General features: G+C 63.0%; 57 protein-coding genes and 4 pseudogenes (1 of these 61 running past the window's edge). 27 read left to right on the top strand and 34 right to left on the bottom strand.

The features are described from left to right. A protein-coding gene (locus tag P0D87_RS12355) for a CreA family protein (protein ID WP_053860407.1) crosses the window boundary here: on the bottom strand, nt 1–181 show its 5' end (the start). 296 nt of this gene lie to the left of the window's left edge; 181 of the gene's 477 nt are visible here — the first part of the coding sequence; it begins with the start codon at nt 179–181; the stop codon falls past the left edge of the window. Nucleotides 182–433: 252 nt separating this feature from the next. On the opposite strand from P0D87_RS12355, the gene P0D87_RS12350 reads away from it, so the two are divergent. The 5 genes from P0D87_RS12350 (at nt 434) to P0D87_RS12330 (ending at nt 6,628) form a co-directional block, all read left to right on the top strand. Further along, nucleotides 434–907, top strand: coding sequence for a hypothetical protein (locus P0D87_RS12350; RefSeq protein WP_053860406.1), 474 nt, complete (start codon nt 434–436; stop codon nt 905–907). Nucleotides 908–1,878: 971 nt separating this feature from the next. Next, nucleotides 1,879–2,145 carry a hypothetical protein gene (locus tag P0D87_RS12345; protein WP_149029249.1) on the top strand — a complete coding sequence of 89 codons (267 nt, stop codon included), beginning with the start codon at nt 1,879–1,881 and terminating at the stop codon, nt 2,143–2,145. Between the two features lie 27 nt (nt 2,146–2,172). Next, complete coding sequence (locus tag P0D87_RS12340) at nt 2,173–3,012, top strand: polysaccharide deacetylase family protein (protein ID WP_408636837.1); 840 nt, start codon at nt 2,173–2,175, stop codon at nt 3,010–3,012. A 2-nt stretch (nt 3,013–3,014) separates the two neighbouring features. After that, nucleotides 3,015–4,280 (top strand): putative glycoside hydrolase, encoded by a 1,266-nt coding sequence (locus P0D87_RS12335; protein ID WP_053860403.1) that lies wholly within the window; start codon nt 3,015–3,017, stop codon nt 4,278–4,280. Continuing rightward, nucleotides 4,277–6,628: a serine hydrolase gene (locus P0D87_RS12330; RefSeq protein ID WP_082367191.1), complete on the top strand. Its 2,352-nt coding sequence runs from the start codon at nt 4,277–4,279 to the stop codon at nt 6,626–6,628. Before P0D87_RS12335 ends, P0D87_RS12330 begins: the two co-directional genes overlap by 4 nt. Before the next feature lie 159 nt (nt 6,629–6,787). Here the strand turns inward: P0D87_RS12330 and P0D87_RS12325 are convergent, their stop codons facing one another. From P0D87_RS12325 to P0D87_RS12300, 6 genes are all read right to left on the bottom strand, one after another. Then, on the bottom strand, nt 6,788–7,417 hold the full coding sequence (locus tag P0D87_RS12325) for a hypothetical protein (protein ID WP_149029248.1): 630 nt from the start codon (nt 7,415–7,417) through the stop codon (nt 6,788–6,790). A gap of 18 nt (nt 7,418–7,435) precedes the next feature. Then, on the bottom strand, nt 7,436–7,981 hold the full coding sequence (locus tag P0D87_RS12320; RefSeq protein WP_053860402.1) for a hypothetical protein: 546 nt from the start codon (nt 7,979–7,981) through the stop codon (nt 7,436–7,438). Between the two features lie 12 nt (nt 7,982–7,993). Beyond that, nucleotides 7,994–8,596 (bottom strand): hypothetical protein, encoded by a 603-nt coding sequence (locus P0D87_RS12315; protein WP_053860401.1) that lies wholly within the window; start codon nt 8,594–8,596, stop codon nt 7,994–7,996. A gap of 324 nt (nt 8,597–8,920) precedes the next feature. Continuing rightward, a complete protein-coding gene (locus P0D87_RS12310) occupies nt 8,921–9,418 on the bottom strand; it encodes a TPM domain-containing protein (RefSeq protein ID WP_053860400.1) in 498 nt (165 codons plus the stop codon). A gap of 2 nt (nt 9,419–9,420) precedes the next feature. Beyond that, nucleotides 9,421–10,269, bottom strand: coding sequence for a TPM domain-containing protein (locus tag P0D87_RS12305; RefSeq protein WP_053860399.1), 849 nt, complete (start codon nt 10,267–10,269; stop codon nt 9,421–9,423). Further along, the gene (locus tag P0D87_RS12300; RefSeq protein ID WP_053860398.1) at nt 10,266–10,886 is read right to left on the bottom strand and encodes a LemA family protein; all 621 of its coding nucleotides are present in this window, start codon (nt 10,884–10,886) and stop codon (nt 10,266–10,268) included. Before P0D87_RS12300 ends, P0D87_RS12305 begins: the two co-directional genes overlap by 4 nt. Nucleotides 10,887–11,289: 403 nt before the next feature. Here P0D87_RS12300 and P0D87_RS12295 point away from each other — a divergent pair. After that, nucleotides 11,290–11,622: pseudogene (locus P0D87_RS12295) on the top strand (copper-transporting ATPase); the annotation flags it as partial. Nucleotide 11,623: 1 nt separating this feature from the next. On the opposite strand, the gene P0D87_RS12290 reads toward P0D87_RS12295, so the two are convergent. The 3 genes and pseudogenes from P0D87_RS12290 to P0D87_RS12280 form a co-directional block, all read right to left on the bottom strand. Then, complete coding sequence (locus P0D87_RS12290) at nt 11,624–12,034, bottom strand: DUF6691 family protein (RefSeq protein WP_053860873.1); 411 nt, start codon at nt 12,032–12,034, stop codon at nt 11,624–11,626. A 6-nt stretch (nt 12,035–12,040) separates the two neighbouring features. Next, nucleotides 12,041–12,460: pseudogene (locus P0D87_RS12285) on the bottom strand (YeeE/YedE family protein); the annotation flags it as partial. Between the two features lie 15 nt (nt 12,461–12,475). Next, nucleotides 12,476–12,793 carry an ArsR/SmtB family transcription factor gene (locus P0D87_RS12280; protein ID WP_053860872.1) on the bottom strand — a complete coding sequence of 106 codons (318 nt, stop codon included), beginning with the start codon at nt 12,791–12,793 and terminating at the stop codon, nt 12,476–12,478. A gap of 86 nt (nt 12,794–12,879) precedes the next feature. Here P0D87_RS12280 and P0D87_RS12275 point away from each other — a divergent pair, with 86 nt between their 5' ends. The 5 genes from P0D87_RS12275 (at nt 12,880) to P0D87_RS12255 (ending at nt 20,556) form a co-directional block, all read left to right on the top strand. Beyond that, entirely contained in the window at nt 12,880–13,740 is an 861-nt protein-coding gene (locus tag P0D87_RS12275) for an MBL fold metallo-hydrolase (protein ID WP_053860396.1), read from the top strand. A 369-nt stretch (nt 13,741–14,109) separates the two neighbouring features. Continuing rightward, nucleotides 14,110–15,576: an efflux transporter outer membrane subunit gene (locus tag P0D87_RS12270; RefSeq protein WP_053860395.1), complete on the top strand. Its 1,467-nt coding sequence runs from the start codon at nt 14,110–14,112 to the stop codon at nt 15,574–15,576. Continuing rightward, a complete protein-coding gene (locus tag P0D87_RS12265) occupies nt 15,573–16,646 on the top strand; it encodes an HlyD family secretion protein (RefSeq protein WP_053860394.1) in 1,074 nt (357 codons plus the stop codon). The genes P0D87_RS12270 and P0D87_RS12265 overlap by 4 nt, the downstream gene beginning before the upstream one ends. Further along, nucleotides 16,643–19,429: a ribosome-associated ATPase/putative transporter RbbA gene (gene rbbA, locus P0D87_RS12260; protein ID WP_053860871.1), complete on the top strand. Its 2,787-nt coding sequence runs from the start codon at nt 16,643–16,645 to the stop codon at nt 19,427–19,429. The genes P0D87_RS12265 and rbbA overlap by 4 nt, the downstream gene beginning before the upstream one ends. 2 nt (nt 19,430–19,431) lie before the next feature. Beyond that, complete coding sequence (locus P0D87_RS12255) at nt 19,432–20,556, top strand: ABC transporter permease (RefSeq protein WP_053860393.1); 1,125 nt, start codon at nt 19,432–19,434, stop codon at nt 20,554–20,556. A 113-nt stretch (nt 20,557–20,669) separates the two neighbouring features. Here the strand turns inward: P0D87_RS12255 and P0D87_RS12250 are convergent, their stop codons facing one another. From P0D87_RS12250 to atpD, 9 genes are read right to left on the bottom strand one after another with little or no spacing between them, the layout of a single operon-like run. Then, nucleotides 20,670–21,521: a F0F1 ATP synthase subunit gamma gene (locus tag P0D87_RS12250; RefSeq protein ID WP_053860392.1), complete on the bottom strand. Its 852-nt coding sequence runs from the start codon at nt 21,519–21,521 to the stop codon at nt 20,670–20,672. Further along, nucleotides 21,518–23,074, bottom strand: coding sequence for a F0F1 ATP synthase subunit alpha (locus P0D87_RS12245; RefSeq protein ID WP_053860391.1), 1,557 nt, complete (start codon nt 23,072–23,074; stop codon nt 21,518–21,520). Before P0D87_RS12245 ends, P0D87_RS12250 begins: the two co-directional genes overlap by 4 nt. Then, on the bottom strand, nt 23,052–23,801 hold the full coding sequence (locus tag P0D87_RS12240) for an ATP synthase F0 subunit B (RefSeq protein WP_053860390.1): 750 nt from the start codon (nt 23,799–23,801) through the stop codon (nt 23,052–23,054). Before P0D87_RS12240 ends, P0D87_RS12245 begins: the two co-directional genes overlap by 23 nt. A 9-nt stretch (nt 23,802–23,810) precedes the next feature. Further along, nucleotides 23,811–24,059, bottom strand: a complete 249-nt coding sequence (locus P0D87_RS12235; RefSeq protein WP_053860389.1) for a F0F1 ATP synthase subunit C — start codon at nt 24,057–24,059, stop codon at nt 23,811–23,813. After that, nucleotides 24,052–24,750: a F0F1 ATP synthase subunit A gene (locus P0D87_RS12230; RefSeq protein ID WP_053860388.1), complete on the bottom strand. Its 699-nt coding sequence runs from the start codon at nt 24,748–24,750 to the stop codon at nt 24,052–24,054. The genes P0D87_RS12235 and P0D87_RS12230 overlap by 8 nt, the downstream gene beginning before the upstream one ends. After that, a complete protein-coding gene (locus P0D87_RS12225) occupies nt 24,747–25,058 on the bottom strand; it encodes an N-ATPase subunit AtpR (RefSeq protein ID WP_053860387.1) in 312 nt (103 codons plus the stop codon). Before P0D87_RS12225 ends, P0D87_RS12230 begins: the two co-directional genes overlap by 4 nt. After that, a complete protein-coding gene (locus P0D87_RS12220; protein ID WP_053860386.1) occupies nt 25,051–25,368 on the bottom strand; it encodes an AtpZ/AtpI family protein in 318 nt (105 codons plus the stop codon). Before P0D87_RS12220 ends, P0D87_RS12225 begins: the two co-directional genes overlap by 8 nt. Then, nucleotides 25,365–25,823, bottom strand: a complete 459-nt coding sequence (locus P0D87_RS12215; protein WP_053860385.1) for a F0F1 ATP synthase subunit epsilon — start codon at nt 25,821–25,823, stop codon at nt 25,365–25,367. The genes P0D87_RS12220 and P0D87_RS12215 overlap by 4 nt, the downstream gene beginning before the upstream one ends. Then, nucleotides 25,820–27,292, bottom strand: coding sequence for a F0F1 ATP synthase subunit beta (gene atpD / locus P0D87_RS12210; protein WP_053860870.1), 1,473 nt, complete (start codon nt 27,290–27,292; stop codon nt 25,820–25,822). Before atpD ends, P0D87_RS12215 begins: the two co-directional genes overlap by 4 nt. Nucleotides 27,293–27,538: 246 nt before the next feature. Between atpD and arcD the strand changes: the two genes are divergently transcribed. The 4 genes from arcD to arcC are packed head-to-tail and all read left to right on the top strand — an operon-like array spanning nt 27,539 to nt 32,225. Then, nucleotides 27,539–29,017: an arginine-ornithine antiporter gene (gene arcD, locus P0D87_RS12205; protein ID WP_053860384.1), complete on the top strand. Its 1,479-nt coding sequence runs from the start codon at nt 27,539–27,541 to the stop codon at nt 29,015–29,017. Between the two features lie 25 nt (nt 29,018–29,042). Then, on the top strand, nt 29,043–30,260 hold the full coding sequence (locus P0D87_RS12200) for an arginine deiminase (RefSeq protein WP_408636834.1): 1,218 nt from the start codon (nt 29,043–29,045) through the stop codon (nt 30,258–30,260). 48 nt (nt 30,261–30,308) lie between these two features. After that, nucleotides 30,309–31,307, top strand: a complete 999-nt coding sequence (gene argF, locus P0D87_RS12195; protein ID WP_053860382.1) for an ornithine carbamoyltransferase — start codon at nt 30,309–30,311, stop codon at nt 31,305–31,307. Nucleotides 31,308–31,316: 9 nt separating this feature from the next. Continuing rightward, nucleotides 31,317–32,225: a carbamate kinase gene (arcC, locus tag P0D87_RS12190; RefSeq protein ID WP_053860381.1), complete on the top strand. Its 909-nt coding sequence runs from the start codon at nt 31,317–31,319 to the stop codon at nt 32,223–32,225. Between the two features lie 171 nt (nt 32,226–32,396). Here arcC and P0D87_RS12185 read toward each other — a convergent pair whose 3' ends face one another. Continuing rightward, on the bottom strand, nt 32,397–33,086 hold the full coding sequence (locus P0D87_RS12185; protein WP_053860380.1) for a CBS domain-containing protein: 690 nt from the start codon (nt 33,084–33,086) through the stop codon (nt 32,397–32,399). Between the two features lie 246 nt (nt 33,087–33,332). Here P0D87_RS12185 and adhP point away from each other — a divergent pair, with 246 nt between their 5' ends. Continuing rightward, nucleotides 33,333–34,358, top strand: a complete 1,026-nt coding sequence (gene adhP, locus P0D87_RS12180) for an alcohol dehydrogenase AdhP (RefSeq protein ID WP_053860379.1) — start codon at nt 33,333–33,335, stop codon at nt 34,356–34,358. Between the two features lie 70 nt (nt 34,359–34,428). Here the strand turns inward: adhP and P0D87_RS12175 are convergent, their stop codons facing one another. The 4 genes from P0D87_RS12175 to phbB all read right to left on the bottom strand — a co-directional run bounded on the left by P0D87_RS12175 (nt 34,429) and on the right by phbB (nt 36,966). Further along, entirely contained in the window at nt 34,429–34,677 is a 249-nt protein-coding gene (locus P0D87_RS12175) for a hypothetical protein (RefSeq protein ID WP_053860378.1), read from the bottom strand. Between the two features lie 91 nt (nt 34,678–34,768). Further along, nucleotides 34,769–35,419, bottom strand: a complete 651-nt coding sequence (locus tag P0D87_RS12170; protein ID WP_053860869.1) for a BON domain-containing protein — start codon at nt 35,417–35,419, stop codon at nt 34,769–34,771. Between the two features lie 90 nt (nt 35,420–35,509). Continuing rightward, a complete protein-coding gene (locus P0D87_RS12165; protein WP_053860377.1) occupies nt 35,510–35,935 on the bottom strand; it encodes an Hsp20/alpha crystallin family protein in 426 nt (141 codons plus the stop codon). Between the two features lie 284 nt (nt 35,936–36,219). Next, nucleotides 36,220–36,966: an acetoacetyl-CoA reductase gene (gene phbB, locus P0D87_RS12160; protein WP_053860376.1), complete on the bottom strand. Its 747-nt coding sequence runs from the start codon at nt 36,964–36,966 to the stop codon at nt 36,220–36,222. Nucleotides 36,967–37,304: 338 nt separating this feature from the next. On the opposite strand from phbB, the pseudogene P0D87_RS12155 reads away from it, so the two are divergent. Beyond that, nucleotides 37,305–38,421, top strand: a pseudogene (locus P0D87_RS12155) (PAS domain-containing sensor histidine kinase). 27 nt (nt 38,422–38,448) lie between these two features. On the opposite strand, the gene P0D87_RS12150 reads toward P0D87_RS12155, so the two are convergent. Continuing rightward, nucleotides 38,449–38,895, bottom strand: a complete 447-nt coding sequence (locus P0D87_RS12150; RefSeq protein WP_053860375.1) for a hypothetical protein — start codon at nt 38,893–38,895, stop codon at nt 38,449–38,451. 292 nt (nt 38,896–39,187) lie between these two features. On the opposite strand from P0D87_RS12150, the gene P0D87_RS12145 reads away from it, so the two are divergent. From P0D87_RS12145 to P0D87_RS12130, 4 genes are read left to right on the top strand one after another with little or no spacing between them, the layout of a single operon-like run. After that, nucleotides 39,188–39,427 (top strand): hypothetical protein, encoded by a 240-nt coding sequence (locus tag P0D87_RS12145; protein ID WP_053860374.1) that lies wholly within the window; start codon nt 39,188–39,190, stop codon nt 39,425–39,427. Between the two features lie 50 nt (nt 39,428–39,477). Then, complete coding sequence (locus P0D87_RS12140; protein ID WP_053860373.1) at nt 39,478–40,926, top strand: MBL fold metallo-hydrolase RNA specificity domain-containing protein; 1,449 nt, start codon at nt 39,478–39,480, stop codon at nt 40,924–40,926. A gap of 37 nt (nt 40,927–40,963) precedes the next feature. Next, entirely contained in the window at nt 40,964–41,998 is a 1,035-nt protein-coding gene (locus P0D87_RS12135) for an Acg family FMN-binding oxidoreductase (RefSeq protein ID WP_053860372.1), read from the top strand. 30 nt (nt 41,999–42,028) lie between these two features. Next, the gene (locus P0D87_RS12130) at nt 42,029–42,706 is read left to right on the top strand and encodes a nitroreductase family protein (protein ID WP_053860371.1); all 678 of its coding nucleotides are present in this window, start codon (nt 42,029–42,031) and stop codon (nt 42,704–42,706) included. A gap of 53 nt (nt 42,707–42,759) precedes the next feature. On the opposite strand, the gene P0D87_RS12125 is transcribed toward P0D87_RS12130, so the two are convergent. From P0D87_RS12125 to P0D87_RS12110, 4 genes are read right to left on the bottom strand one after another with little or no spacing between them, the layout of a single operon-like run. Continuing rightward, nucleotides 42,760–43,755 carry a bifunctional enoyl-CoA hydratase/phosphate acetyltransferase gene (locus P0D87_RS12125; RefSeq protein WP_053860370.1) on the bottom strand — a complete coding sequence of 332 codons (996 nt, stop codon included), beginning with the start codon at nt 43,753–43,755 and terminating at the stop codon, nt 42,760–42,762. Between the two features lie 51 nt (nt 43,756–43,806). Beyond that, nucleotides 43,807–44,847: a zinc-dependent alcohol dehydrogenase family protein gene (locus P0D87_RS12120; RefSeq protein WP_053860369.1), complete on the bottom strand. Its 1,041-nt coding sequence runs from the start codon at nt 44,845–44,847 to the stop codon at nt 43,807–43,809. Between the two features lie 42 nt (nt 44,848–44,889). Continuing rightward, nucleotides 44,890–45,363: a universal stress protein gene (locus tag P0D87_RS12115; RefSeq protein ID WP_053860368.1), complete on the bottom strand. Its 474-nt coding sequence runs from the start codon at nt 45,361–45,363 to the stop codon at nt 44,890–44,892. A gap of 47 nt (nt 45,364–45,410) precedes the next feature. Next, nucleotides 45,411–45,764 (bottom strand): hypothetical protein, encoded by a 354-nt coding sequence (locus tag P0D87_RS12110; RefSeq protein WP_082367187.1) that lies wholly within the window; start codon nt 45,762–45,764, stop codon nt 45,411–45,413. 231 nt (nt 45,765–45,995) lie between these two features. Here P0D87_RS12110 and P0D87_RS12105 point away from each other — a divergent pair, with 231 nt between their 5' ends. Next, nucleotides 45,996–47,627 (top strand): oleate hydratase, encoded by a 1,632-nt coding sequence (locus tag P0D87_RS12105; RefSeq protein ID WP_053860868.1) that lies wholly within the window; start codon nt 45,996–45,998, stop codon nt 47,625–47,627. Between the two features lie 74 nt (nt 47,628–47,701). Beyond that, nucleotides 47,702–49,000: an NRAMP family divalent metal transporter gene (locus tag P0D87_RS12100; protein WP_053860867.1), complete on the top strand. Its 1,299-nt coding sequence runs from the start codon at nt 47,702–47,704 to the stop codon at nt 48,998–49,000. A 24-nt stretch (nt 49,001–49,024) separates the two neighbouring features. On the opposite strand, the gene P0D87_RS12095 is transcribed toward P0D87_RS12100, so the two are convergent. Then, nucleotides 49,025–49,540: a flavodoxin family protein gene (locus P0D87_RS12095; protein ID WP_053860367.1), complete on the bottom strand. Its 516-nt coding sequence runs from the start codon at nt 49,538–49,540 to the stop codon at nt 49,025–49,027. A gap of 221 nt (nt 49,541–49,761) precedes the next feature. On the opposite strand from P0D87_RS12095, the gene P0D87_RS12090 reads away from it, so the two are divergent. The 3 genes from P0D87_RS12090 to P0D87_RS12080 are packed head-to-tail and all read left to right on the top strand — an operon-like array spanning nt 49,762 to nt 51,962. Beyond that, nucleotides 49,762–50,598, top strand: a complete 837-nt coding sequence (locus P0D87_RS12090; RefSeq protein ID WP_053860366.1) for a universal stress protein — start codon at nt 49,762–49,764, stop codon at nt 50,596–50,598. Nucleotides 50,599–50,631: 33 nt separating this feature from the next. Beyond that, on the top strand, nt 50,632–51,138 hold the full coding sequence (locus tag P0D87_RS12085; RefSeq protein WP_053860365.1) for a universal stress protein: 507 nt from the start codon (nt 50,632–50,634) through the stop codon (nt 51,136–51,138). Then, nucleotides 51,135–51,962 (top strand): universal stress protein, encoded by an 828-nt coding sequence (locus tag P0D87_RS12080; protein WP_053860364.1) that lies wholly within the window; start codon nt 51,135–51,137, stop codon nt 51,960–51,962. Before P0D87_RS12085 ends, P0D87_RS12080 begins: the two co-directional genes overlap by 4 nt. 347 nt (nt 51,963–52,309) lie before the next feature. Here the strand turns inward: P0D87_RS12080 and P0D87_RS12075 are convergent, their stop codons facing one another. The 4 genes from P0D87_RS12075 to P0D87_RS12060 are packed head-to-tail and all read right to left on the bottom strand — an operon-like array spanning nt 52,310 to nt 55,104. Then, complete coding sequence (locus P0D87_RS12075) at nt 52,310–52,456, bottom strand: hypothetical protein (RefSeq protein ID WP_321175830.1); 147 nt, start codon at nt 52,454–52,456, stop codon at nt 52,310–52,312. A 49-nt stretch (nt 52,457–52,505) separates the two neighbouring features. Beyond that, nucleotides 52,506–53,342 (bottom strand): hopanoid biosynthesis-associated protein HpnK, encoded by an 837-nt coding sequence (gene hpnK / locus P0D87_RS12070; protein WP_053860363.1) that lies wholly within the window; start codon nt 53,340–53,342, stop codon nt 52,506–52,508. Further along, the gene (hpnI, locus tag P0D87_RS12065) at nt 53,332–54,741 is read right to left on the bottom strand and encodes a bacteriohopanetetrol glucosamine biosynthesis glycosyltransferase HpnI (protein ID WP_053860362.1); all 1,410 of its coding nucleotides are present in this window, start codon (nt 54,739–54,741) and stop codon (nt 53,332–53,334) included. Before hpnI ends, hpnK begins: the two co-directional genes overlap by 11 nt. Nucleotides 54,742–54,753: 12 nt before the next feature. Beyond that, complete coding sequence (locus P0D87_RS12060; RefSeq protein ID WP_053860361.1) at nt 54,754–55,104, bottom strand: hypothetical protein; 351 nt, start codon at nt 55,102–55,104, stop codon at nt 54,754–54,756. A gap of 356 nt (nt 55,105–55,460) precedes the next feature. On the opposite strand from P0D87_RS12060, the pseudogene P0D87_RS12055 reads away from it, so the two are divergent. Beyond that, nucleotides 55,461–55,580 (top strand): annotated as a pseudogene (locus P0D87_RS12055) (DNA-binding response regulator); the annotation flags it as partial.

The raw sequence follows: 55,580 nt of genomic DNA, 5'->3' as shown, positions 1-55,580 counted from the left end.
CCGCGACATAGCAGGTCACACCTTTCACAAGAGGATCGCTGTAGGCGGAAATAGCGATGTGGTTTCCATAACGCTGGCTGTGGGTCTCGATTGATGTGAGTTCATCTGCCAGCGCAGCGGGCGGCAAAAAGATCAACAGCGCGCCCGCGACGCTCAGTCGTCTTCGAACCCGTTGTTTCATTGTCCACCCTCCTGGTTCTCCATCGCCGCATCTTTGCTCGCACTGCGCCGCGGTGATTAGCTGATTTCAGGCTATGCCAATGGAAAGTCAGCCGCTTGACACAAGTCAACGCCCATGAGTGGTCCGAGCCTCATTCTGCAGACAGCAATGTCGTCAGCACGACTCGTTTGGCGGCGGCCACGTCGTACGGAAGCGCGTTACCAAACGGCGTTCGTCGCGCGAATCCCCCAATCATTCGATATGAGGCCTGTCATGTTCAGCGCTGTCCGCTCCTCGCTCCTGCTTGCTTTCCTCCTATCTGTCAGCGTGCAGGTCGATGCGCTAGCGCAATCTGTTGCGCAGCCCTCGTTCCAGAACGGAGTTTCGTTTATAACCGGCGGTGTGGGCGAAGATGAAGTGGCGGCGTTCCGCTCCGCCGCGAACCGGTACAACGTTCGCATGACACTCGCGTCGAAGGCAGGCAGCTATCTGTCCGATGTCGACGTCACCATCACGTCGACATCCGGCCGGAAGGTGTTAGCCGTCCGCACCGAAGGCCCTTTCCTCTTTGTAGCACTGCCTGCCGGCGCTTACCGGATTGAAGCCAAAGCGAATCACGTTGCACAAACCAGAAAGATCGTGGTGCCCTCGCGCGGCGCGAATGAGCTGCGCTTTTACTGGGACGACGCGGAGACGCATGGCGCGCCACGGACCTGCAAAAGCTGTTCGTCTATGGGCCGTCCCTGACGACATATGGAGCGTGAAAATGAAGTGGCAATCCGATGCAATCCCATCGCGGCCGGATCCTCTTATCTTCGATGCTCGCGCCGTCTCGTGCTTGACCTTAATCTACCATCCATACGGGCGAAGTGTGCCTTTGCAATCATTCAAGCATCGTCTGGTTAAGTCGAATGGTTGCCGGCGATGCGAGCACTGCTGAACATCAGCTAGCAAATAGTCGCGTCCCCATCGCAGCCGACGGCGGTACCGGCGGAAAGACGTCCCATGCGCCGACACTATGTCGGAAGAACACAATACTCAATGGCCTCTGCGATACCTGACCTTCCAGACGGACGTAGCGCACCCCGGTACAACCTAAACGCCCAACCTGGGTGATGCGGGCCGGAACCGACCGCGTCGGCGCGAGCCATTTGTCGACAAGCGCTCTGAGGGAAAAGTTATCGCAATTCATCTCGTCCTCCTCGGTCGATCTCAAACGTTGGCTGAACGTCGTCAGCCATCCTGTTGAGTACATTATTGAGAGCACGGCCATTGAAATTAAATCAGCGGCGCTTGAATCGGTTGTAGTCGTCAAGGTTGCGCGGTAGGAATTTTCTTACGTGCGTTTGCGGCTGGCACTCATACTGGAGAAAGTCACGCGGCTGCCATCGACCTCGACGCCAACATACCTCGTTCGCGGTCCAGGTCGAGCTGGATCAGTGTCTGGACCACCGATGCAGGTGATCGGATCGCGCCTGTGTCGTCGGAAGGCCGACTCAAGCCAACCTGCAGGACCTGTCCCGGGCATCGAAACGCAGGCGGTGGCTACGCGCGGAATTGATCGGAATCAATCGCCGACTTGGAGATGCCCCTATGCTGACTAAACAGAAGACATTGAATCGCCGCATCGTGCGGATATACAGCGCAGTGATTGAGCGTCCTTTACATCGGACCGCCGCGCTACCACCTTCCATATATCAGGACCGGCTAATCACATCGTGCCAATCAATCACGCTGATCGCGACCTCACCCATATCGTCCCGATGATCGGGCAGCTTAATCATGTCCTGGAACAGGAAGCACAGCTTTCCTCCCTTCCTGTTTTCCAGATGGCCTACTGGCGAGCCCACATACAGTGGGTGGCCTCTCAAACGACGGCGACGGCTGCGACAGCCGATCGTCCGTTTGCGCTGCTCGCGAAACTGGATGCCCTCAGCTGCGCAAATGCGTCCCGTGTGACCAACGGCCGCCAGATCAACCGCTAGCTCGTTACACGGAAGATCGAACACACCATGTCGCGACAGGACATCAATCTCGTCGATAATCTTCTGAACCGATGCCGGCGCGTCATATCAGTCACATTCTGCCTGCTGGCGTTCCCCCTCGGCGCCGGCGCGCAAGCGCCCGCTCCACAGGTGCCGATCCTGGTCTACCACCGCTTCGCCGCGGCGGCAAACGACTCGATGACAGTGCGCGTCTCGACGTTCGAGGCGCAGTTGCGATTCCTGAAAGAGCGCGGTTATCGGTTCGTGCCGCTTAGAGACGTCGTGAACTGGCTAATCGATCCAGCTGCAAAGCTGCCGCCACGGTCCGTCGTGCTGACGGTCGACGACGGCCACCGCTCCGTTTACGAACAACTGCTGCCCATTGCGCAGCGCGAGCATCTGCCGGTCACGCTGTTCGTCTATCCGTCCGCGATCTCGAACGCGTCGTACGCCTTGACCTGGACACAGTTGCGCACACTGAATCGGACCGGCCTGTTCGACGTTCAGTCGCACACCTACTGGCACCCCAACTTCAACAACGAACGGCGTCATCGGACGCCCGCGGATTTCCAGAGCTTTGTGGGCACGCAGCTCGACGTGTCGCGACAGCGCATCGATACCGAAGTCGGTACAAAGGTGGACCTGCTCGCCTGGCCGTTCGGGATTTGCGACGACGAGTTGATGGCGCTAGCTGCGCAACACCGTTATGTCGCTGCATTCTCACTGGAAGCCCGCAGCGTCGACCGGCGTGCGCGCAGGCTCGCGCTGCCGCGTTTTTTGATTGTCGACTCATACGGGGTCGCAGGGCTCGCCGCCCTGCTCGGCGAACCGGCGCCGCGGCGCAACGCGAATTCCGCAGGCAACTGACCATGACTCTTCTTTCATTCTCACGTAGCATCGCCGTCACGCTCGCCGTCCTGTTGTTCAGCATGCGGAGCAGTGCGGCAACGGGCGTCGTAATCGACGAAGTCACAGGAAGGCCGATTCCGCAGGCCATCGTAACAAGTTCTGCCGGCGTACAGCAGACCGACGCGAATGGACGATTCGAGTTCGAGCATCCGACTGGAAACCACGCGCAGATTGCCGCGCGAGCGCCCGGCTATCTGCGTGCGCGCGCCGGCACGAGCGGCGATACGCCTGTCACGCTCAAGCTTACGCCGTTTCGCCCCAAGGCCGTGTACCTGTCGGTGTACGGTGTAACGAGCGCCACATTGCGGGAAGAAGCGCTCGCGTTGACGCGAACAACAGCGATCAATGCCCTCGTCATTGACGTCAAGGGCGACCGCGGTTTCACGCCCTATGCGAGCGCTGCGCGCGATGCAGTCGGGGCGTCCGCGAAGTTGAAAACCAAGGGGCCAATTGAACGGGATTTCCCCGCGCTGCTTGCCAATCTGCATAGCCGCCATCTTTATCTGATCGCGCGCATCGTGGTGTTCAAGGATGATCCGCTCGCCGACGCTCATCCCGACTGGATCGTGCGCGACGGGAATGGCAACCCCTGGCGCGACCGCGAGCACCTTCAATGGATGGACCCGTTCTCTCATGATGTGTGGCAACACAACCTCGACGTCGCCGAAGAGGCGGCAAAAGTGGGCTTCGATGAAATCCAGTTCGACTATGTGCGCTTTCCCGACGCCGGCGGCCTGCGCTTCTCGCAAGCAAACACGCGAGCCAACCGCACAGCCGCGATCGTAGGGTTCCTGCAGGCCGCCCGTACACGCCTTGCGCCCTATAACGTGTTCGTCTCAGCCGATATCTTCGGGTACGTCTGCTGGAATCTGGACGACACCGCCATCGGCCAACAGCTCGAACTGCTGGGCGCCCCGCTCGACTATATCTCGCCGATGCTGTATCCGTCCGGCTTTACATGGGGCTTGCCCGGGTGCACGAATCCAGTCTCGGACCCGGGGCAGATCGTGCGGCGTTCGCTGGCAGAGGCGGTCGAACGAACGCGTCTGCCGAGCGTGCGGTTTCGCCCCTGGTTGCAGGCGTTTCGCGACTATGCATTCGATCACCGCGAATTCGACGCTGCACAGATCCGCGCCCAGACCGCCGCCGCCGATGCCGCCGGCAGCGACGGATGGATGCTGTGGAATCCGCGCAATCGCTACGATCCGGCGGACTTGCCGCGATGAAAACCGGCCTCGCTCGCACCGTCTTGCCGGTGGCACTTACCGCAATACTCATGTATGTGCCGTCGTTCGCGCGGGCGGGTCCGCTCGGCGCATCGGCGCGGGTTGAACTCGAGCGCATTGTTGCCGGACAGATCGAAGCCGGCCGCCTGCCTGGCGCAGTGGTGCTCGCAGGCAGCGCAGACGAGGTGCAGTATCGCGAGGCGTTCGGCCAGCGCATGAGCTCACCGCATGGGGAAGCGATGACCGTCGACACCGTGTTCGATCTCGCTTCGGTGACGAAGGTGATCGCGACGACGACCGCGGTCATGCAGCAGGTCGAAGTCGGCCACCTCGATCTGGACGCGCCTGTAATCCGCTACTGGCCAGAGTTCGCCGCCAACGGTAAGGAGCAGGTGACCGTGCGCCAGTTGCTCGCGCACACATCCGGGCTTCAGGCCGATCTGAACGCACGGCCGGCGCGGCCGGGGCGTGCAGGTGTTCTGAGCGAGATCGCGCAGCAGCGTTTGTATGCAATGCCGGGCGAACGCGTGATTTATAGCGACCTCAATTTTGCCGCGCTGGGCGAGCTGGTCGAGCGGGTAACGGGCGAACCTCTCGACGAATATTGCCGCACGCATATCTTTGGTCCGCTCGGCATGCGAGATACCGGTTTCCTGCCCGACGCGCAACATGTCGCGCGCAGCGCCGCCACGACGGCGGGGCGCCGCGGAAAGGTCCACGACCCTTTGGCGATGTGGATGCAAGGCGTTGCGGGAAATGCCGGGCTCTTTTCCACTGCCGACGACCTGGGCCGCTTCGCGCGGATGCTGCTTAACGGCGGTTTCAGCGCGGCAAGGCCGGCGACCCGCGTCCTTTTACCCTCCAGCATCGAAGCTCTGGCAGTCCCCGCCTCCCCCTTGGCCACGCAGCCCTGGCGAAGCCTGGGCTGGCAGCTCGGGAGCCCGTTGGCGGCGAACCGCGCCCGGCTGCCCCCGGTCGGCCTGATCGAACACACCGGCTATACGGGCACCGGCATCTGGATCGACTTCATTACTCGCCGGTTCATCGTGATTCTGACGAATCGGGTCCACGCGGACGATGGTGGCGATGCACGGCCGCTGCGTGCCCAGATCGTGGCCGCACTTGCGAGTGGTACGCCATCGCTCACCGTTGCCGATGTCGGCGCCGCGCTGCCATCGGCCACGGCCGTGTTGGCCTCGGTCAGCCGCTTGCCGAGGGCCACGGGACTCGTCAGGAGCGGCCTCGACGTGCTCGAGGACCAGCGGTTCGCGCCGTTGAGCGGTCGGCGTATCGGTCTCGTTACCAATCGAACAGGTTTCGATGCAACGGGAACCCGTACTGTCGACGTACTTGCACACGCCCCCGGCGTCGATCTCGTTGCGCTGTTTTCGCCGGAGCACGGTTTGAACAGCGATGTCGACGACCGGGTCGGCGATTCACGTGACGTGGCGACCGGGCTCGCCGTGCACAGCCTCTACAGCGGCACACGGCGCTTCCCGCCCGGCTCGCTCGACGACCTGGACGCACTTGTTTTCGACATCCAGGATGCGGGGGCGCGCTTCTTTACCTATGAAACGACGCTCGGCTACGCGCTCGAAGCAGCAGCGTCTCGTGGCATTCCTCTTTTTGTGCTCGATCGCCCTGACGCGCTCGGCGCTGACCGTTTCGGCGGACCTGTGCTTGACCCCGGTCGCGAATCGTTCACCGGTTACTTCTCGCTGCCGCTTCAGCCAGGCATGACAGTCGGCGAACTCGCGACGCTCTTCAACCATGAACGAAATATCGGCGCCGATCTGCACGTGATTTCGATGACGGGTTATCGTCGTTCGATGCGCTTTGCCGACACGGGCCTGGGCTGGGTGCCCCTATCGCCGAACATACGGACACCGGCGCAACTGGAGCTCTACCCGGAGGTCGCTATGATCGAGGGCGCCAACGTTAGCGTCGGTCGCGGCACGCCCGCGCCGTTCGAACTTGCCGGCGCGCCATGGATCGATGGCACAAAGTTCGCGGCTGCATTGAACGCGCTCGATACCGGGGTTCGCTTCGTGGCGGTCGACTTCGTGCCAACCGAGTCCACCTGGCGCGGCCGCTTGTGTCACGGCGTGCAGATTCTGCGCGAACCAGCGACGGCGGCGCCTGTTGGCCGTGTCGGTCTCGCGCTCGCAGTAACGCTGCTAGCGCTGTACCCGAAGTATTTCGATGTCGCCGCGACCCGCGATGCGATTGGCTCCAGCGCTGTCTGGCAGGCGCTGAGTCACGGCGCCGGACTCGATCAGCTCGAAGCGCTCGCGGCCGGTGAGAGCAAGGCGTTTGCGCCGTTGCGCGACAGGTACCTGCGATATTGATCAAGCTCAGCACCCTCTCCTCTTGCCGCGCACAAGAGCAGACAGGCAGGCAGCGGCGGCTAAACCTGCAATTGGCGGCGTCTATGTCCCGCCAGCGACGATAACGTCAGACGCACGCACCTGACTAACTGCCGTCTATACCATTCGATTCGGCAACGCTCATCTGTCACTGATTCGCAGTGGTTCCGGAAAACGCTGTGTCAGTTCATAGATTCCTGCAAGCGGCCATGCCTGCGAGGCATACGGCAAGGCGTACGCGTGGGACGGCGGCCAGACGCACCCGTCGCCACACGTGCTTCGGGGCGCGCCAGCAAGACTCTCGCAACCGTGAGCCGCAGAAGAGGCCGAGACGTTCCTCAATACAGACGAGTAGCCTGCTGCAGCGATATAAACCGTCACGTCCTGCCCGGTTCTGACGGCCATCGTCGGTCGCGCTGCCTGTTGGCGGTAGGTGGTGGCGTCATAGCGAACCGAGGGCGGACCGCTACATCCCGCAGTCGGGTATGAGAGGACCGAAGGCGCGGACCATTGGAAATCAGTTGCAGACGTTCCGTTGCTGTCGTTCTTGCGCTCGATCGCCGCGAAGATCGGCACTCCACCGCTGTCGAGCAGTACGCCGTCGGTCCCGCCCAGCGTTGTTAGCCGCCCTACGCGATGACCCAGCGCATCGACTACCTGAAAGTGCCGCAGCCCTCTGTCGGGTAATGAATCGTTACCCCGATGGCCGTCGTCGCCATAGGACAGCGTCGCTGCGTAGGTGAAGAGCAACGCCAGTATCTGTTGACGCATAGATTCCTCCAACGCGGGTCATTGCCGTGGCTCAACGCCCCCTCTCCATCTGACCGTAAGCGGCTCGGGATGGTGCAAGGTGAGGTCATAGATAGCCTCGATCGCCCATTCGGGGTTAAAGATGTTGCCGGCAATGGAGTTACTGGGACTGGCGACGTACACCGCGACACCGGACCCGCGTCTGACTGCCATTGATGGCCTCGCCGGACATAACGCCCCGCCGCAATTGACGAGCAAAGGGTCACTGCAGTTGGCGCTAACCGTGCAGTCGATGGCCTTCCAGCGGAACTGGGTGGCAGAAGCGTTGGCAAAAGTGTCTGCCGACAAACGTTGGATTCCGACAAAGACGGCAGCGCCATTGATTTCAATAACGACGCCAAAATTCGCGTCCAAAGCCTGCGCCGATCCGACAAAGGCGCCGTTTGCGTCGAACACGCCGGCCACCCCTAGAGCCTCGTTCTCGCGCCTGCCGGGCTCGCGGCCGTTTTCTCCGTAAGAGCCAGCCGCCAGCAAAAGCAAGCTGACGAATGCAACGATGCGCTTGACCGAGCCCAGGATGACCATGATCGTCCTCTTTCAGAAATGCGCGTCCAGCGGCTCGGGATGATGGCCCGTCAGATCGAACGTACTTTCTGACTTCCACGCGTCTATTGACTGTGGCTGGAAGGACTCACAGCGGTTGAACAACGTCGAGAAGAAAGAAGCGACCGAGACGCTCGCAGATGCGCCATCCGACGTAACGTACAGGGTGACGATCGAGCCCGACCGGACTGGAATCGAAGGCCTGGTAGGCGCATAAAAGTTGTAAAGCCCATCGTAAACGGATATGTAGCTTGCACCCGCACAGTTCGACTCTGCAAAGTACAGGCCAGAAGCGCTGCCCCATACCAACTGCGAAGCTGAGTACCGAACGGACAAACCGGAGAAGTCGTCAGGAACAGCGGAGGTTCGCACGCGTTCCACCGGAACAAACACTCTTGCGCCGTTGATAGCCAGAACGACGCCATCCACAAATCCGTAGGAGGCAATCTGTCCGACCCGCGCACCCCGGCTGTCATAAAGCGTCAGTGCACGATCGTCGTTACTCTCGCGGGGCCCAGTGCGCGAGGTCGCGTCACTGCCACCGTAGCTGGCAATTGCCACTGTCAGTAACAGCGGTCCAAGAAGCGACTGACGCATGGGCCCTCCTCGGGCTGTCAGCGGACAACCCCCAAGCCGCTTTAAGGCTAGGAGGCGCTCTCCGATCTTTCAAGTGTTCTCGTTTTACCTACACCTAGTCGCTCGCCAGCGTCGAGCCTGCCACGTCCAACGCTAGCGCCACAGGACGTGATCGACCGAAATCTAGCATCAATTTTCAGTTTCCTCGGCCTGACGGCTGCCTATTGAAGATGGAATCCGAAGTCGGGATGCATACTCCGATTGATGCGGTTGATTGTCAGAATGCAATTGCCTTATCCGTCTTGCGCAAGTTGCGGTCCGCGTCCGCAAACCGTCGTCGGTCGCTCAGAGCACCGCAGGCTTGCTCGACAGTTCACTTTGCCACTCCTGCTGGGCAGGGAAGTGTCTTTTGAGCAGTTCGCTCACCTGCTCGACGCCTTCAAGCACGCCAACCTCATACCTGCCGAGCCTGAAATTCACCTCCATGCTCTGGCAGATGGTTTCCCACTCGGCGGCGCGCACCCGGGCATGCATCCCTCGGTCGGCAACGATCTCCACGTCACGATCAGCAAGCAGCAGATAGATGAGTACGCCATTGTTGTGCTCGGTGTCCCACACCCGAAGCTGCGAAAAGACGTCGATCGCCCGTTCTCTTGCTGATGTGTTGCTCAGCAGCGCATCGTTCTGAAGCGCTCCTTCGACCGCAAATCGAACCTGCCCTATATGGTCTCGATGACTTGCCCGAATTGCTTTCTCAATGGCATGCAGCGTGCGGGGCGGAAAGGCAGCGCTCACAGTCCAGCGCGTCATGAGCAAGTGCCTCGCTATCCGTTTGATTTCCATGTCTACCACCTGCCCGACGCGCCACCACCACCAAAGCCACCACCGCCGCCCCGAAAGGTTGTGCGACTGGACTCTCCGCCTGGGCCACCAATAGCTCGTCCTCCGACGAACGCACCCAGCCCGCTACCGAATAATGTGAACAGGAGCGCGATGGCGCCAGCGAACAATGCGATAGAGACGGCACCCGACAGCAGCCAGGCGACAACTGCGATGGCGCCGCCTGTCACAACTGAGGCCGCCATGCGGCCCAGCAGGGCACGGAGCACGCCCCCCGCCACCAAAGTCAGTACGAAAAGTACGGGGAGATAGCCCCTGATGCTTCCGGAATTGCCGCCAGTCTGTCCATCCGGCGCCGGCAATGGCTCGCCGCTGATGACATTCATGATGCTGCTGACGCCGGCCGACACGCCTCCGTAAAAATCTCCGCGCTTGAATCTTGGGACAATCACCTCGTTGATGATGCGGCTGCTAGTAGCGTCGTTGAGTGCGCCTTCGAGGCCATAGCCGACCTCGACGCGAAGCGCACGGTCATCTTTTGCGACGATGAGGAGCGCGCCGTCGTCGACCCGCTTGCGTCCGAGCTTCCACTGCTCGACAACACGCATGGAATACTGCTCTATCGTTTCGGGCCGTGTCGTTGGCACGATAAGCACGGAAATCTGGCTTCCTTTCTTCGCCTCGAAGGCCTGCAGTGTCTGCTCGAGCGACGCGCGCTGCTCGGCAGTGAGCGTCGCCGTCTCGTCGGTGACGCGCGCCGTCAAAGCAGGGATTCCAACCTCTGCGCTCGCGGCAGACGACCAGAACGGAATGAGCGCGAGCAGCACGATCCTCACTGTCTTCAGGATGTTCAATTGGTCACTCCACTCGCTTGCGCCGGGGCCGCGTCGAAATTGACCGGCGGAGGCCGGGCGATCTCGGCTTCATTCGACACTGAAAAGTTGGGCTTCTCCTTATAGCCGAAGACACTCGCCGTCAGGTTGGACGGAAACGAACGCACTACGACGTTGTAGTCCTGCACCGCCTCGATATAACGGTTTCTCGCAACAGTAATCCGGTTCTCGGTCCCTTCGAGTTGCGCCTGGAGATCGCGGAAATTTGCGTCGGACTTCAATTGCGGATAATTCTCGGACACGACCAGCACTCTCGATAGCGAACTCGTCAACTGGGCCTGCGCCGCTGCGAATTTCGCGAACGCTTGCGGGTCGTTGATAAGCTCCGGGCTTGCCTGAACCGACCCCACTCTCGCGCGGGCTTCCGTCACACGTGTCAGCACTTCCTTTTCCTGGCTCGCATAGCCTTTGACTGTATTCACGAGGTTGGGGATCAGATCGGCGCGACGCTGATACTGGTTCAATACCTCGGACCAGCTCGCCTTCACCTGTTCGTCCTGAGTCTGGATGGCGTTGTAGCCGCAGCCGGAAATTCCCAGCGCGACCACCGCTATTAACCACGTCAACATTGCGCGCATTGGAGTGTTCCCGTCGTCAGTCTGGTTCGTTGTGATTTTTCTGGCCGCCCGTCCCCACGCACGTGCGGCCTCCAATCTGCCCGCGAGGGCAATTTCAGCCTACGCCTGGCCGGTCGGCGGCAATTGACCGAGGTCAAGTTCGTTCCGGAATCACACTCCCCCCGTTTACCAGAATCTGCCTTGCCAAGATGATGGGCCGCGCCGGGTCGAAAGCGCATGCTTTCTGACCTCCGCGGAGCGGCCAAGCACCGTCGCGCGGTGCAACGACCCCGTATCAACCTTCAGACAGACATGCCTCCCAGCGGCGACGTATGTTCTTTAAGCGAGGTCAATCCGGTCCGCATGCGCGTCGATAGAGTAAATGGTATGCAACCAACCGTTCGGGCAAAGATCATGAACAGCCAACGATGCGCCCGCTCTCGCTCAAGCTAACGTCGGAATTGCAACGGGCACCGGTACCGATGTGGCAATGAACAGCGCACACGTGGTACTCGTTAAGGGTGACCTGCGCGGCATCGCGCGGGCCAGGGCCTTAAGCATCGCGACAATGAAGAACATCCGGCAGAACCTCTTCTTTGCGTTCGCCTACTACGTGATCGGAATTCCCGTCGCGGCGGGCGTTCTGTACCCGTGGCTGGGCATTCTCCTAAGCCCAGTTATCGCGAGCGCGGCGATGGCATTGAGTTCGGTGTCCGTAATCGGAAATGCGCTACGTTTGGGGGGCGCTCGGACATAGTTCAGCGGCGTTCGAGGAGTTCGAAGACCGTCATCCCGCAGAGCATCGCGGCCACAAAACCCCACGCCTTCGGAAAACCAGCGCCCAGGGCGACCAGTGCGGGCCCCGCGCAAAATCCTGCGAGCCCCCGGCCAACACCGAACACCGCGCTGCCGAGTACAAGTCTCAACGTCACGACAGTGCTGGCTGGAATCGGCATGGGCAGACTCAGCAGGGATTTCTCGCGGCGTTTTCCAAACAGGAAAGCGATCGATCCGACTGCTATCGCTCCGGCCATGACAAACGCAAGTGACGGGTGCCATGATCCTGCCAGGTCGACGAACGCCAGCACCTTCGCCGGATTTGCCATGCCGGACACAATCAGGCCGACCCCAAACAAAAGGCCGGAAAGCAAAACAGCGAGCAAAGCCATGTCCCAGCCTCCCACCAAATGTCTGGATACGAACACGGTCAAAAAACCGCTTGCCATGAATGTAGCCGTCGCGACAAGAGCTCCGCGAAATGCCACAGACACCGTGGCCGCTCGTGCAGCCACTAGCGTAACGCGTGCCGATGCCAACCAGAAAACCGGCGACGAGTATTCGGTCCACCCAGCCGCTATGTCAGGCGCTGTCGGGTTTCCGAGCAGGCCTGCCAGCACCGGTGCCACAATCAGCCCTGCAAGAAAAGCAACATGCCATCCCGCATCTTTTTGCGGGGCGCCCAGCGGGCCACCGAGAATGCCGCTGATGCCTGCTATACGTCCGTTGAACAAAACAAGCACCGCAGCCGCAGCGCCGGTCAGCAGACCGCCAGTCAGTGACAGGCCGGGTGTAACACTCGTTGTATCGATCCACATGACGTCTCCTTCTGCTCAGTGCGCGCAAAACTGCTCGTACGGCACGTTCATGACCGCGATCGTCGCCGTGCTCGCTCGGGAATAGAAGATATTTTTCACTTCGCGGCGCGTCTCGACGAGCACGTTATCGCGAAGCACGCCGAGTTGCTGCAAGACCGTGGGCTGATGTATTCCCAACTGCTCTTCGAGGTCGCTCAAACGCGACTCGCCGTGCGATAGTTGGCACATCAGCAGTAACCGGTCGGGATTTGCCAGCAGCTTCAGTACCGCACAAGCTTTCTGTGCCGAGGCCTGCATCACCGAAAGTTGGATCGGCGCCGCCTTCTTCCTCATATCGTCGCCCAATAATTTGCGGCGTTACATTATATTGTTTAATATATTGTTTGCGTATAGAATGATCTGTATCTGAGGAGGTAAGGATGCAGCCCACCGTTCAACCGTTTTTCGAGTCGGTCACCGGCACAGTCACATATGTTGTTTTCAGGTCTGGTCACCCGGAATGTGCAGTCATTGACCCCGTCCTGAACTACGATCCCAAAGCAGGGCGCACCTCAACGACAGATGCCCACAGGGTCGTCGAATTCGTTCGTCAACATGGCCTGCAAGTGCAGTGGATTCTGGAAACGCATGCGCATGCTGACCACCTCTCCGCAGCGCAATATCTGCGGCACGAGCTTGGCGGCGCCATTGCGATCGGACAACATATTCGCTCTGTTCAGAGCGTCTTTAAAACGCTGTTCAACCTGGAGCGCGGATTCCGGGTTGACGGTTCCCAGTTCGACCATCTGTTTCGCGAAGGCGAGGAGTTTTCCATCGGCGCTCTGGCAGCGAAGGCGCTGTACGTTCCCGGCCACACGCCTGCGGACACGGCCTACCAGATCGGCGATGCGGTCTTCGTGGGCGATACGCTTTTCATGCCGGACGTCGGCACCGCGCGTTGCGACTTCCCCGGCGGCAATGCGCGCGCGCTGTATGACTCGATTCGAAAGCTGCTGGCCCTGCCGGGCGACACCCGGCTTTTCATGTGCCACGATTACCCACCCGATGGCCGCAAACCCGAATGGGAAACGACGGTGCTCGCACAGCGCGAGCACAACATCCATGTGCACGACGGCATAACAGAAGCACAGTTCGTTCGCATGCGCGAAACGCGCGACGCAACACTGGCGATGCCCGTTCTGATGCTGCCGTCTATCCAGGTGAATATACGTGCCGGCGAGTTTCCGCCCGTCGAAGAAAACGGGCAAAGCTATCTGAAGATTCCGTTAAACGCGCTGTAGCCTGCGAGATCCAGCTGCACCGATCGCCCGCGTCTGCGCAGCAAGCGCTGGCGATTAAAGCAAGCCGCCCGGATCGGCATGATCCAGATCAAGTTGGCCTATGCATTGCGTCGGTTATAAGTAGTTGCAGCATAAGCGTTGCGAGGTCACCTGTGGGCCGGCCGCGGGCCGGACTGTCGGGCACGTCTCGCGCTGCCGGCGTGAAGCAATCGCTCGCGCCCGGGCACGAAATGCAATGCGCAAGACGTATCGGGTGCCCGGAACCGGCGATTGCATTGCTGGAAGCATCCCAACGGATCATCACAGGCTCTCATGTTTTCATCGTCCCACTCACCGCCGCCAGCAATACGCCGCTGGCCTGGCAGCCGCATGGACTTCACCTGCGCGGTCGCACTGGCCGCGGCCCTCGGCCTGGGCGGATGCATGTCGCTCGCACCGTCCTATGTGCGCCCCGCTCCGCCCATTCCCGATACGTGGACCGTCGATTCGTCCACCCATGCGGCCTCGCCCGGCGATGCCACGCCGGTATCGGTCTCACCCGACTGGCGCAGCTACTTTCCCGACGCCCAGTTGCAGGTCCTGATCGAACAGGCGTTAAGCGCAAACCGTGATCTGCGCATTGCCGCGCAGCGCGTCGAGCAAGCGCGTGCCACGTACGGCATCCGGCGTGCCGACACATTGCCGACGGTTTCCGCCGGCGGCGGCTATGTTCATTTGCGCGCGCCGGGCGTGCTGCTGCCCGGTGGAAGTCTCGACGCCGACGCGTATCAGGTCGGGCTGACCGAAAGCAATTGGGAACTCGACTTCTGGGGCCGCGTGCGAAACCTCAAGGACGCAGCCCTTGAAGAATTTCTGGCGAGCGATGCCGCGCGCCGCGCGGCTACCCTCGGCGTGATCACAAACGTAGCCGACGGTTATCTGCTGCTGCGCGAACTGGATGAACGCACCGCCGTTGCCCGGGAGACAATCGCCAGCCGCTCTGAATCGCTGCGCATCTTTCGCCGCCGCTTCCAGGTCGGAGCCATCTCGAAGCTGGATCTCAAGCAGTCGGAAATTCTGTTGCAGCAGGCGCAAGCGTTGGTGGCACAGCTTGAACAGTCGCGCGCCGCTCAGGTCCACGCACTCGCAGCTCTCGTCGGCACACCCACGCAGTTGCCACCGGCACCGCTCGCCGATGCGAGCGTGTACCCTGACCTGAACGCAGGATTGCCTTCGTCGCTACTGGAAAGGCGCCCAGACATCGTCGCGGCAGAACACCGGCTGCGGGCCGCCAACGCGAACATCGGCGCGGCGCGCGCAGCGTTCTTTCCGCGCGTCACGCTCACCGGCGCGGTCGGATCGACGAGCACCGATCTGCGGGGCCTGTTTGCCTCGGGTAGTGGCGCATGGATTTTCATGCCCAACATCACGCTGCCCATCTTCGATGCCGGGCGCAATCGCAGCAATCTCGAACTCGCCAGGGCCCGCGAAGGCGAAGCGGTCGCGCAATACGAAAAGACTATTCAGGATGCCTTTCGTGATGTAGCCGACGCGCTCTCCGCGAGAGAGTGGCTCGCCGTGCAGGTTCAGACGGAAACCGACACTCTGGCGGCGCAGTCCGAGCGCGCGCGCCTCGCCAGGCTGAGATATGACAGTGGCGCGACGCCCTTTCTGGAAGTGCTCGACGCGCAGCGCGATCTGCTCAACGCGCGGCAGCAGCTGATACAGACGCGCCGCGCATTGCTCGTGAGCCGCGTCGCACTGTATGCCGCGCTTGGCGGCGGCGTGCAGGATGCGCAACAGACTGCCACGCCTTCGGCCGCCGGCATCACACTCAAGGAAGGCCAATTGCCATGAGTCCCAGCCGAAAAAAAATGATACTCGCTGTTGCGTTCGTGGCTGTGATCGTTGCGGCCGGCTATTACGCCTGGCCGATGTTGCACAACTCGGGTCCCGCTGCGGCTTTCGTCAGCGGCAACGGCCGAATCGAGGCGACCGAAATCGATGTGGCGACCAAGCTGGCGGGCCGTGTCGAAACCATTGCCGTCGACGAAGGCGACTTCGTCAAGGCGGGGCAACCGCTCGCGACGATGCAGGTGAGCGTGCTGGACGCGCAACTCGCCGAAGCGCGCGCGCAACATCAGCAGGCGATCAACACCGCGCTCAGCATCGAAGCGCAGGTCGTGCAACGGCAGAGCGACAAGGCGGCTGCCGAAGCCATTGTCTCGCAGCGCGAAAGTGAGCTGGACGCGGCGCGCCGCAAACTGGCGCGCTCTGAAACGCTGTCGCGAGACGGTGCGTCTTCCATGCAGGAACTCGACGACGATCGGGCCCGCGAGCGCGGCGCGCAAGCCACTGTGCGCGCCGCCAAAGCTCAGGTCACCGCCGCCCAGGCAGCCGTCGACGCGACACGCGCGCAACTGATAGCCGCGCATTCCGCCGAGCGTGCTGCCCTCGCGACGGTTGCGCGAGTGGAAGCCGACATCAGCGACAGCCAGCTAACGGCGCCCCGCGACGGCCGCGTGCAATATCGCATCGCCGAGGCCGGCGAAGTGCTGCCTGCGGGTGGCAAGGTCCTCAACATCGCCGACCTTTCCGATGTCTACATGACATTCTTCCTGCCGGAGACGGTGGTCGGCAAAGTCGCGCTGGGCGGCGAAGTACGCGTAATACTCGATGCGGCGCCCAACTACGTGATTCCCGCGACCGTGTCGTTCGTTGCCAGCACCGCGCAGTTCACGCCGAAGACCGTGGAAACGGCCAACGAGCGCCAGAAGCTGATGTTCCGCGTCAAGGCGCGAATCAACCGCGAACTGCTGCTGCAGCATCTGAAGCTCGTCAAGACGGGCCTGCCGGGCGTCGCCTGGATCAGGATCGATCAGAATGCGGCGTGGCCCGCTTCGCTCGCGATCAAGGTGCCGCAGTGAGCGGCATCACGACGGGTGAAGTCCCGCCGGTCATCCGGCTGCGCAACGTCGTGCTGCGTTATGCGAAGACCGTTGCGCTCGACCACCTCACGCTGGATTTCCCCGCCGGCCGCATGACCGGGCTGATCGGGCCGGACGGCGTCGGCAAATCCAGCGTGATGGCGCTCGCGGCCGGCGCCCGCGCGATTCAGCAAGGCGTCGTCGAGGTGCTGGGCGGCGACATGCGCTCGCGCCGGCATCGTGCGCTCGTCTGCCCGCGCATCGCCTATATGCCGCAGGGTCTCGGGAAGAATCTGTACCCGACGCTGACCGCCGAGGAAAACCTGCAATTCTTCGCGCGGCTGTTCGGCCACGATGCCGCCGAGCGCCGCGGGCGTATCGACTCTCTGACCGCCAGCACCGGTCTGAAGCCGTTTCTCGGGCGACCCGCGGGCAAACTTTCTGGCGGCATGAAACAGAAGCTGGCGCTCTGTTGCGCGCTGATCCACGACCCAGACCTGCTGGTTCTCGACGAACCGACCACCGGCGTGGACCCGCTGGCGCGCGCGCAATTCTGGAATTTGATCGCGCGCATCCGGGCCGGCCGTCCCGGCATGAGTGTGATCGTCGCAACGGCATACATGGACGAGGCCCAGCATTTCGATTCGCTCATCGCAATGGATGCAGGTCGGGTTCTCGCGATCGGGGAGCCGCGCGCCCTACTCGCGCGCACGCACAGCGACACGCTGGACGCGGCGTTCATCGCGTTGTTGCCCGAGGAACGCCGGCACGGTCATCAGCCGGTCGTTGTGGAACCGCTGCCCGCCGGCGTCGCCGGCGAGCTCGCGATCGAAGCGAGCGACCTGACCATGCGCTTCGGCGATTTCGTCGCGGTCGACCACGTCAGTTTTCGCATTCGCCGCGGCGAAATTTTCGGGTTTCTCGGTTCTAACGGTTGCGGCAAGTCGACCACGATGAAGATGCTGACCGGCCTGCTGCCCGCCCTCGAAGGCTCGGCGAGGTTGTTCGGACGCGAAGTCGATCCGCGCGATATCGACACGCGCACCCGGGTCGGCTACATGTCGCAAGCGTTTTCGCTCTATGGCGAGTTGACGGTTCAGCAGAATCTGATATTGCACGCGCAGCTGTTTCACGTGCCGCCGCAAGCGATTTCCGCCCGGGTTGACGAGATGGTGAGCCGCTTCGGCCTTGCCGAAGTACGCGACGCATTGCCCGACAGCTTGCCGCTCGGCATGCGGCAACGCCTTTCACTCGCGGTCGCCATGGTGCACAAGCCGGAGCTGCTGATTCTCGACGAGCCGACGTCGGGCGTGGATCCCGTCGCGCGCGACAATTTCTGGCAATTGATGATCCAGCTGGCTCGCCGCGACAAGGTGACAATCTTCATTTCGACGCACTTCATGAACGAGGCCGAGCGCTGCGACCGCATCTCTCTGATGCATGCCGGCCGCGTGCTCGCAACCGCATCGCCGGGCGAACTCGTCCAGCAGCGCGGTACGGCGACCCTCGAGGCGGCCTTCATCGGCTACCTGGTGGAAGCAGGCGCCGAAAAGACGGAAAGAGGCAGCAGCGGCGAAGTGACGCTCGAAGCGCCGGCCAGCAGGAAGGTTTCCGGCACACCCGCGCTGGCCAGGTCGCCCGAGCACGCTCACCCTCGCGCGTTCAGCCCGGGCCGCGCGTTGACCTATATGTGGAGAGAGGTGCTCGAGTTGCGGCGCGATCCGGTGCGTGCCACGCTTGCCCTCCTCGGTTCACTCGTGTTGATGCTTGTGATGGGCTATGGCGTGAGTCTCGATGTCGAAAGTCTCACCTACGCGGTCCTCGATCGAGACCAGACCGAACTGAGTCACGACTATGCGCTGAACATCTCGGGCTCGCGCTACTTTGTAGAACAGGCCCCGCTCGGCGACTACGACGATCTGGACAAGCGCATGCGCAGCGGTCGGCTGTCCCTCGCAATCGAAATCCCGCCGCATTTCGCTCGTGATCTGCAACGCGGCACGCCAGTGCAACTCGGTGTGTGGATCGACGGCGCCATGCCGCAACGCGCGGAAACCATTCGCGGCTACGTGCTCGGACTGCATCAATCCTGGCTGATGGAGCAGAGCATTCATCGGCTCGGCATGACGCCGGCCCCGCAGGTCGACATCGAGACGCGCTTTCGCTACAACCCCGACGTGAGGAGCGCCCCCGCGATGGTGCCCGCGATCATCCCGCTGCTGCTCCTGATGCTGCCTGCCATGCTGACGGCGCTGGCGGTCGTGCGCGAGCGCGAACTCGGCTCGATTATTAATCTGTATGTCACGCCAGTCACGCGCGGCGAGTTTCTGTTGGGCAAGCAGGTGCCTTATGTGTTACTGGCGGTGCTCAATTTCCTGGCGATGACGCTGCTCGCGCGGATCGCCTTTGGTGTGCCGGTCAAGGGCAACTTCCTGACGCTGCTCATCGCGGTGCTGATCTACACCATCGTCGCGACCGGCATCGGCATGTTGGCGTCCACTTTCACGCGCAGCCAGATCGCCGCCATCTTCCTGACGATGATCGGCACACTCATTCCCGCCATCCAGTTCTCCGGCCTGATCAATCCGTTGTCGTCGATGGAAGGCAGCGGGCGGGTTGTCGGTTCCATCTATCCGGCCACCTACATGTTCACGATCAGCCGGGGCGTGATCAACAAGGCGATGGGCTTCGCCGGCCTTCACGCGCAATTCTGGCCGCTCCTCGCAGCCATGCCGGTGGTTCTCGGCTTGACGATGGCACTGCTCAAAAAGCAGGAAACCTGAACATGCGCCGTCTCGCGAACGTCTACCGCCTCGGCGTCAAGGAACTGTGGAGTCTGTGGCGCGATCCGACCATGCTCGTGCTGATCGCCTACACCTTCACCGTCGCGATCTATTCCGCCGCTACCGCGCAACCGGACACCCTGCATATGGCGCCCATCGCGATCGTCGACGAAGACGCATCGCCGTTGTCTGCCCGCATCGCGTCGGCGTTTTTTCCGCCGCAGTTCGGCATTGCGCGTCTGATCGCCCCCGCGCAGGTCGACCATGGACTCGATACCGGCGAATACACGTTCGCGCTCACCATTCCGCCGAACTTCCAGCGCGACGTGCTCGCCCGAAGGCCCGCGACGATCCAGCTCAACGTCGACGCGACCCGCATGAGCCAGGCATTCACGGGCAGCAGCTACGTGCAGCAGATCGTGACCGACGAGATTGCCGGATTCGCGACGCGATATCGGGACACCGCGGCGCCGTCTGTCGATCTCGCCGTTCATATGCGCTTTAATCCGAACCTCGAGCAGACCTGGTTCGGCGCGCTGATGGAGATCATCAACAACGTCACGATGCTGTCCATCATCCTCACTGGCGCCGCGCTGATCCGCGAGCGCGAACACGGCACGATCGAACATCTGCTCGTCATGCCGGTCACGCCGGCAGAAATCATGCTGGCGAAAATCTGGTCGATGGGGCTCGTGGTCATGCTGGTGGCGACCGCCTCGCTAACCTTCGTGGTGCGCGGCGCGCTGCATGTGCCGATTGAAGGCTCCGTCGCGCTGTTCATGCTGGGCACGGCGCTGCATCTGTTCGCAACGACATCGATGGGTATTTACATGGCGACTCTCGCGCGCAGCATGCCGCAGTTCGGCATGCTGGTGGTCCTCGTGCTCCTGCCGTTGCAGATGCTCTCCGGCAGCATCACCCCGCGTGAAAGCATGCCGAAGATTGTTCAGGACGTCATGCTGCTTGCGCCCACCACTCATTTTGTCGAACTTGGCCAGGCCATTCTGTACCGCGGCGCCGGCCTCGATGTCGCCTGGCGTCCGTTCCTGATTCTGATGGCGATCGGGTCGGTCCTGTTTGCCATGGCATTGCGGCGTTTTCGCAGAACCATCGGCAAGATGGCCTGATATGGATCGGCTGACACAGGTTCTGCTGGCGGCCATGACCGTGCAATTGGCGCGACCCGGGCTGAAAGGGGCGGCGTTGCAATCCGCGGTTGCTACACCGGCCGTCGCCGGCACTACTGCGCCTGTCCTGCGCCTGCCGCCAGCTCCACGATGTCGTCGGTGATTTCGTCCTGGCGAACGCGCCGGTAGCTTTGCGTCAGCTCGTCGAGCGTGTCTTGCACATTAGCGCGGGCGGCCAGCATCGCGCGCATCCTCGCTTCGTTTTCGGCGGCGAACGAGAGCATCAACGCTTCACAGATTTCGACGAACACATAGGATTCGACAAGCGCGGCAAGAAGACCTTCGACGGGAAGGTTCAACAGCGGCGGCACACTGCTCTCGACCGCCCGAAACCTCGAAAAATCCAAAGGGATCAAGCGGCGCTCGACGATCTCGCCGGAGGGTGTAGCGCCCGGCAGCGCGTGCACGAGCGAAACACTATCTATCGCACGGGTCGCGAGACGCTGATAGAGCGCATCCGTGATGCGGCCCGCCAGCGACAGGACGTCGTCCGCGTGAGAAGCCGCAGGTGAATTCCAGAGCACTGGACAGCGACGTTCTTTGGCCAGCAACTCACCGCGCGTACCCACCAGCATCAGCTCCGATTGCGCGTGGACGATACAGTTCTGCGAATAATCGAGAATCCGCTCATTGAAGGCGCCGACGAATCCCTGCTCCGAGCACAGCGCGATTACGATCCGCGCGCGCGGCTCCGACGGTGACTCGGGCGGCGGATGAGGCATCCGATGCCCGAGAACCGCGCCGATCGCGGCACCCACGGTTGCAGCCGAGGAACGTATGCCGGGCAGCCTCCGTTGCGCCTCGCGCGAGCGGGCTGCCGCGATGCCACGCATGGCGCCGATCACCGCATCCAGTTGACGCGCCGTCGCGCTGCGCGCTTCAATTCCCGCCAGCTTGCCGCTCATCGCTCGCTCGGCGTTCCGGTTGAAGCGGCGGTGCTTTCGCCCGCGAGACGTCGCACCATGTCACGCACTGCCGTGACGAGCCTCGCCTGAGCTGCCGTGTCGAAAGACGCGCCGTCGAATGCCGATTCGAGTCCTGCGCCCGGCAGCCGGGCTGCGAGCTGCGCACGCACTTGCGCTGCAATCGCCGGCGGCGCTGCATCGAACACGCCCTCCGCAAGGGCTGCGAGCAGCGCGATTTCGTCGAGTGTGGAAAGCGGCGCGAATCGGGGTTGAGCAATCAATGCCCGAATGCGTTCGCCCCGAGCAATCTTGTCGGCGACGTGCGCGTCCGTCAGCCCTCCAAAGCGGCTGAACATCTCCAGTTCGAGAAACTGCGCGTAATCGAGCCGCAATCGCCCCGACACGCCACGCAACGCTCGATGCTGCGCCTTGCCGCCGACGCGGCTCACGCTCAGGCCGACGTCCACGGCCGGACGCTGATTGGCGGCGAAGAGCGCTGCGTCCAGGACGATCTGGCCATCGGTAATCGAGATTAGATTGGTCGGAATATAAGCGGACAGATTGCCCATGTCGGTTTCCGCGATTGGCAACGCAGTCAGGGAACCGCCGCCGAGGCTCGCGGACAGTTTTGCCGCGCGCTCGAGCAGTCGCGCATGAACGTAAAAAACATCGCCTGGGTAGGCTTCACGGCCCGGCGGCTCGCGTGTCAGCAGCGCCAGCTCACGATGCGTCGCGGCGTGCTTCGTCAGATCGTCGATGACGATCAGCGCATGCTGTCCCCGGTCCCTGAAGTATTCGGCAATCGTGAAGCCCGCAAACGGCGCAATCCACTGCAATCCGGCCGCCGACGCCGCGGCGGCAACGACGAACACGCAGCGCTCGGGCGCGCCATAGCGGTGTACGGCTTCGATCACGCGCTGCACTGCCGACGAACGCTGTCCGATTGCCACATAGACGCAAATCATGTCCGAATGCTTCTGGTTGACGATCGCATCGAGCGCCAATGCGGTCTTGCCAGTCGCCCGATCGCCGATAATCAGCTCTCTCTGCCCGCGGCCGATGGCGAAAAGCGCGTCGACGATCAGCACGCCGGTCTCGACAGGCTCGCTGACCAGATCACGATCGACGATAGCGGGCGCGGCCCGCTCCACGGGCATGCGGCCAGCCGCGCTCACCGGCTCGTCCCGGTCGAGCGGCCGGCCTAGCGGATCGATGACGCGTCCGAGCAAGCCCTCGCCGACCGGCACCTCGAGCACTGCGCCCGTGCGAGCGACAGATGCGCCGGCTTCCACCGTGGCAGCGTCGTCCAGTAGCACCACGCTCATGAGGTCGGCTTCGAGCGTATGCACGAAGCCGCTCGCGCCGCTGTCGAAATGCAGAAGCTCATTGAGCGCGGCATCGGGGAGCCCCGACACGAATGCAATGCCGTCGCCGATACGCTCGACGCGACCGAGCGTATCGGCGTAAGGCCCAGGCGCCGCACGAGCGAGCGCCGCGCGCTGCGCCGCGAGCCAGGTGTCGTCGCATGAGTCAGCGGGAAGCATGGCTGTCATCGAGCAGCGCCTCCGTGATCCTGGCGAGCTCGGCGCCGAAGCTGTTGCGTACGACGGCGTGCGGCGACCGCAGTTCGAGGCCGGCGATCAACTGCGGATCGACTTCAAAGCGAAGCGGCAGCTCGCGCCGAAGGCAGGCGGCCAGCGCCGCGCGGCACTGCTCCTGTTCTTGCGGACTCAATGCGCGCGGCGCCGCGAGGACCGGCGCGACGCCGTTTTCTCCGAGCCCCGCGCGCGCTGGCTGCGGAAGTCGTCCGATTCCGGTGGTGAGACCTTCGATAAAGCCTGTGACGCGCATGCTGTCGGGGAGTCTTTTGAGCAGCTTCGTCGCGATATCGACGGCAAGCCGGCTCGCCCGTTCAGCCGCCAGTTTGTCTCCGGCCGCGCGTGCCGCCGCCTGCTCCTCCCGCGCCGCCGCGCGCCATGCCTCGGCATCTGCTTGCGCCGCGGCCAGAAGAGCCTGTTTTTGCCCCGTCACCTCCACGGCGACGGCCTTCAGTGCGTCGTCGCGCGACGCGGCGATCTGCCGGGTTGCGCGAGCTGCGTTGTCGCGCTCATGAATCGCGGCAGCTTTTGCCGCATCGGCATCGGCGATCAAAGCCCGCGCCGTGTTCTGACGTTCGGCGATGATGTTCGCGACCGGGCGGAACAGGAAGCGCGCAAGCAGCCATATCAGCACCAGTGCATTAATGGTTTGCAAGGCGAGCGTCCACCAGTCGATTCGCATGGCGGCCGCCTATTTGGCAAATGGGTTGGCAAACAGCAGCAACAGCGCAATCACGAGGCAATAGATCGCCATCGTCTCGATCATCGCAAGACCCACGAACAAGGTACGCGACACGGTGCCGGCCGAATCCGGCTGACGTGCGATCGCATCCATCGCCGCGGCGACCGCGCGGCCTTCGGCGATGGCCGGCCCGATCGCGCCGAATGAGACGGCGAACGCCGCCGCGACGATGCTGACGATTTCGACAGGATTATTCATGAGTCTTTGCCTTTTTGACGGGGGCGTGTTGCGGTTCGCCGATTGCGGCGCCGATGAAGACCATCGAGAGAACAGCAAAGATGTAGGCCTGAACGGCACCCGTCAGCAGATCGAGCGCCATCAGCGGAATCGGCACGAGCAGACCCGCGAGCGACAACAGGATGCCGATCACGAACACGCCGCTCATTACGTTGCCGAACAGGCGTACCACGAGCGAAAACGTCCGCGTGATCTGCTCCACCAGATTCAGTGGAATCATGACCCAACTGGGTTCGGCGAACGACGCCAGATAGCCGGCGACGCCCCGGCTGCGAAGGCCGTGGAAGACGGTGGCGCCGAGCACCACCAGCGCGAGCGCGGCATCGGTTTCGAGACGCGCGGTAGGAGGCGTCACGCCTGGAACGAGCGCGCACCAGTTGGCGATCAGCACGAAAACGAAGAGCGTACCGATCAGCGCGCGATACGGACGCGGCTGCGCTTGCATGGTGTCGCGGATCTGCTGGTCGATCGTGTCTACGAGCAGTTCGAGCGCAGTCTGCATCTTGCCGGGCGCGAGCGAGAGTCTTCGGCTTACCGCGGCTGAACCGATGGTGACGACGGCCATGATCATCCACGTCGCGAGCACCGGTTCGGTAATCGCGACAGGGCCAAGCTGCAAAAGCGGCGAGACGGTGAGCGGCGATTCGATCATGACGAGCCTCCACAATCTCTGTAGTGCTGCACGGCGATGCGGCGCGCGATGAGCACGCCCGCCATTCCGGCAAGCAATGCGGGCGCGCCAATGCGCGCGAGCAGCAGCAGGAGCGCGCAGGTCAGCGCAAGGCGCGCGGATTGCAGCCCGAGTGCCGCGGCGATTTTCCCTGCGCAGAACAACGGCCAGTTCCATTTCAAGGACAGGAAATGCCACGCGCCGCCCACGAGGCCGGCCGCGAGCCCGACCGCGAACTGGATGGCGAATGAAGGCAGCGGTATTGTCAACGTGCCTGGCGTACTAATCACGGCGTTCTCCCTGTTGGCGATGCATCCATTTCCAGGCGGACCAGAAGCCGAGCGCAGCCCCCGCCATCAGCAGCGGCGCGGAGAAAAACACCCGGGTGGCGAAGATCCGGTCCAGCCAGCGTCCCAAGGCTAGCCCGAGCAATGTCGGCAACACGATTGCCCATCCAAGAATGCCGATCTGGCCGAGCCGGCTGCCAAGCGACGGTTCCGGCACCTCGCGTGCGCGCGCCGCGCGCCGCGCGGCCTCCTGGACTGCGGCGGCAAGCCTGTCTTCGGACGAAGGCCGCTCCTCGCGGCGAGGCTCATTCATTGCGGCGACGTACCGGCGACGGTCGACAGGGTGCTGCCTGCATCGGCGCGCGGCCGCAGGTAGCGAAGGATCTGACGCACCGCGCGCGCATGAAGTCGCAATTCGTCGACTCGCGCGCGCCGCAGCGCTTCCTCTTCGTCGGCGTGGCGGCGTCGAACGATGGCCGCGAGGCCTTCCAGATCGTCGCCCGGAATCACTTCACGGCAGGCAATCGACACCTGCGTGCCGCCCGACACGAACAGGACGCCGCCGCTCACGGCGCAGTAGCGCGCCACGTTGTCCGTGCCGCTCCAGCGGACCACCGACGGCGCGAGTTGAGTCACGAAGTCCGCGTGTCCCGCGCGGATGCCGAATGCACCGCTCGCATCTTCCGCGCGCAGCGAAACAATCTCGACGCCGTCGAACCAGACACGCGACGGCGTGGCGATGGTGAGCTCCAATGTATTCTTTCTCATGCCGATCGCTCCGTTGCGACAGAGACGGCCGCTTGCGCCGCCGCCTTTTCCTTGCTGCGGGCTTCGTCCAGCGTACCGATCATGTAGAGCGAGCTTTCCTGCCAGGTGTCGCATTCGCCTGCAACAATCGCCTTGCACCCGGCAATCGTGTCGGCGAGCGCAACCGAACGGCCGGGAACGCCCGTGAAAGCCTCGGTGACCGCAAAGGGCTGGGTGAGAAAACGCTGCAGGCGTCGGGCGCGGCCGACCAGTACGCGATCTTCCGCGCCCAGCTCCTCGATGCCGAGCAGCGAGATCACATCCTGCAATTCGCGGTAATGCTCGATGACGCGCCGCACCTCGGTGGCGACTGCCGCGTGTTCCTCGCCCACCACGAGCGGATCGAGAAGAATCGACGACGACGCGATGGGATCGACCGCCGGATACATGCCTTCGGCCGCCATTGCCCGCGACAGCACCACGTTGCTGTCGAGGTGCGCGGCAATCGCGGTCACGGCGGGATCGGTGAAGTCGTCGGCGGGCACGTACACCGTTTCTATCGCGCTGACAGACACACCACCCACGGACACGATGCGCTCCTGCAACTGCGCGACTTCGCTTGCGAGCGTAGGCTGGTAGCCCACTCTCGAGGGCATCCGCCCAAGGAGACCTGAGACTTCCGCGCCTGCCTGCACGTAGCGAAAGACGTTATCCATCAGCAGCAAGACGTTTTGACGACGTTCGTCGCGGAAGTATTCGGCGATCGTCAATGCGGTGAAGGGAACGCGCCAGCGCGCGCCCGGCGGCTCGTTCATCTGGCCGTACACGAGCACGGTGCGCGCCAGGACGCCCGAAGTGCGCATGTCGAGCAACATCTCGTGTCCTTCGCGCGAGCGTTCGCCGACGCCCGCGAAGACCGAAATTCCGTCGTAGCGCTCGACCATTGCGTGAATCAGCTCCATGACCAGCACCGTCTTGCCGACGCCGGCGCCGCCGAACATCGCGGCCTTCCCGCCTTGCGCAAGCGGTGCGAGCAGATCGATCACCTTGATGCCGGTCGAAAAGAGTTCGGTTGTGCCCTTCTGCGATGCAAGCGGGGGCGCCGCGCGATGAATTGGCCGCCGTTCGATTTGCGACGCAAGCGCCTCGCCGCCGTCGCATGCCCGGCCCGTCACGTCGATCAGCCTGCCGAGCACTGCCTCCCCGACCGGCGCTTCGATGGCTCCCCCAGGTGCCTCGACTCTCGTGCCGCGCCGCAACCCCGCGGTAGTCTGCAACGCCAGCGCGCGGACCGTCGTCTCGCTCAGATGCGCCTCGACTTCAGCGAGTACCGGCGCGAGATCGTCGGGCACGACGACGAGCGCCTCTCCGAGCGCAGGCAGCGCAGCGCCGCCGAACGTCACGTCGACGATCGCGCCACGCACGGCGACGACGTATCCCTCGCGCGTCGTCGGGACGTTCTCTGGCAGTGACGCTACATGAGTCGGCATACGCGGTACCCCGGGTCGGTCGTGAACAGTCAGAAGATATAACCCGAGCATGCGGACGAACTGATCTTCATCAACTGTTTCATGGATCGGTCTCAAAAATTGCCGCGCCGCGATGAGCGTGCTGGTCTGAGCAGAGGCGATCGTGGCGGCGGCGCGGCCGACTGTACCGCGAATGATCCAGATCAATCCGCGGGCCCCTTCCTGGTGTCCTAATCCGCTTATCCCAAAAAAACGGCGAGGTCCGTGATGAAAAACCTGGCAGATTCATTGGCGGCATCGTCCTCAAGGCCGGCCGACCGGACTGGCAGCGCAGCGGCGAAACCGCTGCGGCTCGGCTTGCTCACTGCGCTCGTCGTCGGTTCGATGATCGGCAGCGGCGTGTTTTCCCTGCCGCAGAACATGGCATCGGGTGCGGGCGCCGCCGCCGTGCTGATCGGCTGGCTCATCACCGGCGCAGGCATGCTGATGCTCGCGTTTGTCTATCAGACGCTGGCGACGCGCAAGCCCCAGCTCGACAACGGGATCTATGCGTATGCGCAAGCCAGCGCCGGTGATTTCGTCGGCTTCAATTCGGCGTGGGGTTACTGGGTCAGCGCGTGGATCGGCAATGTCGGCTATCTGGTCATTGTGTTCGGCACGCTCGGCTACTTCTTTCCTGTATTCGGGGACGGCAACACACCCTCCGCCGTGCTGGCCGCGTCGATCGCGCTGTGGAGCATGCACGCCGTGATCCTGCGCGGCGTGCGCAGCGCAGCGGTGCTGAACGCGATCACCACGATCGCCAAGGTCATTCCGCTGCTGCTGTTCATCGTGCTCGCGGCGCTCGCATTCCGAAGCCACGTCATCGCGCAGGACTTCTGGGGCAACGCAAAGCTTGGCAGTGTGTTCACCCAGGTCAAGAGCACCATGCTCATCACCGTGTGGGTGTTCATCGGTATCGAAGGCGCCAACGTGTTCTCGGCCCGCGCACAGCGACGCGAAGACATCGGACGGGCCACGCTGCTCGGTTTCGCCGTCGTTCTGCTTTTGCTGATGGCGGTCTCGCTGCTCTCGCTCGGCATCGTTTCACAAGGTGAGCTGGCCTCGATGAAGAACCCGTCGATGGCGGGCGTGCTGGAGAAGGCGGTCGGCTCGTGGGGCGCAGTTCTGATCAGTCTCGGTCTGCTCGTGTCGGTGGGCGGCGCATTGCTCGCGTGGACGCTGCTGGCTGCCGAAACGCTTTTCACGCCGGCGAACGGCGGCGTCATGCCGAAGTTTCTGGCGCGCTCGAACAGTCACGGCGTGCCTGCCAACGCACTTTGGGTCACCAACGGACTGGTGCAACTGTTCCTCATCATCACGCTCGTCTCGAACGCGACCTATCAGGCGCTGATCTCGCTCGCGACCTCGATGATCCTCATTCCCTATCTGTTCTCCGCGGTGTATGCGACTCGCATTGCGATGCGCGGCGACGGTTACGCGCCCGGCGAAAGCGCACGAACTCGCGACATGCTGATCGGGTCCGCCGCGACCGTCTATTGCTGCTGGCTGCTGTATGCGGCGGGGCCGAAATATCTGCTGCTGTCCGCCCTTCTCTACGCGCCTGGCGTGCTGCTCTACGGGTGGGCCAAGCGCGAGCGCGGCGCGAGCGTTTTCAAGCCGTTTGAATTCGTAATCCTCGCGGCTCTTCTGGTGCTTGCTGCTGTAGCGGGATGGCTGCTGGCCACCGGCGCGCTCGGCTTCTGACCCGCAGACGTTAAGGAGAACCACAATGACATTCGGCGTTTATTCGGAAATCGGCGCGTTGCGCAAGGTAATGGTCTGCCGCCCGGGTCTTGCGCAGTCGCGTTTGACGCCTGCGAATTGCCGCGACTTGCTGTTCGACGATGTGCTCTGGGTCTCACAGGCAAAGACAGATCACTACGCGTTTGTAAGCACGATGCAGGAGCACGGCGTAGAAGTGTTCGACATGCACGATCTGCTAGCCGACATCCTGCACGGACGGGAGGCGCGCGACTGGGTACTGGAGCGCAAGCTTGCTGTCGGCACCGTCGATGCCGAGCTTGCTTCTCAACTAAAGGTCTGGCTCGATCAGATGCCAGCCGAGGAACTTGCCGAGCGGCTGATCGGCGGAATTGTGCGCGCGGAATTGCCATTCGATCCTGATGGCCTCCTCGCGCAATGCACGCCGCCGTCCGGCTTCATTCTTCCTCCGTTGCCCAACACGCTTTTCACGCGCGACAGCAGTTGCTGGATCAACGAGGGCCTCGTGCTCGGCTCCATGTATTGGCCTGCCCGGCGCCAGGAGACGTTGCTGAGCGCGGCGATCTATCGCTTTCACCCGCTCTTCAGCGGCGGCACGCGCATCTGGTGGGGCGGTCCCGACGTCGACCACGGCGGTGCGACGCTGGAGGGCGGCGACGTCATGCCGCTGTCGCGGGACGTCGTGCTGATCGGCATGGGTGAACGGACTTCGCCGCAAGGCGTCGCACAGCTTGCGCGCGCACTGTTCGCCCGCGAATCGGTCAAGCAGGTCATCGCCGCACAACTGCCGCACTCGCGAGGCGCAATGCATCTCGACACGGTATTTACATTCTGCGATCGCGACCTCGTGACGATATTTCCGGAAGTCGTCGATGGCATTCGCTGCACGAGCCTGCGCCCTGGCCGACTGCCTGAGCAGCTCGACGTGAGGGCCGAGAACGCCCCGTTTCTGGAAGTGGTGTCGAAAGCGCTCGGGCTCGCGACATTGCGCACCGTCGCCACCGGCGGAGACACGTGGGAGTCCGAGCGTGAGCAATGGGACGACGGCAACAATGTGATCGCGCTCGCACCGGGCGTGGTCGCTGCCTACAACCGTAATGTGTACACCAACACGCTGCTGCGCAAAGCGGGCGTGGAAGTCATCACGATTCCAAGTGCCGAACTTGGCCGCGGGCGCGGCGGCGGCCACTGCATGACCTGCCCCATCGAACGCGCCCCCATCTGACGCAAAGCGCGACGCCGCATTTCGCGAAACTTTCTGGAGAACTCGCGCATGGCATTCAATCTACGCAATCGCAGCCTGCTGAACATGCAGGACTTCACCCCACGCGACATCCGTTTTCTGCTCGACCTCTCCGCGGAACTCAAGCGCGCGAAATACGCGGGCAACGAGGTGCCACGGCTGAACGGCAAGAACGTGGCATTGATTTTCGAAAAGACCTCGACGCGCACGCGTTGCGCATTCGAGGTTGCGGTTCACGACCAGGGCGGGCACGTCACCTACATCGATTCGTCCAGTTCGCAGCTCGGCCGCAAGGAATCGCTCAAGGACACCGCACGCGTGCTTGGGCGCCTTTACGACGGCATCGAATACCGCGGCTTTCATCAAAGCGTGGTGGAAGATCTCGCGACCTATTCTCATGTACCGGTGTGGAACGGGCTCACCGACGAATTCCACCCGACCCAGGTGCTCGCCGATCTGCTTACCATGCAGGAGTTCGGAGAAAAGCCGCTTCACGAGCTGTCGTTCTGCTACCTCGGCGATGCGCGCTTCAACATGGGCAATTCTCTGCTGATCGGCGGCGTGCAGATGGGCATGGACGTGCGCATCGCAGCGCCACGCGACCTATGGCCACACGACGAACTGGTGCAGCAGATGCGGCACCTGGCCGAGCGGACCGGCGCCAACGTGACGATCACGGACGACCCGTATGAGGCGGTGAGCGGCGTCGATTTCATCTATACCGACGTTTGGGTGTCGATGGGCGAGCCGGTCGAAGCGTGGGGTCCGCGCATCGATCTGCTGCTGCCCTACCAGGTCAACGCCAGGCTGATGAAGGCAACGGGCAAGGCGCGCACACGCTTCATGCATTGCCTGCCGGCGTATCACAACCTGGAGACGGAAACAGGACGCACGATTCACGAGCGCTTTGGCCTGTCCGAACTGGAGGTCAGCGACGAAGTGTTCGAGTCGAACGCATCGATTGTATTTTCGCAAGCCGAAAACCGCATGCACACCATCAAGGCCGTGCTCGTGGCAACCCTCGCATAAGGGACACACATGCGCATTCTGATAGCGCTGGGCGGCAACGCGCTGCTTCACCGCGGCGAACCGATGACCATGGCGCATCAAATCGCCAATATTCGCCGCGCAGCAACGCAGATCGCAAAGCTCGCGGATCACAACCAGCTGGTCGTCGCCCACGGCAACGGTCCCCAGGTCGGACTGCTTGCGATGCAGGCAGCCGCAGGCGGTGCGCAGGACGTAGCGCCGCTCGACGTGCTCGATGCCGAGTCGGAAGGCATGATCGGCTATCTGCTCGAGCAGGAACTGGCGAATGCATTACCTGCTGCACGGCAGGTCGCCACGCTGCTGACGCGCGTCGAAGTGGATGCTCACGACGCCGCGTTTGCTCATCCGACCAAGCCGATCGGGCCCGTCTATACGCAGGCGCAAGCGCAAGTGCTGGCACAGCGCAACGGCTGGCGCATCGCCGCGGACGGCGACGGCTTCAGACGCGTGGTGGCTTCGCCTAAACCCAAACATATCGAAGCATTGAAGCCGGTGCAGTGGCTTCTCGAACACGATGTCATCGTCATTGCAGCCGGCGGCGGCGGCATCCCGGTAACCCTTGCCGAAGACGGACGGACCAGAAGCGGAGTCGAAGCGGTAATCGACAAGGACCTGTGCAGCGCGTTACTGGCCGCCCAGCTGGATGCCGATGTGCTGTTGATCGCAACAGACGTGGAGACCGTCTACGCCGATTGGCATACACCGCGCGAGCGCGCGCTGCGCAACGTCACGGTCGCCGAGCTACGGACTTTCGAATTTCCCGCGGGTTCGATGGGCCCCAAGGTCGATGCCGCGTGCGATTTTGTCACCCGGATGGGAAAACGTGCGGTAATCGGCTCGCTCGAACACATCGAGGCCATGGCAGCCGGAACAGCGGGCACTCAGGTCACGCGGTGAGTTCCGTCCGGGGGGCGGACCAGCCGGGAACCTGCAAGGCCGCCTTTCTTCGCGCGACCTCGGCTATGGCGTGGACAGCGGCGCCGCCGCCTGACGGGCCGGAGGCACAGCACCCTTCTCCACGACGCCCCCGAGCCTGCACGCCGCCCGCAGCGGGCTGGCTCCCGCCTGCTAGATGCCAGGCATCATCTGATACGGCTCGGTATGATCTTCCACACGTTTGACACCGGGCACTTTTTGCGCCGCCACGCGAACGGCATCCACCGCCTCCGCCGACTGGAAGACGCCCCATAGATGCACGACGCCGTCTGTCACCACCATGTTACGACCGGCAAAGCCCCATTTGCGCCCCGCCAGCTCGCCCATCAGGACGGTGCGGATTTCGGCGTCCGAGAGCCTGGCGTCCGACACGGGTTCATCCGGCAAGCTCGCGAGCGCCTGCACGAGATTGGCACGACTAACGATACCGATCACCCGTCCGGCTTCCGTCACGGGCACGCGTTTGATGTGCCGTGCCTCGAGAATGCCCGCAACTTCGCCGAGCGGCGTGTCGGGCCGCACGGTCACCACATCAGTTGTCATCACGTCGCTCACCTTGGCCGCATGGGTCTTGACGTAATCGCGCGCCTCGTGACTCGCGGACCAGAAATCGAGCCACGACGCGCGTTTGTGCTCGTCCGTTCCGATCTCGCTGCGGCGAAGCAGTTCGACTTCGCTGATCAGGCCGGCGATGCGGCCGTCCGTATCCAGCACCGGCGCGCCGCTGATGCCGTTGTCGGAAAATAACTTAGCGACCTGACGGATAGTCATGTCGGGAGTGACCGAAATGACGCTGGTGGTCATGACATCGGATGCGCGCATGGTGAGCCTCCTGAAAATAGAGTCGTTGAATTGAGGGCCGAGGCGACGCGTCTCTGAGTCGGCGGACGCGATGAGCCCTCGTGTCATTTCAGAGTAGGCCTGCACGGCGCCCCTCCGTTTGACGTGGATCATCCGGGCGAGGCTCGCGTGCAGCGGCGCCTCTTCCAGTTGAATGACCCAGGTCAATTTCGTCGGGGGCATGAAGCCGATACTGGTCGGCACATCACCATCGTGAGGAGAAAGTTCATGGCTCAATTGATGAAAGCCGCTGTCGTACATGAATTCGGCGCGCCGCTGCGCATCGAAGAAATCGCCATACCGAAGCCCGGGCGCGGACAGATTCTCGTCAATGTAAAGGCCTCGGGCGTCTGCCACACGGACTTGCACGCCGCCGACGGCGACTGGCCGGTCAAACCGGCACTGCCTTTCATTCCTGGCCACGAAGGCGTCGGGTATGTCGCCGCCGTCGGCGATGGTGTCACGCATGTGAAAGAAGGCGATCGCGTCGGCGTGCCATGGCTCTACACCGCGTGCGGACACTGCGAGCATTGCCTCGGCGGATGGGAAACGCTGTGCCACGAGCAACAGAACACGGGCTACTCCGTCAACGGCGCTTACGCCGAGTATGTGCTGGCCGATCCGAACTACGTCGGGCATCTGCCCGCGTCCGTCGCATTCGAAGACATCGCGCCCATCCTATGTGCCGGCGTCACGGTGTACAAAGGCATTCGCATGACCGACACGCGGCCCGGCCAATGGATCACCATTTCCGGAATCGGAGGACTCGGCCATGTTGCGGTTCAGTATGCGATTGCGATGGGTTTGCGCGTGGCGGCCGTCGACATCGCAGACGACAAGCTGGCTCTCGCACGGGAGCTCGGCGCGGAGCTAGCGTTCAACGCGCTCGAATGCGACCCTGCCGCGGCAATCCAGAAGGAAATTGGCGGGACGCACGGCGTGCTCGTGACCGCCGTCTCACGCAGCGCTTTTGCACAGGCGCTCGGCATGGTGCGCCGTGGCGGCACTGTGGCGCTGAACGGATTGCCACCGGGCGATTTTCCCCTGCCGATCTTTTCCACGGTACTCAACGGCATCACCGTGCGTGGCTCGATTGTCGGCACCCGTAGCGACTTGCAGGAATCGCTCGACTTCGCCGTGCAAGGTCACGTCCGCGCGCGGATTCACCTCGACCGGCTGGAAAACATCAATCATGTTTTTACAGCGCTGAGGAGCGGCCAGGTAGATGGGCGAATCGTGCTGAAGTTTGACTGAACGGCGCCTGGCCGAGTGCGAAACTGAACCTGACGGGCGGCCGCGGTGAACCTCACTGCGGCCGGGCCAGTCAACCGCCAGCGGGGACGGAAAGCGTATTCGAGATCTTGAGCCGGACCCAGTCCATTCCCTCGCTCAGGCCCGCGAGTATCGCTTCGCGCTCCGTCGGAAAGATGCTGCTGTGCATGAACTCGTGTCTGAACACGCCTCGCGGCGTGTGGTGACTAAGCTGAATCGAGCAGTCGTATCCGCCCGGCGTGCGATGTGTGGTTGCGGCAACTGACCAGTCGCCGTCGCCCACCTTGCCCGAAATCGTCATGAATCGCTCCTCGTTGCCCGGAATTCTGTGAGTCAGGCGAGCCAGCGCATTTGAGCCGCACCGGCCCTGTGCTTAAGCAGACGGATGATGCCTATGCCACCGTCAGGTTGTCGACGACTGCATGCACGCCCGGCGCCGCCCAAGCAGCACCGCGCACGGCGGAGCGCTCGCCTGCCGAATCGACCTTGCCCGTCAGCGTCACCGTCCCCTCGTGCACCCTGACTTCGATGTGCTTCGCCTCGCGCTCGGCGTGACGCTGCAACGCCTTGCCGATCTGCTCGCCGATATCCTGCGCGGCGGCCTTGCCGCCGATGCGGATGAGGTTTGAAACGCCCGTCACGCCGCGCATGTGCGAAATGGTGCGAGTGGCGACATGACTCTGGAACGCCCGGTCTACCTCGCCGCGTAGCGTCACCCAGCCTTTCTCGACCTGTACCTTGACCGCCTCTTCGCTCAGGCCGACCGTCCAGCGCATCATCGAGCGAACGGCGTTGGCAATCTCCTCGTCCGTCCGCACGTCCGAGTGCGGCAAGCGAATATTCATCTCGACGACCACGGCTTTTACGCCGGCTACACGCTGCGCGGCTTTTTCGGCCGCGAGTTTTGCCGCATAACTGGCTGGATGACCCGACAGCGTCACGACGCGCTCGTGTACTTCGACGCCGATGTCCGTGATCTCGACTGCCGGATCCCAGGCCAATTCCTCCTCGACCTGGCGTTTCAATTCGAAGTCCGACTTCATTGCAAGCTCCTTGTTGATGTAACGCCGCACTTGTCGCCGCGCGCGCAATGCTGCGGCGAGCACTGCGACATCGGGGCCGGTTGATTTACTTCAATTGACCTGCACACGCTTGCGCTCGGACGGCGCCTTCTTCGGCAGCGTGAGCGAGAGCACGCCATCCTTGTATTCCGCCGCAGCGGAACCTTCGTCGACTTCGCTTGCAAGCGAAAAAGCACGGCTGACTGCGCCCGCGTATCGCTCGCGGCGAATCACCCGTTCGCCCTCTTTCATTTCCTGATTGCGTTCGACTTTTGCGCTGATCGAGACGAGGTTGCCATCGATCTTCACGTCGATATCTTTCTTGTCGACTCCGGGCAATTCTGCCTTCACGGTGTATCCGCTGTCGCTCTCGGTCACGTCGACCTTCATATCGGCAAGCGGCTCGCCGCCCGCGGCGCGCATCGGGCGAAACAGCCCCTGAAAGAGTTCCGACATGGGTTCCAGCGGAAATGGATCAAATCGTGTCAAGTTGCTCATCGTCGTGCTCCTGGCCTGGTGAATGACATAACGACAAAAGGTCGGACTGCGCGTATCGCGTACACCCAAGGTGCGGGCAGCGACGGCGCGTTGCAATGTGTCCGGTACACCGCATTCGCTTAGCTCCGGCTGCAGTATTGGGCACGCTGTATAAAGGACTTTAGGCTCTGCTATGGGACACCGATTGACGTGCGTCAAGCGAGCCGCATGGCAAGGTCACGGCAGCGCGTTCGCCGGGAAAGACCGCCGTATTCGGCGAAAGTCCTGGGAAGCCGATGGACGATTCATCGCATGTGCATGCCGCCGTTGATCGCGAAATCGGCACCCGTAACGAACCCCGCGTCGTCCGAACAGATAAATGCCACCAGCGCCGCGACTTCGTCCGGTTGGCCGAGACGGCCCATTGGGATTTGCGGCAAGATTTTTGTTTCCATCACATCGGTGGGCACGGCTGCGGTCATCGCGGTGGCGAGGTAGCCGGGCGACACCGTGTTGACGGTAACGCCGTGGCGCGCCGTCTCCAGTGCGAGCGACATCGTGAAGCCGTGAATGCCCGCCTTCGCCGCCGCGTAATTGGTTTGACCGAACGCGCCCCGCGCGCCGTTCACCGAACTGACGTTTACGATTCGCCCGAACTTCTGGTTGATCATTCCGCCGAGCAGCGGCTTGGTCATGTTGAACATAGAGTCGAGATCGGTGCGCAGCACCTTGTCCCAATCTTCCTTCGTCATCTTCGCAAAGCTCGAATCGCGGGTGATACCTGCGTTATTCACGAGAACGTCCACCGTGCCAAAATCCGCGAGCACCCGCTCGGCGCAGCGCGCGCACGAGTCGAAGCTGGACACGTCGGCCTCGTAGGCTACGAAGTGACGGCCCGCCTCTCGTTCACGCGTAAGCCAGGTGGCGACGTGGTCGTTTCGTTCCGAATGCGACATAGCGACGACCATGCCTGCATCCTCAAGACGCCGGCTGATGGCGGCACCCAGCCCGCCCATGCCGCCAGTAACAAAAGCAACACGCTTAGCCGGCATGATGTTTCCCTCGTTGTGGTGCCATGGTCAACCTCCTGACTTGATGAAGCGCCGGGCGCGGATTCGGCGACAAACTGTAGCGAACGCGTGCGCGGCAACGCTGGTTCCAATGTAGGCGCGGTCGCCGGCAGCCGGTTGATATGCATCAATCACGACGCCGCTCGCACCGGATCTGAACCCCGCTGCAGGCGCGACGCCGCTAACCCGCGGGAAAGGAGCTGGCGATAGGCGGGAACAAATGGAGCAATCGGCGTAAACTGACTGTTCCGCCTTATGCAGCACATCACCTACGGTTCGGTGACGTTCGCCATTCGCCGCGTTTATCGGAGGGAGGACCAGTGATTCTCGACCGGAACAGTGGAAAGTTCGGCTTCAATGCGGCCAATGATTCGGACGTACCGGTCGAGGACCGCTATCAGTTGTTGATCGACGCCGTCCAGGACTATGCGATTTTCATGCTCGACGACGCAGGGCACGTGGCGAGCTGGAATAGCGGCGCACAAAAGATCAAAGGCTACACACCCGAAGAGATAATCGGACGGCACTTCTCGATCTTCTATACCCCCGAAGACGTTGCCGCCGGCAAACCGGGACGTGAACTCGCGCTCGCTACCGCCCAGGGCCGTGCTGAAGACCGCGGGTGGCGGGTGCGCCGCGACGGCTCCCGATTCTGGGCGGACGTCACAATCACGGCCGTATACGATTCTTCTGGCGCGCTGGTCGGTTTCGCGAAAATCACACGCGACATGAGCGAACTAGCGCCTCGCGGAACTGGAGCACGCAAACGAGCTTTCCACGCAAATGCAGGCTGCCCGCGAGGACGAGCAAAGGCGCATTGCGCGTGAACTGCATGACGACCTCGGCCAGCAGCTTACCGCGCTCAAAATGGGCGTCGCCGCGCTGGAGCAACAGATAATGCCCGGCGCAGTTCAAACGGTGCCCGGTGCAACGAATGCACTGCAACGGCAGATCGACAACATGTTGGCCTCGCTCAGACGTATCGCCGCCAATCTCCGCCCACCGATGCTCGATGACCTCGGCCTTGGCGCCGCCCTCGAATGGCTGGCCGACGATTTCGCCCAGCGCTTTCATGTGAAAGTCACGCTGCGCCTCGCCGTCGACGATTCGGCCATGACGCCGTTTGCGTCGGCCACGATCTATCGCATCGTGCAGGAATCACTAACCAACGTGGCGCGACATGCGCAGGCAAGCGAAGTGACCATCGACATGTCGAACGACGTTCATGGCTGGAGTCTAAACATCGAGGACAATGGCCGCGGAGCCCTCGTGGAAGAAGCTTCCGCACGCGGCTCCCTTGGTCTGCTGGGGATGCGTGAGCGTGTGCGTCAACTGGGTGGCACGCTCACGATCGACAGCGCGCCTGGCACGGGCTTCAGGATCGCCGCGCGCATACCGCTCAGTGCGATTCGGTTGGCTGCGACCCCGCCCGATTGACTGACGCTGTGCAAGTTCACGTCAAGGTCATGACGAAGCGCCGATGAACGCGCGAAAGCCTGTTTCGACCGCGCGAATCTGTTCAGCGCAGGTTTTATACAGCATGCCCGGTGCGCCGTCCGCGCGATACATGCCGCGGCACATGCCTCTGATCTGAATGGTCGAGGTGCCCTTGCCGCCGGTCGTTCGGGTTGCCCATACATAGACGGCGCCGAACGTATGCGGCTCGGCCGTTTCGATCTTCGAGTCATCGGAGCGGCGGACCGGCGTCGCAGAGTGTTGCGTCACATATATTTCGGTGCGTCGCCACAAGCGTTCACAGTCGGCCTGGGTCGGGCAATCGACGCGCGCCGACTCGCGCGCGTTTCCAAGCGCGATTTCGGTGTCGCGGTATGCCGCAGTGAACCCTTGCGTACTGCAGCCCACCAACATGATGATCAGCAGCCCTGTAACCGGCACCCATACATTATTCATATCTACCCCCCGTCATCGGTCTCCGGTACGACGTACCGCGCAAACCACTCGCTCGCCCTAAAAGTATGGCGAGGACGCCCCTGCGGATTTGACCTGGATCATCGTCTGTCGTCGGCGTGCCGTACCCGCGAGCCGGAAGATTCCCTGACATCCGTTACGCGCACCGTTGTAGGGAACCGCTGACACCAGCGCATGAAAACTGACTGCGGTGTCAGCGAGATCTGATTTATCTGGCCCGTCCCATCGCCTTTACTGAACTCACCACAACAGCAATCTTCACCAGGAGACCACCATGTCAAACACCGCCCCGCATGCCGGCAACACGCCGACCGACAACCCGTTGCAAGACGCCGCAGACAGCGGCGAGGACATCGGCCGGATTCTCACGCTTGCCCGCAACGCCGGCATGCTCGTCACGCTCGACGGTCAGATTGGCCGACAGAAATATCAAAGCGTTGCCGGCTCGTTGCAGGCGTTTCGACGTTTTGCGCAAGCACTGAGCGATACATGCGCGGGAGCGCCGGTGGGCTGAATACGATTGTTGGCTACGCGCGGCTATCGCTCGACTGCGAGGTATGAAAAATGAAACTGACCTTTCTCGGTGCGGCAGAAACCGTCACTGGTTCCAGGTACCTGCTGGAAGGCGCGGGGCTGCGGATCCTGATTGACTGCGGTCTGTTTCAAGGCACTAAAAATCTGCGCCTGCGCAACTGGAACCCGTTGCCTGTCGACATCGGCACTCTCGACGCGGTGATCCTCACCCATGCTCATCTGGATCACTGCGGCTACCTGCCGGTACTGACTCGCATGGGCTATCGCGGACCCGTCTACTGCACTCGCGGCACTCGCGATCTTTGCGAGATCATGTTGCGCGACAGCGCACGACTGCAGGAAGAAGAAGCTGCCTACGTGAACCGGCACGGTCGGTCGAAACATCGTCCCGCGCTGCCCCTTTACACCGTTGAAGACGCCGAACATGCGCTCGAACTGCTCGAACCGCGTGACTTCGACGTCCCGAAACGACTGAATGAGCACGCATGCTTCCGGTTGTTGCCCGCTGGCCACATCCTCGGCGCGGCCAGCGTCGTGCTCTGCGTCGAGGGCAAGGTCATTGCTTTTTCGGGCGACATCGGCCGGCCGGACGACCCGATCATGCGCGCGCCCATGCCGCTTGCGCACGCGGACTATCTGGTGGTCGAGTCAACCTACGGCGACCGGCTTCACGAGAAGACCGATCCTGCCGCCGAGCTTGCGGAAGTCTTTACGAGCACGTTCCGGCGCGGCGGCATTGTCGTGATTCCCTGTTTCGCAGTTGGACGGGCGCAATCGATTCTTCACTACATTGCGCAACTGAAAGCGGCCGGCAGGATGGCAAACGTGCCGGTGTTTCTCGATAGCCCCATGGCGACGAGCGTCACGCAGCTTTACGGGCGTCACGTGGGCGAACACCGCGTGAGCTCGACCGAGGCTCACGCAATAAGCCACGCTGCGCAGATGGTGCGAACCGTCGACGAATCAAAGGCGATTCTGGGGCGGCATGGCCCGATGGTAGTCATTGCGGGCAGCGGTATGGCGACTGGTGGACGGGTGGTACATCACCTGAAGGCGTTCGCTCCCGATTACCGCAACACGATTGCGCTGGTCGGCTATCAGGCGGCCGGCACGCGCGGCGCGACGCTCGCTGCCGGCGCGCATGAGATAAAGATTCACGGCGAGTATGTGCGGGTACGCGCATCGGTGGCGAACCTCTCGTCGTTATCGGCCCACGCCGATTATGCCGAGTTGCTTTCCTGGCTGCGTTCGATACCCGAGCCGCCGCAGCGCACCTTCGTCACCCACGGCGAGCCGGCGGCCGCCGACGCGATGCGACGTCACATCGAAGAGACTTATCACTGGCGCTGCGAAGTGCCGATCTACCTCGAAACGGTCGAATTGCCGGGAACCGCCGACGAGCTGGCCGTAAACTCGCGCGCCGGCGTCGGCCACTGCATGCCGGCTGATCCAGATCAACCCGCCTACAGCGTCCCCTGACACAGTGAGGACATGAGTTCGTAAAGGAGACCACGACATGAGCGCATTGCCGCAGACGGCCACCTGGTCGGTCGACAAACGTGAACTGGACAGCACCGCGGGCACCCACGAAAAGCTGCGATTCGCGCTACGCTACGCAGTGCTGGCGCCGTCCAGTCACAACACGCAGCCGTGGCATTTCATCGTCGATGGCGACAGCGTGACGCTCTGCGCCGACCGGTTACGGGCGTTGCCGGTGGTCGATCCGTTCGATCGGGAGTTGATCATCAGTTGCGGCGCAGCGCTCTTCAACCTGCGCGTCGCGCTCAGTCACTTCGGGCTCGCATACGCCATCACGCTGTTTCCTTCGCGCCTCGATCCGGACGTGCTGGCACACGTGCAGGTCGTCCGCGAAGGTCATTGCGACGCGGCGCTCACCTCGCTATTCCCGGCGATCCGTCAGCGCGTGACCACTCGTGAACTCTTCAGGGATGAGCCGCTTCCCTCGGGCGTCCTTCAAGAAGTCGTCGACGCCGCGGACGCCGAGGGTGCGGATGCCGTCTGCATCTCGAGCGCGCCGGTGCGGGAGAAAGTTGCCGAACTCGTCGCCGCGGCCGACCGCATCCAGTTCGACGACCCGCGTTTCCGTCGCGAGCTGGCCACCTGGATTCACCCGCGACGCCGGGAAGACGGCATGCCCGCGCTGTCGGCAGGCATGACCGCGCTGCTCGATCTCGCCGCGCCGCTCCTTGCCTCGGTCGTCCGCACGTTCGATCTGGGTGGCGGGCTTGCCGCCGCGCACCATGCACTCGCTGAAGGGTCGCCGCTTCTCGTCTGCCTCGCGACGTCGACGGACGACATGCCAGCGTGGCTCGCAGCCGGCCAGGCGCTTGAGCGGCTGTTGCTGGTCGCGGCCAATGCTGGCGTCACGGCGTCTTATCTGAATCAGCCCATCGAAGTGAGCGCCCTGCGCGAGCAGTTGCGCGCCCTGCTGGGAATGGACGCTGTACCGCAGCTCGTGTTGCGCGTCGGCCGCGCTAAACGCCCTGCGGTCCATTCACCGCGACGGCCGCTCGCCGACGTCGTGTCCTGAAGGTTAAACGCCTGTCCGACGAGGCTTGCCATGAAGCACTATTTCAGACTCGGCACCACAACACCCAACGCGACGGAGGCACGCCCCGTGCATGGCGAGGCGGCACCGCGCATCGCGCTGCCACAGCCCGCGCTGAGCGGCGGCATGCCCATCATGGACGCCTTCTCGAAACGGCGCACGACGCGACGCTTCGCCGAAACCGGGCTCGACGACGCAACGCTCGGGCAGATGCTGTGGGCCGCCAACGGCGTGAACCGAAAAGATCCTGAAGGAAACGACAGACGCACCGCGCCTTCCGTTCTCGCACTCCACGAAATCCACGTCTATGTGGCGCTCGCGCGCGGCATGTATCGCTACGATCCGCTGCAGCATTGCCTCGACCTCGTGATCGCAGCCGATCTGCGCGCGTTGACCGGCTATCAGGATTTCGTCGGCGAGGCGCCCGTCGAGCTGGTGTATGTCGCCGACCTTGCCCGCATGCAGGACATCGCGCCGTCCCAACGCGAGCCGTTTGCCTATGCAAGCGCAGGCGCCATCGTGCAGAACGTCTATCTGTTTTGTGCCGCTGCTGGATTGGCGGTGGCGGCGAGAAGCTGGCTGAACCGCAGCACCCTCGGTGCCGAAATGCGCCTGTCGCGCGACAGCGTACCCGTCCTTGCGCAAAGCGTCGGCCACTTCGATGCAACCGATTTGCAAAACGCGGGCTAGGCCTCGACGCTGTCCCGCGCGCCAGAAACGTTTCACACAATGCTTGCCCTCGCTCAGGCGGAACGCGCACAGTTTGCACTGCCATCCTGCTGAGCAAGCAGCACCGCCAGCGCGCACGAGGCAATGCGCGCCGATACGCTGTCGGCGCGGCTCGTCAATACGATGGGCACCTTCGCGCCGAGGACGATGCCGGCACTGGCTGCTCCGCTCAGGAATTCCAGTTGTTTGACGAGCATGTTGCCGACCTCGAGATCGGGGACCACCAGAATATCGGCGCGCCCGGCCACGGGCGACGCGATTCCCTTTAACCGTGCCGCCCTGACTGAAATGGCGTTGTCGAAGCCGAGCGGCCCGTCGACGAGCGCGCCGCTCAACTGTCCGCGGTCGGCCATTTTCGACAGGGCTGCCGCATCGAGCGTGGAGCGCATCTGGGGATTAACGGTTTCAACGGCGCCGAGGATCGCGACTCGTGGAAGCGCAAGGCCGAGCGCGTGCGCAAGGTCGATGGCGTTCTGAACGATGCCGCGCTTCTGTTCCAGGTCGGGAGCCACGTTGACCGCAGCGTCCGTGATCATGAACGGATGCTCATACGACGGCAGATGCATCAGGAAACAATGCGATATCCGCTTGTCTGTGCGCAAGCCGGATTCCGGCCGGACGACGGCGGACATCAGCTCGTCGGTATGCAGGCTGCCTTTCATCAGCGCCTGCACGTGGCCACGAGCCGCGAGTTCCACGGCACGCGCCGCGGCCGCATGACTGTGCGGTACATCGTCGATTTCAATGCCGGCGAGATCGATGCGTGCCGCCGTCGCCAACGCCTCGATACGCTCACGCGGCCCCACGATCACCGGCTCTATGAGGCCGGCCCTCCAGGCCGCGCTCAGCGCGGCAAGGCTCGGACTGTCACACGGATGCACCACCGCCATGCGCACAGGAGCGCGCTCGAGCGCTAGCCGCAGCAGCGGCGACGGTTCGCCGTGCAGACCCTGCATGAGCCCGGGAAACGAACCCGCCACCGGAATGGCGGCTGCCGGATATGCGTTCATCCTGGAAATGCCTTTTGCCTGTTGGGCACCCTGCCTCCTTTGCACGACTCCTTAAGCCGTTTCTATGATGACCTTCAATGCATGCGATCGAGCCGCATCGCCGAACGTCTCGTAGGCTTTCAATACATCGTCGAGCTTGAAGCGATGTGTGATCAGGCTCTCGGGGTCGAGCCGGCCGGCGCGCACGGTCTTTAACAGCATCGGCGTGCTGATCGTATCGACGAGACGCGTCGTGATGGAGATGTTGCGATCCCACAGCGATTCCAGATGCAGATCCGCCTTCACGCCATGCACGCCCACGTTGGCGATGACGCCGCCAGGCGCCACCAGCGCCTGGCATAGCTCGAAAGTTTCGGGCACACCCACGGCCTCGATCACGCAATCCGCGCCCGTTCCGGCGGTGAGCTTCATGAGCTTTGCCACCGGATCGTCGACGCCGCTATCGATGCACGCTGTCGCCCCGAAGCGCGACGCCACCTCCAGACGGTAAGGGTCGCGGTCGATCATCACTATCTGCGCAGGCGAATAGAACTGCGCGGTAAGCAGCGACGCGAGCCCGATCGGCCCCGCGCCGACGATCGCCACGGTGCTTCCCGGTTCAACCTTGCCGTTCAGAACACCGCATTCAAAGCCGGTCGGCAGGATGTCGGAAAGCATCACTAGCGCGTCCTCGTGCGCGCCTTGGGGAATGCGGTACAGGCTTGTTTCCGCGTGAGGAATGCGCACATATTCCGCTTGCGTGCCGTCGATCCGGTTGCCAAGAATCCACCCGCCCGTCGCGCAGTGCGAGTACATTCCGCGCCGGCAGTAGTCACACTTCCCACACGACGAAATGCACGAGATAAGCACAGGATCGCCCTCTTTCAGCGTGCTGACGGCAGCGCCAACCTGATAGACGATTCCCACTCCTTCATGGCCGAGAATGCGGCCGGGCTCGCAGGTGGGGACGTCGCCCTTCAGGATATGCAGGTCGGTGCCGCAGATCGTCGTGCGCGTGACCTTGACGATGGCGTCGGTGGGGGACGCGAGTTCCGGCATCGGCCGCTCGTCGAGCGATTTTTGCCCGGCGCCGTGATAAACCAGTGCTTTCACGAGATGACTCCAATAGTCGAGGAGATTAGCGGCCAGATCGCGTCAAAGCGGCGCCTCGGGCTTCGCGTCGGCGGGCTCGCGAACCAGCAGAACGGGGCATGTCGCATAGCGAAGGAAACGCTCCGCAACACTGCCGATCACCATGCGCCGGAATCCGCGCCGTCCGTGCGTGCCCATCACGACAAGGTCCGCGCCGCGCCTCTGTGCGCAGCGCAGCAACGCGCCGGCGATGTCCTCGGCAATGCCCTGGGTCTCCACGATCTCGGTGTCGCCCACGACGTTCAGCTCGCGCATCTGGGCCAGCGCGCCATGCAGCAGCGTGATGCCGACCTGCCGCGCGGCGTCGGTCAGAAGGCTCGGATCGCAGGCTCCTGCGTAGGTGAACGCCGCCGACTGATCCAGCACGTAGACGGCGGTCAGCTTGCCGCGCGAGAGCTTCGCCAGCTGAATCGCTTCGCTGAGCGCGCGCTTCGCTGCATCGCTGCCGTCGAGCGCAACCACAATATTCGCGTACATATCTGCCTCCTGAAAATGCTTGATGATGTTGAAAATGACGTTGCAAATCAGGCGCGCGCGACATGGCGCTCGAGAAACCGCTGCGCCGCGTCGAAGGCTGCCTGCACCGCTTCATCGGGATCGGAGCTTTGCCGGTGTTCGATGGGAACGAGTTCTCCGGTGCGCAGCACGAGGTCGAGGCGCGCGTCGAACAGGCGTTCGTCTCGAAGGTTCTCAGGCATGTCGCCGCGCGCGCCCGCTACGTCGTGCGGGGCACGCTCGCGTATGGCTTCCAGTGCCAGATGGCATCCGGAGATGCATCCGCCGAACCGCTCGAGACGCACCAACTGGGCGGCCGCCTCAGACTCGATTTGCGCGGACCCCGCAAATCCGAGGTAGACGATCTGCATATCGATTCCCATACCGCCTCCGCGCAAACTGCACTTTCCGTCGACCGTTGCGGCAGCAAAAGCCACGTGGGCCAGCAAGTCGATGAGAGGATCATGAGCGCGTATCGCTATCTGACGATTGACCTGCGTCAACGAGTTCGGAAGGCCGAGCCACCGTGCGCCACGTTGACCCAGCGCAACGCGCCTCCGCACTTCGCGGGTATGGTGTATACGTTCACGGCCATTATCTTGCGGGACCATCAAATGAACCAATCCGACCATGCCGATGTGGGTGCGCTGACACATCAGGCTCGCGACGAAGCGACTGGCCGCGGCCATTTCTATCTTGTCGGCGGCGGCATTGCGTCGCTCGCGGCCGCTGCCTTTCTGATCCGCGACGCCGATGTGCCCGGCTGCCACATCACGATTCTGGAAGCCCTCGGCAAGGCCGGCGGCAGTCTCGACGGCGCGGGTACGCCACAGGATGGTTACGTCGTGCGCGGCGGCCGCATGCTGGAAAGCAAGTACCTGTGCACCTATGATCTGTTCGACTCGATTCCTACGCTCGACGGCCGCAGCAGCGTGACGAAGGAAATCTTCGACTGGAACGAGACGCTTCGCACGTCGTCCAAAGCGCGGCTCGTGCGCGACGGCAAACGTGAGGACGCACCTGTGTACGGGCTCGCCGAGACACACCTGCTGACGCTTGGCCGTCTTGCGCTCGAACCGGAAGCACTGCTCGGTGACAGTCGCATCTCGGACCATTTCGAGCGCGATTTCTTCGAGACGAACTTCTGGATCATGTGGTGCACGACGTTCGCCTTTCAGCCCTGGCACAGCGCTGCCGAGTTCCGCCGCTATCTGCTGCGCTTCGCGCATATGACGCCGGGCTTCAACCAGTTGCACGGCATCATGCGCACGGTCTACAACCAGTACGACTCCATGGTGCGGCCGCTGCGCAAATGGCTGGACGAACACGGCGTGGAATTCCGCACCGGCACGCGAGTGCTGGATCTGCGGTGTGACGAAAGTGGCGAACTGAACCGCGTCGCCGGCATCGTCTGTGAACACGGTAACGGCCGCGCGGAAATTCCGGTCGGCGAAAACGACAAGGTCATCGTCACGCTCGGCTCGATGACCGCAGGGTCGAGCCTCGGCGCCACGAATCGCGCTGCGGCGTTCAATCAGCACGACAGCAGCGGCGCTTGGGCGCTCTGGAAAACCATCGCGGCCGGACGCGGCGAGTTCGGTCATCCTTCGGTATTCGCCGATCACGTCGACGAATCGCGGTGGCTTTCGTTTACCGCGACACTGCACGATCCTGCGTTATTCCGCCTGATCCGCGATCTGACCGGCAATGTGCCGGGCGAAGGCGGCCTGATTACGTTCCCGCAATCGGGCTGGCTCATGTCGATCGTGCTGCCGCATCAGCCGCATTTCATGGGTCAGCCGAAGGACGTGCAAGTGTTCTGGGGTTATGGGCTTTTCGTCGACCGGCCGGGCAATTTCGTCGCCAAACCGATGGCCGAATGCACGGGCCGCGAGATCGTGACAGAGCTTCTCGGCCATTTGCACATCGAGGCGCAGGCTCGGCGCATCGTCGACGACGCGATCTGCATTCCGTGCCTGATGCCGTTCATCACGAGCCAGTTCCTGCCCCGCAAGCACGGCGACCGGCCGCAGGTCGTGCCCGAGGGCTGGGCGAATCTTGCATTCGTCGGACAGTTTTGCGAGTTGCCGAACGACGTCGTGTTCACCGTCGAATATTCGGTTCGCTCCGCTCAGACCGCTGTCTACACACTGCTTGGTCTGGATCGGACCGCTCCGGCTGTGTATAAAGGTCAGCACGATCCGCGCGTGGTGTACGGCGCGGCTTCCGCTTTACGCAGCCACTAACGGACCGATGTTTGTACAGCGCGTGGCTCCGACATGACGCGCAACGAAGCAAACGCCTGCTCGAGGGGAACGCCGTGGAGCTCGACGCAACACCGCTGAAACGTCAGCGCACGGTATTGGCGCGGCTCAAGGAGCATCCGCTCGCGCGCGTCGGGCCCGGCCTCATCACCGGTGTCGCCGACGACGACCCCAGCGGCATCGCCACCTATTCGCAGGCCGGCGCGCAATTCGGGCTGAACATGCTATGGACCATGCCGCTTGCGTTTCCGCTGATGGCGGCCGTCCAGTCGATGTGCGCGAACCTGGGCCGAGTGACCGGCAAGGGCCTCGCCGCCAACATCAAGGAGGCTTTTCCGCCCGTCGTGCTTTATGGCGTGGTGCTGCTATTGCTCGTGGCCAACACACTCAACATCGCCGCCGATGTCGCCGCGATGGGCGAAGTCGCGCAACTCGTCAGTGGCATCGACCGTCACGTGATGACCGTGTGCTTTGCATTGGCGACACTGCTGTTGCAGATCTTCGTGCCCTATCATCGCTACGTGATTTTCTTGAAATGGCTGACGGTTTCGCTGCTTGCCTACGCAGCGGTGCTGTTCGTCGTTCAGGTGCCGTGGCGCGAGGTGGGGCTGCGCACCCTCTGGCCGCGCTTCGATGTGAATGCGGATGCCGCGGCGATGGTGGTCGCCGTCTTCGGTACGACGATCAGCCCGTACCTGTTCTTCTGGCAGGCGTCGGAAGAAGTCGAGGACATGCGCGCCCATCCGAACGGCGCGCCGCTCGTGGACGACGCGCGCGAGGCGCGTGCGGAACTGCGGCGTATCAGTTGGGACACCTGGAGCGGCATGCTCTATTCGAACGTCACGGCCTGGTTCATCATGCTCGCCACCGCTGTCACGCTGCATGCCGCTGGCGTCACAGACATCGCCACGGCCGCCCAGGCCGCGAGCGCATTGCGGCCGCTTGCGGGCGACTTCGCCTATCTGCTCTTCTCGCTCGGCATACTCGGCGTGGGATTTATCGGCGTGCCAGTGCTTGCCGGTTCGGGCGCCTATGCGTTGACTGAGGCGCTCGGGTGGCCAGAGGGGCTCGAGCGCAAGCTGCGCGACGCGCGAGGCTTTTACGGCATCATCGCCGTGAGCGTGCTGGTCTCGCTCGCAATCGAGTTTTCATCGATCAGTCCGATGAAAGCGCTGCTCGTTAGTGCTGTGATCAACGGCGTAGTGGCCGTACCGCTGATGGTTGTGATTCTGCTGCTGGTCACGAGACGTGCGGTGATGGGCGATTTCATCGCGAGCCGGCCGCTTATCGCGCTGGGCTGGGTCGCGGCAGCGGTGATGGGCGCGGCGGCGCTGATGATGTTGCTGCCGCGCTAGACAAGCCGGCGCGGCGCAAACCAATCAGCAACTCCATTCCAGCGCCACGTAGTGCGCGAGGTGACGTTCCAGTACGCCCGCGAATGATTCGAGCGCTGTGGTCCCCACGCCCCGCGGCACCTGCGCAGCGCGCACCTTGCATTGCGCGACGGGCGCCTTGCCTGCGAGCGCGCGCATTTCGTCGAAAGCCGTGCCTGCGCCAAGGCCCCCGAAGGTGCAAAAGAATCCGACATGGCGGAACCTCGAGCGGTTTTGCAGCAGGTACGCGCGCACCGGTGCCGACACCGCGCCCGCCCAGACTGGCGTACCCACGAGCACAAGGTCGTACTGTGACGGATCGAGCCCCGCCGGGACGATTTCGGCCGGCCGCTTCCGCCATGAGTCGATAACACAGCGCAGATACCCCAACGCTCCGCGACGCTCGCTGAAGTCGCAGATTTCCTCGATGTCAGCGGACAACATGCCTGCGAGCGCGCCAGCAAGCCTGCGGGTGGTACCGGTACGCGAGAAAAAAACGACGAGAACGCGTGGCTCGGACATGACTCGCTCCTTTGATGGAAAGCGCAATGGCGCGCACTCGTGCGCCATGCATGTCCCGAGGATAGAGGCCGGCGCAGACCTGCTCATGACCTAAGTCAACCCACGCGCGACGCACGGCACCTGTGGCGCCGTTGATCTGCATCAACGAGGCGCGCGCGATCATTCCTAGACTCAAGCTCACCTGTCCCAGCGTCGTTACTCATTCTCCCGGAGCGCCCGCCATGAGCTACAAGACTATCGTTGTACATCTCGACACGAGCCCAACCGCCCATCCGCGGCTAGAAACCGCACTGTCTCTCGCTAAACGGTTCGGCGCGCATCTGACCGGTGTATTCGCGGTCTTCTCGCCCGACCCGCGGTCGTTGTACGTGATGGCCGGTACGGCCGAGTACTACCGCGAGCATGAAGAGCGACGCGCGGAACGGAGCGCGGCGCTCCAGCGGCTATTCCATGCGGAACTGCGGCGTGCGGAAGTCGAAGGCGAATGGATCGCCGTCGACGAGTCCGCGAGCTTTGCCGTGCCGCGACTTGGCCGCTGCGCGGATCTCATCGTCGCCGGTCAGGATAATCCAGGCGACGCCGAATCCTATGTCGGCGACCTGTTCCCCGAGAACCTGATTCTGTCGAGCGGTCGTCCGGTGCTGCTCGTGCCATATGCCCGCAATAAGCCGACGACGGGCAGCCGAGTTCTGGTGGCGTGGGACGGCAGCCGCGAAGCCACGCGCGCCGTGCATGACGCGTTGCCGTTCATGCGCGCGGCAAAAAGCACCACGATACTCACCGTCAACGGCATGCGAGACGGCGGAAGCCTTCGCATTCCCGGCGCGGACATCGCCACCGTGATCGCGCGCCATGGTGTGCATGTCGATGTGGTCGACATCGAAACAGGAGCCGATGGCTCGGTCGGCGAGGTGCTGCTCTCGCAGGTAGCCGACGCAGGAGCCGACCTGCTGGTAATGGGCGGATACGGTCATGCGCGCTGGCGCGAACTGGTGATGGGCGGCGCGACGCGCACGATTCTCAGGTCGATGACCGTGCCGGTGCTGATGTCGCATTGAGCGCCGGCTTCTTGTCTTTTCAGGAGTGTCGCCATGTATAAAAAAATCCTCGTTGCCGTCGACGGCAGCGAAACTTCGGCGCGGGCGCTCGCCGCTGCCCTTAATCTGGCGCGCGAGTCCGACGCGAGACTGCAGCCGCTTTTCGTCGTGGACGTGCCGCTGCTGATCTACGACGTGCCCGGCTACGATCCCTCGTATGTGCGCAACGCGCTCGTCGAGGAGGGCAAGCGCGTGCTCGCCGACGCGACTGCGCTGATGGCCGCATCCGGCGTCAAGGGACCAGCACGCCTTGTCGAAACCGAACTGGCCGGTGACGATATTGCGCATCGCATCCTGGCCGCCGCACAGGAGTTCGGCGCGGACGTCGTCGTGATGGGCACGCATGGCCGGCACGGGGTACAGCGGCTGATGCTCGGTAGCGTCGCCGAGCGCTTTTTGCGCATTGCCACCTGCCCCGTACTGCTGATTTCCTCTCAGTGTGCATCCTCCTCCACTAGCGTCGTCCAAGGCCCGGGCGAACCGATCAAGGAGCCGTCATGAACTGCAAAACCCTGCTCGTGCACCTGGACGACAGCGCGCGCAGCGCGGCAAGACTGGACTATGCGCTGGAAACCGCCGCACGCCACGACGCCCACCTCATCTGCGTATACGCGGTTTGCGAGGCGCCGGCGGACCCTCTGTTGATGGACGGCGAGGACATCTGGTCGAGCAGCCGCGAGGCGCAACGTAGTGCCAACAAGACAAACGCACATGCGCGCTTCGTTGCGGCCGCCGCTCGCGCCGGGGTCAGCGCCGAGTGGCGCGCGCCGGACGGCGCCCCGACGCCCACGGCCATCATGCACGCGCGTCATGCCGACCTGCTGATCCTCGGCCAGGACGATCCCGACGATCGCAATGCGTTCGTCGCGCGCCATTTTCTGGACGATGTGATCATCGGCTCCGGACGGCCTGCAATCGTCCTGCCGTATGCGGGCGCCGTGCACTCCCGTATGGACAGCGTGATGATCGCGTGGGACGGCGGCCGCGAAAGCGCGCGCGCCGCGATGGATGCCTTGCCGCTGATCCGTCGCGCCAGCTTCGTGACGGTCGTGACGATGGAGCGAGATGCGCACCATCGTGAGCCGGCCGGCATCGACGTAGCCGCCTGGCTCCAGCGGCACGGCATCGAGGCCGGCTTCGCCGCCATACCCGGCATATCCAACGCCCACACCGGCACGACGCTGCTCAACACACTGGCCGACCGCCACATCGACCTTCTGGTGATGGGCGCCTATGGTCACGCGCGCGCGCAGGAACGCATCCTCGGCGGCGTCACGCGCACCCTGCTTCAGTCGATGACCACGCCGGTACTCATGTCACATTGAGCTGCAGGCATCCGCGAGCGCGGGTTCCAGCGACGCTGGCCCGGGCATGAATCCGGCGTTTCGCGGACAATGAGCGCAACTATCAGGGCTTGCGCGCGGGGGCCCAGCGTTCACTGGAGGGTGGGCCAGACCCCCAAAGCAAAGCAGCTGCCTGCGGCGGGGCCACGGCGGTGGCGTCTTGCAGCGCAACCAATTCTTGTCTGCAATCATTCGACGAGGCGCAAATGTCCGTCAGCGGTCAGGCGCCCACGTCGCGCACGGCGGTATCGCACGAGCGGTTGAGCTGGTTCGATCCCGTGCAGTTCATCTGTATCGCCGCCGCGTTGCTTGTCGCGAGGCGAGCGCATTCATACTTGCGCGCGCGTCGGGAACCCTGTTCCGCCTACAGTGAAGCCAATGCCGCGCTCGCGCAGTCCGGTCTGAACGAAGCGCACATGATGGCGATCATCCGTTCGTCGATGGAAGCGATCATTGCCATTGACGAGCATCAGCACCTCGACTCCGCCCCTAAGCATTTGCTCGATGGTAAGTGGGAAGCGGATTTCAGTTTGCCTGGAGGCCGCTCAACACGTCGGCAAACCCGCCGGTCTTCGCGCCAAGGCGTCGAATCGCGAGAGCGACGTCCGTCGAGAGCAACGCCTTCAATTCATCCGCATGACGATACGCGCGCATACCGCGAGTCAATGCGCTCTCCCCTGCAACCGCAGGATGGCAATAGATCTCGCCCACGCCGTCCGGTAAAGCAGCAAGCGCCGCGAGCCACGCACGCTCATCCATTTGCCCGCTGTCGGCCACGCCGACAACATAATCGTTATGGAGAATTCCGGCGGCGTCGAGTCGCGCCCTCACCCTCGCGATCCAGGGGCGCAACCACAATGGCGCATTGACTTCGAACGGCAGGCGCATCGCCTTCATGCCGAACTCGCGCCCAATTTCGAGGATCAAATCGAGCACCGTCGGATGCAGATGAAAGTGCTTGTGCGTGTTGACATGATCGAGCGTGAGCCCGCTGTCGGCGAACGCCTCGAACTGCGCGCGAATTTCTCGGGCAAGCTGTTTGCGCACGTGCGGCAGGAAGAAAAAGCGTATCCCGTCGCGCACCATGTTGCTGCCGAAGCGCCCATGTTCGTCGAGCAATGAAGCGATGCCGGCGCGCGGCATGACGGGGTCGCCGTCGGCGAGTACGAGATGCAGGCCCACGCGCAAATTCGGCATCGCGCGGGCGCGCGCGATTGCGTCGCTCGAGGCGGGTGCACCGACCATCAGGCTCGCGGCCGTCAGCACACCGCTGACATGAGCCTGCTCGACGGCTGCGTTCACTCGCGGATGCAGGCCGAAGTCGTCGGCAGTCACGATAAGTGCGCGCGGCTTAGCGGCCATCGGACGCCTCGATGGTATCCATCAACGGCAACTGCCCGCCGCGCGACGCGGAACGCGAAGTTCCAACCGGCACTCTGACGCCTCGCCACATGACATGTGAGCCGAAGGCGCTGGCGATCCACTGCACGAGCAGCAAGCTATCGCGCAATGGTACGAGCGGCAGATCGCGCCAGAAAGCCAGGCCGAATGCGTCCGACAATGTGTCCGATAAAGCGGCCGACAACGCGTCCCCTGCCCCGTCCCTCAACCCGCGATGCAATGCCTGTTGCTGGCGCACTGCACGCGCGTGCAGCACGACGCGCGCGGCCAGGCCCGCGGCCATATTGACCGCGGTCAAATACGCCGGCCAGCCATGCAGGGCACCTTGCTGACTTGCAACAAGGCAAGCCGTGAGCCCGACGCCGAGAACGAGCCACGGCGTAGCAAACGTCATGAAGAGGAAGGCAAAGCCGAGCGGATTCACCGAACGTATTGTGCGCAACCAGCGCGTCTCGCGTTGCCAGAGCGCGGTGAACGTTGTTTCGGTGACGTCGGTGGCGACCATCATTCGCGACAGCACGGTTCGCAAACCGAGGGCGCGCACGTGTTCGGCGAGCCAGTAATCGTCCGCGAGACAGTTCTTCAGGCGCCCGAAGCCACCGATGCGGTCGAGTGTCTCGCGCCGCAAAGCAAGCGTGGCGCCGAAACCGAAGCGGCGCGATCGGACCATATGCGCGACGCGCACCGACGGGCCGAACCATTCGTTGACGAAGAGCGCGCCTACCCGCGACCAGAAACCGCTCACGCCGTGCGCGACATACAGACAGGTGACGACACCGACAGATGGATCGGCCAGCGGCGTGGCGACGGCGCAGAGGTAATCGGCTTCGACGGCAATATCGCTATCGGCAATCACGATCACGTCATGCCGCGCGCGCTCGGCCATATTGATCAGATTACTCACTTTCAGATTGCTGCCATGCACGCGCGCGTCGATCACGAGTTCGATGTCGAGCATCGGATACGCGGCTTGCAAACGGCGCACCACGCCAATCGCGGCATCGTCGGCAGAACCCACGCCGAACACCAGCTGGAAATGCGCGAGGCGCTGCTCGCAGAAGCTTCGCAGGTTTTCATACAGGCGCGGCTCGGCACCGCACAAGGGCTTGAGCACGCTCACGCCGACCGGCGCGAACGGATGGATCGAACGCGAGCCGAGCGCATCAAGCGTTGCACCGTGCACGAGGCTCGCCGGGTCGATAGCACGAGCGGCGTGATCGAGAAAGCCAAAGCGATAGGCGGTACTGCCGCGCAGCGCAAAGAACGGCAGCGCGAGCGCAGCCACCACAGCATACAGCGACGCGCCGACGCAGCCGGCAAGCAGAAGCCATTCGGATACCGGTAATGCATGGGATGCCATTGCCGCGCTCCGTCAACGTTCGCTCAGGACAAATGGCTTCCCCGTGAGACGCAGATGCAGCACGACAAGCCACAGCCGCGGGCAGTCCGATGCGAGATCGACCGGCCTCGTGCAGGCAGATGCAACGCTCGCATGGTGGTCTGCGACGGCGGCCCGGAACGCGGCTTGCCCGAACTGGCGCGCGACCATGACGCCGCCGGCCATCACCGCGATAGAAGAAAGCCGGAAAGCCGCTGAGACAAACAGATGCTCGGCGCCGGGATCCACAAAGACCGTCACGCACGCGAGCAGGTCGGCGGCGACAGCCGTGAGCGAAGCGACCATTAGGTGCGCGCGCAACATATCGGCAGTGACTGGCTTCATGGCTTTGTCTCGTAGCGCGATGAAAAAGCATGCACGGCTTCTTGTGGCGAACCGGCGCCTGCATCCGGAGCCGCTCATCGCAGCCGATAAAACCGCCACCGCGGTCGCCATGCCTTCCATCGATGTACTGGAACCGCGTCGAGCCAAACTCGCAACTCGACGCGACGCCGCACGCTCCTGTCACTCACAAGACAGTAAGCTGTTGATGGGCGATAGTAGCGATTCAAGCTGAAGGAAACCTTAAGCAGACCGCAGTAGAACCCGCCATGAACAGCGCGGTTAAACTGCGGGCTTCATCGCCGCTTTCCGCGGTGCATTGCAATCACGATCACAACACTCAACGGAATTTCAGTCCCATGCGTGTACTACTGGTTGAAGACGACGATCTGATCGGCTGCGGGGTCGAAGCGGGTCTGCGTCAGGCGGGTTTCACGGTCGACTGGGCGCGCGACGGCCATAAAGCAGGCCTCGCGCTG

The sequence above is a fragment of the Paraburkholderia sp. RL17-368-BIF-A genome (genome assembly GCF_046054045.1).
GTDB lineage: Bacteria > Pseudomonadota > Gammaproteobacteria > Burkholderiales > Burkholderiaceae > Paraburkholderia > Paraburkholderia graminis.
The sequence above is the reverse complement of the archived record's forward strand: the minus strand, read 5'-3'. Positions and strand labels throughout refer to the sequence as shown.

Excerpts from the sequence above, each read along its gene's own strand:
- P0D87_RS12340 (WP_408636837.1), top strand. The coding sequence starts at position 2,173 with ATGTCGCGACAGGACATCAATCTCGTCGATAATCTTCTGAACCGATGC.
- P0D87_RS12240 (WP_053860390.1), bottom strand. The coding sequence starts at position 23,801 with ATGCGAATCGACTGGTGGACGCTCGCCTTGCAAACCATTAATGCACTG.
- P0D87_RS12175 (WP_053860378.1), bottom strand. The coding sequence starts at position 34,677 with ATGACGATTTCGGGCAAGGTGGGCGACGGCGACTGGTCAGTTGCCGCA.
- P0D87_RS12270 (WP_053860395.1), top strand. The coding sequence starts at position 14,110 with ATGGACTTCACCTGCGCGGTCGCACTGGCCGCGGCCCTCGGCCTGGGC.
- P0D87_RS12320 (WP_053860402.1), bottom strand. The coding sequence starts at position 7,981 with ATGGTCATCCTGGGCTCGGTCAAGCGCATCGTTGCATTCGTCAGCTTG.
- P0D87_RS12265 (WP_053860394.1), top strand. The coding sequence starts at position 15,573 with ATGAGTCCCAGCCGAAAAAAAATGATACTCGCTGTTGCGTTCGTGGCT.
- P0D87_RS12235 (WP_053860389.1), bottom strand. The coding sequence starts at position 24,059 with ATGAATAATCCTGTCGAAATCGTCAGCATCGTCGCGGCGGCGTTCGCC.
- P0D87_RS12325 (WP_149029248.1), bottom strand. The coding sequence starts at position 7,417 with ATGCGTCAACAGATACTGGCGTTGCTCTTCACCTACGCAGCGACGCTG.
- P0D87_RS12105 (WP_053860868.1), top strand. The coding sequence starts at position 45,996 with ATGAACCAATCCGACCATGCCGATGTGGGTGCGCTGACACATCAGGCT.
- P0D87_RS12290 (WP_053860873.1), bottom strand. The coding sequence starts at position 12,034 with ATGGCTTTGCTCGCTGTTTTGCTTTCCGGCCTTTTGTTTGGGGTCGGC.
- P0D87_RS12300 (WP_053860398.1), bottom strand. The coding sequence starts at position 10,886 with ATGCGCGCAATGTTGACGTGGTTAATAGCGGTGGTCGCGCTGGGAATT.
- P0D87_RS12230 (WP_053860388.1), bottom strand. The coding sequence starts at position 24,750 with ATGATCGAATCGCCGCTCACCGTCTCGCCGCTTTTGCAGCTTGGCCCT.
- arcC (WP_053860381.1), top strand. The coding sequence starts at position 31,317 with ATGCGCATTCTGATAGCGCTGGGCGGCAACGCGCTGCTTCACCGCGGC.
- arcD (WP_053860384.1), top strand. The coding sequence starts at position 27,539 with ATGAAAAACCTGGCAGATTCATTGGCGGCATCGTCCTCAAGGCCGGCC.
- argF (WP_053860382.1), top strand. The coding sequence starts at position 30,309 with ATGGCATTCAATCTACGCAATCGCAGCCTGCTGAACATGCAGGACTTC.
- P0D87_RS12090 (WP_053860366.1), top strand. The coding sequence starts at position 49,762 with ATGAGCTACAAGACTATCGTTGTACATCTCGACACGAGCCCAACCGCC.
- P0D87_RS12220 (WP_053860386.1), bottom strand. The coding sequence starts at position 25,368 with ATGAATGAGCCTCGCCGCGAGGAGCGGCCTTCGTCCGAAGACAGGCTT.
- hpnK (WP_053860363.1), bottom strand. The coding sequence starts at position 53,342 with ATGGCCGCTAAGCCGCGCGCACTTATCGTGACTGCCGACGACTTCGGC.
- P0D87_RS12110 (WP_082367187.1), bottom strand. The coding sequence starts at position 45,764 with ATGGGAATCGATATGCAGATCGTCTACCTCGGATTTGCGGGGTCCGCG.
- P0D87_RS12350 (WP_053860406.1), top strand. The coding sequence starts at position 434 with ATGTTCAGCGCTGTCCGCTCCTCGCTCCTGCTTGCTTTCCTCCTATCT.
- P0D87_RS12275 (WP_053860396.1), top strand. The coding sequence starts at position 12,880 with ATGCAGCCCACCGTTCAACCGTTTTTCGAGTCGGTCACCGGCACAGTC.
- P0D87_RS12085 (WP_053860365.1), top strand. The coding sequence starts at position 50,632 with ATGTATAAAAAAATCCTCGTTGCCGTCGACGGCAGCGAAACTTCGGCG.
- P0D87_RS12170 (WP_053860869.1), bottom strand. The coding sequence starts at position 35,419 with ATGAAGTCGGACTTCGAATTGAAACGCCAGGTCGAGGAGGAATTGGCC.
- P0D87_RS12250 (WP_053860392.1), bottom strand. The coding sequence starts at position 21,521 with ATGAGCGGCAAGCTGGCGGGAATTGAAGCGCGCAGCGCGACGGCGCGT.
- P0D87_RS12140 (WP_053860373.1), top strand. The coding sequence starts at position 39,478 with ATGAAACTGACCTTTCTCGGTGCGGCAGAAACCGTCACTGGTTCCAGG.
- P0D87_RS12115 (WP_053860368.1), bottom strand. The coding sequence starts at position 45,363 with ATGTACGCGAATATTGTGGTTGCGCTCGACGGCAGCGATGCAGCGAAG.
- P0D87_RS12315 (WP_053860401.1), bottom strand. The coding sequence starts at position 8,596 with ATGCGTCAGTCGCTTCTTGGACCGCTGTTACTGACAGTGGCAATTGCC.
- P0D87_RS12200 (WP_408636834.1), top strand. The coding sequence starts at position 29,043 with ATGACATTCGGCGTTTATTCGGAAATCGGCGCGTTGCGCAAGGTAATG.
- P0D87_RS12185 (WP_053860380.1), bottom strand. The coding sequence starts at position 33,086 with ATGCGCGCATCCGATGTCATGACCACCAGCGTCATTTCGGTCACTCCC.
- P0D87_RS12310 (WP_053860400.1), bottom strand. The coding sequence starts at position 9,418 with ATGGAAATCAAACGGATAGCGAGGCACTTGCTCATGACGCGCTGGACT.
- P0D87_RS12060 (WP_053860361.1), bottom strand. The coding sequence starts at position 55,104 with ATGAAGCCAGTCACTGCCGATATGTTGCGCGCGCACCTAATGGTCGCT.
- atpD (WP_053860870.1), bottom strand. The coding sequence starts at position 27,292 with ATGCCGACTCATGTAGCGTCACTGCCAGAGAACGTCCCGACGACGCGC.
- P0D87_RS12095 (WP_053860367.1), bottom strand. The coding sequence starts at position 49,540 with ATGTCCGAGCCACGCGTTCTCGTCGTTTTTTTCTCGCGTACCGGTACC.
- P0D87_RS12245 (WP_053860391.1), bottom strand. The coding sequence starts at position 23,074 with ATGACAGCCATGCTTCCCGCTGACTCATGCGACGACACCTGGCTCGCG.
- P0D87_RS12280 (WP_053860872.1), bottom strand. The coding sequence starts at position 12,793 with ATGAGGAAGAAGGCGGCGCCGATCCAACTTTCGGTGATGCAGGCCTCG.
- P0D87_RS12130 (WP_053860371.1), top strand. The coding sequence starts at position 42,029 with ATGAAGCACTATTTCAGACTCGGCACCACAACACCCAACGCGACGGAG.
- P0D87_RS12330 (WP_082367191.1), top strand. The coding sequence starts at position 4,277 with ATGAAAACCGGCCTCGCTCGCACCGTCTTGCCGGTGGCACTTACCGCA.
- P0D87_RS12150 (WP_053860375.1), bottom strand. The coding sequence starts at position 38,895 with ATGAATAATGTATGGGTGCCGGTTACAGGGCTGCTGATCATCATGTTG.
- P0D87_RS12255 (WP_053860393.1), top strand. The coding sequence starts at position 19,432 with ATGCGCCGTCTCGCGAACGTCTACCGCCTCGGCGTCAAGGAACTGTGG.
- P0D87_RS12125 (WP_053860370.1), bottom strand. The coding sequence starts at position 43,755 with ATGAACGCATATCCGGCAGCCGCCATTCCGGTGGCGGGTTCGTTTCCC.
- P0D87_RS12165 (WP_053860377.1), bottom strand. The coding sequence starts at position 35,935 with ATGAGCAACTTGACACGATTTGATCCATTTCCGCTGGAACCCATGTCG.
- P0D87_RS12135 (WP_053860372.1), top strand. The coding sequence starts at position 40,964 with ATGAGCGCATTGCCGCAGACGGCCACCTGGTCGGTCGACAAACGTGAA.
- P0D87_RS12335 (WP_053860403.1), top strand. The coding sequence starts at position 3,015 with ATGACTCTTCTTTCATTCTCACGTAGCATCGCCGTCACGCTCGCCGTC.
- P0D87_RS12145 (WP_053860374.1), top strand. The coding sequence starts at position 39,188 with ATGTCAAACACCGCCCCGCATGCCGGCAACACGCCGACCGACAACCCG.
- adhP (WP_053860379.1), top strand. The coding sequence starts at position 33,333 with ATGGCTCAATTGATGAAAGCCGCTGTCGTACATGAATTCGGCGCGCCG.
- phbB (WP_053860376.1), bottom strand. The coding sequence starts at position 36,966 with ATGCCGGCTAAGCGTGTTGCTTTTGTTACTGGCGGCATGGGCGGGCTG.
- P0D87_RS12080 (WP_053860364.1), top strand. The coding sequence starts at position 51,135 with ATGAACTGCAAAACCCTGCTCGTGCACCTGGACGACAGCGCGCGCAGC.
- P0D87_RS12215 (WP_053860385.1), bottom strand. The coding sequence starts at position 25,823 with ATGAGAAAGAATACATTGGAGCTCACCATCGCCACGCCGTCGCGTGTC.
- hpnI (WP_053860362.1), bottom strand. The coding sequence starts at position 54,741 with ATGGCATCCCATGCATTACCGGTATCCGAATGGCTTCTGCTTGCCGGC.